The 56,289-nt window shown below is 65.3% G+C and carries 56 protein-coding genes, 1 tRNA gene, 1 other RNA gene and 1 riboswitch (2 of these 59 only partly in view); of the genes, 30 read left to right on the forward strand and 28 right to left on the reverse strand.

The window, feature by feature from the left end; translation table 11 throughout:
• The 8 genes from IEX43_RS13605 to prfB form a co-directional block, all read left to right on the forward strand.
• On the forward strand, positions 1-22 hold the 3' portion of the coding sequence (locus IEX43_RS13605) for a CpaF family protein (protein ID WP_188811792.1). It extends 1,202 nt beyond the left edge of the window; the window shows 22 of its 1,224 coding nt (coding positions 1,203-1,224); the start codon falls outside the window, past its left edge; it ends in the stop codon at positions 20-22.
• Positions 19-876: a type II secretion system F family protein gene (locus IEX43_RS13610; RefSeq protein ID WP_188811793.1), complete on the forward strand. Its 858-nt coding sequence runs from the start codon at positions 19-21 to the stop codon at positions 874-876. Before IEX43_RS13605 ends, IEX43_RS13610 begins: the two co-directional genes overlap by 4 nt.
• Positions 873-1,814, forward strand: a complete 942-nt coding sequence (locus IEX43_RS13615) for a type II secretion system F family protein (protein ID WP_188811794.1) — start codon at positions 873-875, stop codon at positions 1,812-1,814. The genes IEX43_RS13610 and IEX43_RS13615 overlap by 4 nt, the downstream gene beginning before the upstream one ends.
• Before the next feature lie 70 nt (positions 1,815-1,884).
• Positions 1,885-2,133, forward strand: coding sequence for a hypothetical protein (locus tag IEX43_RS13620; RefSeq protein ID WP_188811796.1), 249 nt, complete (start codon positions 1,885-1,887; stop codon positions 2,131-2,133).
• Between the two features lie 51 nt (positions 2,134-2,184).
• Positions 2,185-2,562, forward strand: a complete 378-nt coding sequence (locus IEX43_RS13625) for a TadE/TadG family type IV pilus assembly protein (protein ID WP_188811933.1) — start codon at positions 2,185-2,187, stop codon at positions 2,560-2,562.
• Between the two features lie 142 nt (positions 2,563-2,704).
• Complete coding sequence (locus IEX43_RS13630; protein ID WP_308422239.1) at positions 2,705-3,064, forward strand: hypothetical protein; 360 nt, start codon at positions 2,705-2,707, stop codon at positions 3,062-3,064.
• Complete coding sequence (locus IEX43_RS13635; RefSeq protein ID WP_229666461.1) at positions 3,061-3,507, forward strand: pilus assembly protein TadG-related protein; 447 nt, start codon at positions 3,061-3,063, stop codon at positions 3,505-3,507. The genes IEX43_RS13630 and IEX43_RS13635 overlap by 4 nt, the downstream gene beginning before the upstream one ends.
• A 107-nt stretch (positions 3,508-3,614) precedes the next feature.
• Positions 3,615-4,733: a peptide chain release factor 2 gene (gene prfB / locus IEX43_RS13640; protein ID WP_188811800.1), complete on the forward strand. Its 1,119-nt coding sequence runs from the start codon at positions 3,615-3,617 to the stop codon at positions 4,731-4,733.
• A 5-nt stretch (positions 4,734-4,738) separates the two neighbouring features.
• Here prfB and IEX43_RS13645 read toward each other — a convergent pair whose 3' ends face one another.
• Entirely contained in the window at positions 4,739-6,547 is a 1,809-nt protein-coding gene (locus IEX43_RS13645; protein WP_188811802.1) for a S8 family serine peptidase, read from the reverse strand.
• 397 nt (positions 6,548-6,944) lie between these two features.
• Between IEX43_RS13645 and ftsE the strand changes: the two genes are divergently transcribed.
• The 6 genes from ftsE to IEX43_RS13675 all read left to right on the forward strand — a co-directional run bounded on the left by ftsE (position 6,945) and on the right by IEX43_RS13675 (position 12,286).
• The gene (gene ftsE, locus IEX43_RS13650) at positions 6,945-7,724 is read left to right on the forward strand and encodes a cell division ATP-binding protein FtsE (protein ID WP_188811804.1); all 780 of its coding nucleotides are present in this window, start codon (positions 6,945-6,947) and stop codon (positions 7,722-7,724) included.
• Positions 7,721-8,635 (forward strand): permease-like cell division protein FtsX, encoded by a 915-nt coding sequence (gene ftsX / locus IEX43_RS13655; protein WP_104184959.1) that lies wholly within the window; start codon positions 7,721-7,723, stop codon positions 8,633-8,635. The genes ftsE and ftsX overlap by 4 nt, the downstream gene beginning before the upstream one ends.
• Positions 8,636-8,661: 26 nt before the next feature.
• Positions 8,662-10,110, forward strand: a complete 1,449-nt coding sequence (locus tag IEX43_RS13660) for a peptidoglycan DD-metalloendopeptidase family protein (protein ID WP_188811806.1) — start codon at positions 8,662-8,664, stop codon at positions 10,108-10,110.
• An 84-nt stretch (positions 10,111-10,194) separates the two neighbouring features.
• Complete coding sequence (smpB, locus tag IEX43_RS13665; protein WP_050054575.1) at positions 10,195-10,668, forward strand: SsrA-binding protein SmpB; 474 nt, start codon at positions 10,195-10,197, stop codon at positions 10,666-10,668.
• A gap of 73 nt (positions 10,669-10,741) precedes the next feature.
• Positions 10,742-11,110, forward strand: a transfer-messenger RNA (tmRNA) gene (gene ssrA, locus IEX43_RS13670).
• A 192-nt stretch (positions 11,111-11,302) separates the two neighbouring features.
• Positions 11,303-12,286, forward strand: a complete 984-nt coding sequence (locus IEX43_RS13675; RefSeq protein ID WP_188811809.1) for a S1C family serine protease — start codon at positions 11,303-11,305, stop codon at positions 12,284-12,286.
• A 2-nt stretch (positions 12,287-12,288) separates the two neighbouring features.
• Here IEX43_RS13675 and IEX43_RS20460 read toward each other — a convergent pair whose 3' ends face one another.
• The 11 genes from IEX43_RS20460 to IEX43_RS13725 form a co-directional block, all read right to left on the reverse strand.
• Positions 12,289-12,423 carry a hypothetical protein gene (locus IEX43_RS20460; protein ID WP_268238372.1) on the reverse strand — a complete coding sequence of 45 codons (135 nt, stop codon included), beginning with the start codon at positions 12,421-12,423 and terminating at the stop codon, positions 12,289-12,291.
• Between the two features lie 94 nt (positions 12,424-12,517).
• The gene (locus tag IEX43_RS13680; RefSeq protein ID WP_104184956.1) at positions 12,518-12,886 is read right to left on the reverse strand and encodes a hypothetical protein; all 369 of its coding nucleotides are present in this window, start codon (positions 12,884-12,886) and stop codon (positions 12,518-12,520) included.
• Positions 12,887-12,939: 53 nt separating this feature from the next.
• On the reverse strand, positions 12,940-13,359 hold the full coding sequence (locus IEX43_RS13685) for a fluoride efflux transporter FluC (RefSeq protein ID WP_188811811.1): 420 nt from the start codon (positions 13,357-13,359) through the stop codon (positions 12,940-12,942).
• Positions 13,356-13,784, reverse strand: a complete 429-nt coding sequence (locus IEX43_RS13690) for a fluoride efflux transporter FluC (RefSeq protein WP_188811813.1) — start codon at positions 13,782-13,784, stop codon at positions 13,356-13,358. Before IEX43_RS13690 ends, IEX43_RS13685 begins: the two co-directional genes overlap by 4 nt.
• Positions 13,781-14,521 (reverse strand): metal-dependent transcriptional regulator, encoded by a 741-nt coding sequence (locus IEX43_RS13695; protein WP_188811815.1) that lies wholly within the window; start codon positions 14,519-14,521, stop codon positions 13,781-13,783. Before IEX43_RS13695 ends, IEX43_RS13690 begins: the two co-directional genes overlap by 4 nt.
• A gap of 49 nt (positions 14,522-14,570) precedes the next feature.
• Entirely contained in the window at positions 14,571-15,329 is a 759-nt protein-coding gene (locus IEX43_RS13700; protein ID WP_188811817.1) for a class I SAM-dependent methyltransferase, read from the reverse strand.
• A gap of 92 nt (positions 15,330-15,421) precedes the next feature.
• Entirely contained in the window at positions 15,422-16,879 is a 1,458-nt protein-coding gene (locus IEX43_RS13705) for an aminotransferase class V-fold PLP-dependent enzyme (protein WP_188811818.1), read from the reverse strand.
• 34 nt (positions 16,880-16,913) lie between these two features.
• Positions 16,914-17,027: riboswitch (SAM riboswitch) on the reverse strand.
• A 159-nt stretch (positions 17,028-17,186) separates the two neighbouring features.
• Positions 17,187-17,999: a histidinol-phosphatase gene (hisN, locus tag IEX43_RS13710; RefSeq protein WP_066277197.1), complete on the reverse strand. Its 813-nt coding sequence runs from the start codon at positions 17,997-17,999 to the stop codon at positions 17,187-17,189.
• Positions 18,000-18,046: 47 nt separating this feature from the next.
• A complete protein-coding gene (gene rsgA / locus IEX43_RS13715; RefSeq protein WP_188811819.1) occupies positions 18,047-19,162 on the reverse strand; it encodes a ribosome small subunit-dependent GTPase A in 1,116 nt (371 codons plus the stop codon).
• Positions 19,152-20,534, reverse strand: coding sequence for a 3-phosphoshikimate 1-carboxyvinyltransferase (aroA, locus tag IEX43_RS13720; RefSeq protein WP_188811820.1), 1,383 nt, complete (start codon positions 20,532-20,534; stop codon positions 19,152-19,154). Before aroA ends, rsgA begins: the two co-directional genes overlap by 11 nt.
• A gap of 6 nt (positions 20,535-20,540) precedes the next feature.
• Positions 20,541-21,089 (reverse strand): DoxX family protein, encoded by a 549-nt coding sequence (locus IEX43_RS13725; RefSeq protein WP_104184949.1) that lies wholly within the window; start codon positions 21,087-21,089, stop codon positions 20,541-20,543.
• Between the two features lie 350 nt (positions 21,090-21,439).
• Between IEX43_RS13725 and IEX43_RS13730 the strand changes: the two genes are divergently transcribed.
• Both IEX43_RS13730 and rsrA read left to right on the forward strand, forming a co-directional pair.
• Positions 21,440-22,204, forward strand: a complete 765-nt coding sequence (locus tag IEX43_RS13730; RefSeq protein ID WP_188811821.1) for a sigma-70 family RNA polymerase sigma factor — start codon at positions 21,440-21,442, stop codon at positions 22,202-22,204.
• The gene (gene rsrA, locus IEX43_RS13735; protein WP_104184948.1) at positions 22,201-22,461 is read left to right on the forward strand and encodes a mycothiol system anti-sigma-R factor; all 261 of its coding nucleotides are present in this window, start codon (positions 22,201-22,203) and stop codon (positions 22,459-22,461) included. The genes IEX43_RS13730 and rsrA overlap by 4 nt, the downstream gene beginning before the upstream one ends.
• 89 nt (positions 22,462-22,550) lie before the next feature.
• Here the strand turns inward: rsrA and IEX43_RS20565 are convergent, their stop codons facing one another.
• From IEX43_RS20565 to IEX43_RS13755, 5 genes are all read right to left on the reverse strand, one after another.
• Positions 22,551-22,625: a 50S ribosomal protein bL37 gene (locus IEX43_RS20565; protein ID WP_369299106.1), complete on the reverse strand. Its 75-nt coding sequence runs from the start codon at positions 22,623-22,625 to the stop codon at positions 22,551-22,553.
• A gap of 123 nt (positions 22,626-22,748) precedes the next feature.
• Complete coding sequence (locus IEX43_RS13740; RefSeq protein WP_104184947.1) at positions 22,749-23,360, reverse strand: PadR family transcriptional regulator; 612 nt, start codon at positions 23,358-23,360, stop codon at positions 22,749-22,751.
• Positions 23,360-24,187, reverse strand: coding sequence for a DUF4097 family beta strand repeat-containing protein (locus tag IEX43_RS13745; protein WP_188811822.1), 828 nt, complete (start codon positions 24,185-24,187; stop codon positions 23,360-23,362). The genes IEX43_RS13740 and IEX43_RS13745 overlap by 1 nt, the downstream gene beginning before the upstream one ends.
• 85 nt (positions 24,188-24,272) lie before the next feature.
• On the reverse strand, positions 24,273-24,872 hold the full coding sequence (locus tag IEX43_RS13750) for a GDSL-type esterase/lipase family protein (RefSeq protein WP_104184945.1): 600 nt from the start codon (positions 24,870-24,872) through the stop codon (positions 24,273-24,275).
• Positions 24,873-25,062: 190 nt separating this feature from the next.
• Positions 25,063-28,845: a multifunctional oxoglutarate decarboxylase/oxoglutarate dehydrogenase thiamine pyrophosphate-binding subunit/dihydrolipoyllysine-residue succinyltransferase subunit gene (locus tag IEX43_RS13755; RefSeq protein ID WP_188811824.1), complete on the reverse strand. Its 3,783-nt coding sequence runs from the start codon at positions 28,843-28,845 to the stop codon at positions 25,063-25,065.
• 552 nt (positions 28,846-29,397) lie between these two features.
• On the opposite strand from IEX43_RS13755, the gene IEX43_RS13760 reads away from it, so the two are divergent.
• The 5 genes from IEX43_RS13760 to IEX43_RS13780 all read left to right on the forward strand — a co-directional run bounded on the left by IEX43_RS13760 (position 29,398) and on the right by IEX43_RS13780 (position 34,684).
• A complete protein-coding gene (locus tag IEX43_RS13760; protein WP_229666462.1) occupies positions 29,398-30,804 on the forward strand; it encodes a hemolysin family protein in 1,407 nt (468 codons plus the stop codon).
• Positions 30,801-31,871 carry a hemolysin family protein gene (locus tag IEX43_RS13765; protein ID WP_104184943.1) on the forward strand — a complete coding sequence of 357 codons (1,071 nt, stop codon included), beginning with the start codon at positions 30,801-30,803 and terminating at the stop codon, positions 31,869-31,871. Before IEX43_RS13760 ends, IEX43_RS13765 begins: the two co-directional genes overlap by 4 nt.
• Before the next feature lie 133 nt (positions 31,872-32,004).
• Positions 32,005-32,994 (forward strand): metal ABC transporter solute-binding protein, Zn/Mn family, encoded by a 990-nt coding sequence (locus IEX43_RS13770; protein ID WP_188811826.1) that lies wholly within the window; start codon positions 32,005-32,007, stop codon positions 32,992-32,994.
• Positions 32,991-33,806: a metal ABC transporter ATP-binding protein gene (locus IEX43_RS13775; protein WP_188727836.1), complete on the forward strand. Its 816-nt coding sequence runs from the start codon at positions 32,991-32,993 to the stop codon at positions 33,804-33,806. Before IEX43_RS13770 ends, IEX43_RS13775 begins: the two co-directional genes overlap by 4 nt.
• Positions 33,806-34,684 carry a metal ABC transporter permease gene (locus IEX43_RS13780; protein WP_104184940.1) on the forward strand — a complete coding sequence of 293 codons (879 nt, stop codon included), beginning with the start codon at positions 33,806-33,808 and terminating at the stop codon, positions 34,682-34,684. Before IEX43_RS13775 ends, IEX43_RS13780 begins: the two co-directional genes overlap by 1 nt.
• Here the strand turns inward: IEX43_RS13780 and IEX43_RS13785 are convergent.
• Positions 34,681-35,145 (reverse strand): Fur family transcriptional regulator, encoded by a 465-nt coding sequence (locus IEX43_RS13785; protein ID WP_188811828.1) that lies wholly within the window; start codon positions 35,143-35,145, stop codon positions 34,681-34,683. The two genes, IEX43_RS13780 and IEX43_RS13785, sit on opposite strands and share 4 nt — an antisense overlap.
• A 94-nt stretch (positions 35,146-35,239) precedes the next feature.
• On the opposite strand from IEX43_RS13785, the gene IEX43_RS13790 reads away from it, so the two are divergent.
• The gene (locus IEX43_RS13790) at positions 35,240-35,896 is read left to right on the forward strand and encodes an MBL fold metallo-hydrolase (RefSeq protein WP_188811830.1); all 657 of its coding nucleotides are present in this window, start codon (positions 35,240-35,242) and stop codon (positions 35,894-35,896) included.
• Here the strand turns inward: IEX43_RS13790 and IEX43_RS13795 are convergent.
• Positions 35,893-36,996 (reverse strand): PLP-dependent cysteine synthase family protein, encoded by a 1,104-nt coding sequence (locus IEX43_RS13795; RefSeq protein WP_188811832.1) that lies wholly within the window; start codon positions 36,994-36,996, stop codon positions 35,893-35,895. The genes IEX43_RS13790 and IEX43_RS13795 overlap by 4 nt on opposite strands.
• A gap of 76 nt (positions 36,997-37,072) precedes the next feature.
• Here IEX43_RS13795 and IEX43_RS13800 point away from each other — a divergent pair, with 76 nt between their 5' ends.
• The 3 genes from IEX43_RS13800 to IEX43_RS13810 are packed head-to-tail and all read left to right on the forward strand — an operon-like array spanning position 37,073 to position 39,536.
• Positions 37,073-37,969, forward strand: a complete 897-nt coding sequence (locus IEX43_RS13800; protein WP_188811834.1) for a sulfurtransferase — start codon at positions 37,073-37,075, stop codon at positions 37,967-37,969.
• Positions 37,966-39,114, forward strand: coding sequence for an NAD(P)-dependent alcohol dehydrogenase (locus IEX43_RS13805; protein WP_188811836.1), 1,149 nt, complete (start codon positions 37,966-37,968; stop codon positions 39,112-39,114). The genes IEX43_RS13800 and IEX43_RS13805 overlap by 4 nt, the downstream gene beginning before the upstream one ends.
• Positions 39,111-39,536, forward strand: coding sequence for an HIT family protein (locus IEX43_RS13810; RefSeq protein ID WP_188811838.1), 426 nt, complete (start codon positions 39,111-39,113; stop codon positions 39,534-39,536). The genes IEX43_RS13805 and IEX43_RS13810 overlap by 4 nt, the downstream gene beginning before the upstream one ends.
• A gap of 57 nt (positions 39,537-39,593) precedes the next feature.
• On the opposite strand, the gene hrpA is transcribed toward IEX43_RS13810, so the two are convergent.
• Both hrpA and IEX43_RS13820 read right to left on the reverse strand, forming a co-directional pair.
• Entirely contained in the window at positions 39,594-43,589 is a 3,996-nt protein-coding gene (gene hrpA, locus IEX43_RS13815) for an ATP-dependent RNA helicase HrpA (protein WP_188811840.1), read from the reverse strand.
• Between the two features lie 90 nt (positions 43,590-43,679).
• Complete coding sequence (locus tag IEX43_RS13820) at positions 43,680-43,847, reverse strand: hypothetical protein (RefSeq protein ID WP_188811843.1); 168 nt, start codon at positions 43,845-43,847, stop codon at positions 43,680-43,682.
• 81 nt (positions 43,848-43,928) lie between these two features.
• On the opposite strand from IEX43_RS13820, the gene IEX43_RS13825 reads away from it, so the two are divergent.
• Positions 43,929-44,897, forward strand: coding sequence for a GlxA family transcriptional regulator (locus tag IEX43_RS13825; RefSeq protein WP_188811845.1), 969 nt, complete (start codon positions 43,929-43,931; stop codon positions 44,895-44,897).
• Positions 44,898-44,953: 56 nt separating this feature from the next.
• Here IEX43_RS13825 and IEX43_RS13830 read toward each other — a convergent pair whose 3' ends face one another.
• The 7 genes from IEX43_RS13830 to IEX43_RS13860 all read right to left on the reverse strand — a co-directional run bounded on the left by IEX43_RS13830 (position 44,954) and on the right by IEX43_RS13860 (position 50,687).
• Complete coding sequence (locus tag IEX43_RS13830) at positions 44,954-45,286, reverse strand: protealysin inhibitor emfourin (protein WP_188811847.1); 333 nt, start codon at positions 45,284-45,286, stop codon at positions 44,954-44,956.
• Positions 45,287-45,347: 61 nt separating this feature from the next.
• Positions 45,348-46,400 (reverse strand): M4 family metallopeptidase, encoded by a 1,053-nt coding sequence (locus IEX43_RS13835; protein ID WP_188811849.1) that lies wholly within the window; start codon positions 46,398-46,400, stop codon positions 45,348-45,350.
• Positions 46,401-46,524: 124 nt separating this feature from the next.
• Positions 46,525-47,220, reverse strand: a complete 696-nt coding sequence (locus IEX43_RS13840) for a hypothetical protein (protein ID WP_229666463.1) — start codon at positions 47,218-47,220, stop codon at positions 46,525-46,527.
• A 386-nt stretch (positions 47,221-47,606) separates the two neighbouring features.
• Positions 47,607-47,682: transfer RNA gene (locus tag IEX43_RS13845), tRNA-Arg, on the reverse strand.
• 114 nt (positions 47,683-47,796) lie between these two features.
• Positions 47,797-49,341: a ferredoxin--NADP reductase gene (locus tag IEX43_RS13850; protein WP_188811851.1), complete on the reverse strand. Its 1,545-nt coding sequence runs from the start codon at positions 49,339-49,341 to the stop codon at positions 47,797-47,799.
• Positions 49,338-50,210 (reverse strand): FAD:protein FMN transferase, encoded by an 873-nt coding sequence (locus IEX43_RS13855; protein ID WP_188811853.1) that lies wholly within the window; start codon positions 50,208-50,210, stop codon positions 49,338-49,340. Before IEX43_RS13855 ends, IEX43_RS13850 begins: the two co-directional genes overlap by 4 nt.
• Positions 50,211-50,213: 3 nt before the next feature.
• Positions 50,214-50,687: an FMN-binding protein gene (locus IEX43_RS13860; protein ID WP_188811855.1), complete on the reverse strand. Its 474-nt coding sequence runs from the start codon at positions 50,685-50,687 to the stop codon at positions 50,214-50,216.
• A 178-nt stretch (positions 50,688-50,865) separates the two neighbouring features.
• On the opposite strand from IEX43_RS13860, the gene argS reads away from it, so the two are divergent.
• The 4 genes in view from argS to thrC are tightly spaced (at most 5 nt apart) and all read left to right on the forward strand, a layout consistent with a single transcriptional unit that may run on beyond the window.
• Positions 50,866-52,530, forward strand: coding sequence for an arginine--tRNA ligase (argS, locus tag IEX43_RS13865; protein WP_188811857.1), 1,665 nt, complete (start codon positions 50,866-50,868; stop codon positions 52,528-52,530).
• Between the two features lie 5 nt (positions 52,531-52,535).
• Positions 52,536-54,005 carry a diaminopimelate decarboxylase gene (lysA, locus tag IEX43_RS13870; protein WP_188811858.1) on the forward strand — a complete coding sequence of 490 codons (1,470 nt, stop codon included), beginning with the start codon at positions 52,536-52,538 and terminating at the stop codon, positions 54,003-54,005.
• Complete coding sequence (locus tag IEX43_RS13875) at positions 54,006-55,334, forward strand: homoserine dehydrogenase (protein WP_188727864.1); 1,329 nt, start codon at positions 54,006-54,008, stop codon at positions 55,332-55,334. It begins immediately after the preceding gene.
• On the forward strand, positions 55,335-56,289 hold the 5' portion of the coding sequence (thrC, locus tag IEX43_RS13880) for a threonine synthase (RefSeq protein ID WP_188811860.1). Its footprint extends 152 nt past the window's final position; the window shows 955 of its 1,107 coding nt (coding positions 1-955); it begins with the start codon at positions 55,335-55,337; its stop codon lies off the right edge, out of view.

Consider the following 56,289-nt stretch of genomic DNA (forward strand, 5'->3'; position numbering starts at 1 on the left):
GGCGCTGCTGGATCAGCGATGACGGCGGCTTTGCTGGGAATTACCACGGGGACGGGCCTCTTCCTCATCTGGTGGTCCTTTTGGGAGACACCTGTACAAGGGCCCAAGGAACGGAAGGTCAGCCGCCTGGGTGACCTTCTCGCCTCCGCCGGCGTCGACAAGGTATCCCCAGGCAGCCTCATCGGCACGTGCGCGGGGCTCGGTCTTTTCGTGGCATTGGTGTTTTACGCCGTCAGCCGATCCTGGCCTATCGCCTGCTGTTTCGCGCTGTTCGCAGCGTGGCTTCCCATCAGCATCCTGCGCTGGAGGGCAAGAAAGAGAAGCGCATTGTTGCGCCAACTGTGGCCCGACGTCGTTGACCACCTCCGCTCTGCGATCCGGGCCGGCCTGCCGCTACCGGAAGCCCTCATCCAGCTCGGGGAAAAGGGTCCTGAAGAGCTCCGGCACGTATTCCGGGAGTTCGGTGCCGACTACCGCGCCGGGGGCCAGTTCGATGCGTCCCTCAACAAGCTCAAACACCGGCTCGCGGACCCGGTTGCCGACCGCATCGTCGAAGCCCTCCGCCTGACCCGCGAAGTTGGCGGTTCAGACCTCGGAAAGTTGCTCGGAACGTTGGCTGAGTTCCTCCGCGAGAGCGCCCGCACCCGGAGCGAGCTCGAGGCGAGGCAGTCCTGGACCGTCAACGCGGCACGCCTTGCGGTTGCTGCCCCATGGATCGTCATGATCCTGCTGGCGACAAGGCCGGAGGCGGTGCAGGCATATAACACCGCCGTGGGTGCAGCAGTCCTGCTCGGTGGCCTGGTAGTTTCGCTGCTCTGCTACTCCATCATGCTGAGGATTGGGGCCCTGCCCCAGGATGAGCGGGTGCTCAGGTGATCGACGTAGCTCCTGCCGCCGTCGTCTGCGGATTCCTCCTGGGAATCGGTCTGTGGCTCGTCATCTTCAGGTCACCGCTGATGCGCGCGACCACCCTGACAGAACGTATTGAGCCGCAGTTGAAGTCCCAGAACCTGGAATCACGGCTCCTGCACCCGGGGGAAGCGAACCCCACGCCTTTCGGCCCGCTCGGAAGGATTCTGCGCCCGGTGTTCCGTGACGGCATGGCGGCTTTGGGGAGGCTGAACCCGTCGCCGGGGGCTACTGCGCGACGACTGGCGCAGGCGGGAATCAACAAGACTTCCATTGACTTCCGGGCGGAGCAGCTTTTGTGGGCGGCTGCCGGCTTTGTGGCCGCCCTTGGCATTACCGCGATGGGAGCCGCCGCTGACAGGTTCAACCCACTGCTCGCCGCTGTCGCCATCCTGGGCAGCGCCGTGGGCGGCTTCATGCTGCGGGACTACTGGCTCGGTGTGCAGGTGAAGCGGCGTGAATCGAGGATGATGGCGGAATTCCCGAGCCTCGCTGAACTGATGGCACTCGCGGTCAGCGCAGGGGAAAGTGCCACCGGTGCCCTGGACAGGGTTTGCCGCAGTGCCAAGGGTGAGCTCACCAAGGAGTTCGCAGACATTCTTGCCGAGACCCGGGCGGGAAAGCCTCTGGTGCAGGCACTGCAGGAATTCTCTGCACGTACGGACCTGGCACCGCTGGTGAGGTTCGTGGACGGCATCATCGTTGCCGTCCAAAGAGGCACCCCGTTGGCAGATGTTCTGCGTGCCCAGGCCCAAGACGTGCGGGATACAGCGAAACGCGACCTGATGGAAGCTGCCGGCAAGAAAGAAATCGCCATGATGGTGCCGCTTGTTTTTGGCGTGCTCCCGCTGACCGTGGTGTTCGCCGTCTTCCCGGGCCTCGCGGCCATCAATCTGGGCTTGTGAAGTGAAGACACCACTGGGGGCCGCAAGAATGCAGAACCACCGAAGAACCGAATCAGGAATAGGACGGGAAATGAAAATGATGGGAAATCGCTGGGCATCCCTGCTCTTTGTCGTGAACGCCGCCCTGGGCACGGCCCTTTGCGCGGCAGCCCGTCGCGGCGACCATAGTGAAGGCTGCGACCACAAGGAAAGGGGCGACGTGCCTGGCTGGGTCATGATCACCCTGATGTCGGCCGTGCTGGTGGCGGCGCTGCTGGCCCTTGCCGGACCTGCGCTGGAGGCAATGTTCAACCAGGCGATGGATACGGTGGGAAGCTAAGCGGTGCCGACGTCCTCCCACCCGTCATGTCCGGCCCGCGGAGTCCGCGGCCTGGCCGCGACGCGGGAGCAGGGCTCGGCAGTGGTGGATTTTGTCCTGGTGGGTGGACTCCTCACGATGTTCTTCCTGGCCATCATCCAGCTGACCTTGATCCTGCACGTTCGCAACACGTTGATCGATGCCGCGGCCTCAGGCGCCAGGTACGGCACCCTCGCGGACCGGGAAGCAGCCGACGCCGAGGAACGGACCCGCAGCCTGATCGGCTCGGCTTTGAGTGCCGGATTTGCCGAACAGGTGAGCACCAGCGAAGTAACTGTTCAAGGCCTCCGCACCCTGGAAGTGACAGTGCGGGCGCCGCTGCCCGTCATCGGGCTCATCGGCCCCCGTGGCATGCTGGAGGTGAAGGGGCATGCCGCAGTGCAGCCATAGGCTGGGGGCACGACTCCTGAAACGCAGGATGGTCCACGTTCTCTGCCTGCGACCGCTCTCAGCAGCTCTAGGACGGGAAGGCAGGGAAGAGCACGAGCGGGGGAGCGCCGTTGTCGAGTTCACCTTCCTTGGACTCCTTCTTATGGTGCCGCTGGTGTACTTCGTCATTACCGTGGGGCAAATACAGGGCGGCTCTTTTGCCGTGGTGGGAGCAGCGGACCAGGCAGCCAAGGTATACGTCGCCCAGCCTGACGAACCGACGGCGCAGGCTGCCGCCGAACAGGCGGTGTCCATCGCCCTTGCCGACTTCGGGCACCAGCCTGATAAGGCAAGCATCTCAACGACATGCGACCCCGCCGACTGCCAAGCTCCGGGCACCGCGGTGACCATCACGGTGAGCCTGTCGGTGCCCCTGCCTTTTGTGCCCTTCAACAATGACTTCCGGTTGGCCGCAAGCGAGGTTGAGGCCTCCGCAACGCAACTGGTGGGCAGATTCAGATGACCGCCAGGACAAACAACGAAGACGGCCAGATGATGGTGATGATCCTCGGGTACGTGACCTTGGCCCTGCTTGTCACCACTGTTGTTATTGGCATTTCCTCTGTGTACTTGGAACACAAACGGCTGCTTTCCCTCGCTGACGGTGCCTCCCTGGCGGCAGCAGACAGCTACACCCTCGGGGACGTGGACACACAGGGCGGAAGTCCTTCAGCAACACTGAACCCGGCGCGGGTCAGGAACGTCGCGGCGGACTTCGTCTCAAGGAGCCCGGCTGCCCAACGCTTCAGCGGACTCGCCGTCGCTGGGTCAACTGGCAGCCCCGACGGCTCCACCGCCGTCGTCGTGCTGACAGCTGCTGTCCACCCTCCGGTTGTCAACTTCCTGGTGCCGGACGGCATAAGGATCGAAGCGACGTCGACGGCGCGCTCGCGCCTGACGCGCTGACCGGACAGGGTGAGGGCTACCTGCGGCCTACACCGGCCGGGCTGGCGCACGGCAGGGAAACCCGTGCATGCCGAAGCTTGTGCCGGATAGCGTAGGCTTAAACAACCATGGCCAATATTGATTTTTCCGCTGAAATCCGCGCCCTTCGCGCTACCTACGACTCCATTGAGCGGGTCTCTGATGTAGACGCGCTCAAGGAAGACATCGCCGAACTGAGCGAGCGGGCAGGCGAGCCGGACCTGTGGGACGACCCCTCAGCGGCGCAGAAAATCACGTCAAAGCTTTCGCACAAGCAGTCCGAACTCGAGCGCCTCAATAAGCTCGCCTCACGGATCGATGACCTCGAAGTCCTGGTGGAGCTGGGACAGGATGAGGACGACGCCGACTCGATGGGGGAGGCGGCCGCAGAACTAGAGTCCATCAAAAAGGCCCTGAAGGAACTCGAAGTGGTCACCCTCCTCTCCGGAGAATATGACGAGCGGGAAGCCGTCGTCTCCATTCGAGCAGGGGCAGGTGGCGTGGACGCTGCCGACTTCGCCGAGATGCTGATGCGCATGTACCTCCGCTGGGCGGAGCGCCACGGCTACCCCACCACGGTCATGGACACGTCCTACGCCGAAGAAGCCGGCCTGAAGTCCGCAACTTTCGAGGTAAAGGCGCCCTACGCCTTCGGCACCCTCAGCGTCGAGGCGGGCACCCACCGGCTCGTCAGGATCAGCCCCTTCGACAACCAGGGAAGGCGCCAGACGTCCTTTGCCGCGGTGGAGGTCATCCCGCTGATCGAGCAGACCGACTCCATCGAAATCCCGGACAACGAGATCCGCGTCGATGTCTTCCGCTCCTCGGGACCCGGCGGCCAGTCAGTCAACACCACCGACTCTGCCGTCCGCCTCACCCACATCCCCACCGGCACTGTGGTCTCCATGCAGAACGAGAAATCGCAGCTGCAGAACCGCGCCGCTGCCATGCGGGTGCTGCAGTCCAGGCTCCTGCTCCTTAAGAAGGAGCAGGAGGACGCCGAAAAGAAGGCGCTGGCCGGCGACGTCAAGGCGTCCTGGGGTGACCAGATGCGGTCCTACGTCCTCAACCCCTACCAGATGGTGAAGGACCTTCGGACGGAGCACGAGGTAGGTAACACCTCCGCCGTGTTCGACGGCGAAATTGACGACTTCATCGACGCCGGCATCCGGTGGCGTACGGATAACCGCAACGCCGACAAGTCCTAGATTGCTCAGGCCCGTGGCTGGTCGCCGATCAGGCTAGCGGCTGAAAGCCGGTACATGAAGGCAGCCATGGCCTCGCGGGACACTGCGAGGGTTGGACGGTAGGTCTTAGTGCCGTCGGGTTCGGTCCAGCCGTTGCTGATCCCGTTGCCAGCGAGCCACGTTATCTCCTTGTAGAACACGTGATCGGGGGCCACGTCTGTGAAGGGCGACGCTGCTGATGGAACGTAGGCGGGACTTCCTGCAAGCCGGTACATGAAGGCGGCCATGGCCTCGCGGGACACGGCGAGGGTTGGACGGTAGGTCTTGGTGCCGTTGGGTTCGGTCCAGCCGTTGCTGATCCCGTTGCCAGCGAGCCACGTTATCTCCTTGTAGAACGCGTGATCGGGGGCCACGTCTGTGAAGGGCGACGCTGCTGATGGAACGTAGGCGGGACTTCCTGCAAGCCGGTACATGAAGGCGGCCATGGCCTCGCGGGACACGGCGAGGGTTGGACGGTAGGTCTTAGTGCCGTTGGGTTCCGTCCAGCCGTTGCTGATCCCGTTGCCATCGAGCCACGTTATCTCCTTGTAGAACGCGTGATCGGGGGCCACGTCTGTGAAGGGGGACGCTGTAACCGGCGCCGAGGCCTTTGCCGGCCGCAGATGCAGCAGTCGGTTTGGCGTGTTAGCCCCTGACCTTGCAATGACCCCTGTCACAGCTGCGGAGACTATAGTCTCCGATACCTGGGCAGGCGTCAGGAGGGGGTCCTGGGCCAGCAGGAGCACCGCGGCCCCAGCTACGTGGGGTGCCGCCATTGAAGTCCCGCTCGCCGACGCGGTCGCGGTTGTCGACGTGTGCCAAGCGGAACTGATTCCGACGCCCGGGGCGTACAAATCCACACAAACTCCGTAGTTTGAGAAGGAAGCCTGCCGGTCTGAAGAATCGCTGGCTGCGACACTGAGGGCAGCGGGAAGCCGCGCAGGAGAGCTGTTGCAGGCATCTATGGCAGAGTTTCCGGCAGCCACCACTGCGGCGACGCCGTCGTTGATGACGTTCTGGACAGCGACGTCGAGCATTTTGCTGGTCGGGCCGCCCAGGCTGAGGTTGACTACGGCAGGGCTCCAGTCACGGTGGTCGGTGGCAACCCAGTCGAGCCCGGCTATGACATCTGAGTAGTAGCCCGAACCGTTACAGTCCAATACCCGGACTGGAACGAGCACCGCAGACTTGGCCACCCCGTGGATTTGCCCGCCGACGGTTGCAGCGACATGCGTGCCATGACCGTTGCAGTCGGTGGTTCCACGTCCGTCATTCAGTGCTGTCCAACCGGAAGTCACACGCCCGCCGAAATCTGAGTGGGATGCAAGGATCCCCGTGTCCACAACGTAGGCTCTGACACCTGACTGGCTGGAGGAGAAAGTAGTATAGGAGCCGGACAGGGGAAGGTTTTGCTGGTCCAACCTGTCCAATCCCCATGGAGCTGGTTGCTGGGTTTCGGAAATATTCACCCGTGCATCGATCTCCACGGCAGCGACCCTTTCTGAGCGGGCCAACGCCTCCGCTTGCCGCTCCGTTGCCTTGATTGCTGCACCGCGAAGTACTTTCCCAAACTTGTGGCTGACACCGATTCCCTTGGACTCCAGTGCGAGCACTTCCCGCGGGACGTCCACACCCGGTGCGAACTCAACCAGGTACCGTCCGGGCTCTTTCGCCGCCACAGGGCGTGCTGCTGCCGCCGTTATTTCCCCAGCTGCCGTCACCGGAGCTGAGATCAGCATGACGACTGAGACCAGGAGGACGACAAGGGCGCCGCGCCCCGGAAAAGCGAAATACATCTTTATTCCTCACAAAACTTGGGCGGGTGCTGAAAATGCACCGCTCGCCTTCGAATCTGAGCTTAGGGGCGTCCCGTGCCCTCCAGACGAACCTCAGGTTATTCTGTGGGGAATTTGTGGAACCTCGGCAAAAGCAAGCAAAGCAATCGGTTTTTGGGCCGCATTCCCGCTCACGTAGCCACAGGACGGCCATTTGCCGGCACGGCGAAAAATAGGCCCCACAGCGGGGCCAGGCACACGGATCCGGCGACACGCCCCCTGAAACCGGTGTGATACGCGGGAACTCCTGCGTATAGTCGAGGGGCCGGGGCCCTACTTCCCCCACACGAAACCCGCGCACCGGCTGCAGAACTGGGCTGCATCAGAATCAGCCATGCCCTGCAGGGTACTTAGGGCCATGATCCGATTCGAAAATGTCACCAAGGTCTACGACCAGAAAGCGCGGCCCGCGCTGGACGCTGTCAACCTTGAGATTGACCGCGGCGAATTCGCCTTCCTGGTCGGTGCATCCGGCTCCGGCAAATCCACCTTCCTCCGGCTCGTCCTCAAGGAGGACCGGGCAACATCCGGTGCCGTCTACGTCGCCGGGCAGAATGTCGCCAAGATCTCCAGCTGGCGCGTGCCGAGGCTCCGCCGGGGAATCGGAGTCGTCTTCCAGGATTTCCGGCTCCTGCCCCAGAAGAACGTCTTCGCAAACGTCGCCTTCGCCATGCAGGTCATCGGCAAAAGCCGCAGCGTCATCCGCGATACCGTCCCCGAGGTCCTCAAGACGGTGGGCCTCGAAGGCAAGGAACACCGCATGCCGCACGAGCTCTCCGGTGGTGAGCAGCAGCGCGTGGCCATCGCCCGCGCCGTCGTCAACCGTCCAGGGATCCTGCTCGCCGACGAGCCCACCGGAAACCTCGACCCCACCACCTCAATGGGCATCATGGGCATCCTGGACAAGATCAACCAAAACGGGACCACCGTGGTCATGGCAACACACGACGACGACATCGTCAATGAAATGCGTAAACGCGTGGTGGAACTCAAGAACGGCGTCGTCATCCGTGACGAGGCAAGGGCGCTTTACACCTCGATGATTCCGGTTGTAGGCCAGTCCCGCAGGCTCAAGGACGCCAGCGGGCGGGACGCCCCCGAAGCTGGAGTTCCCGGCGAAGGCGAGGGGCAGCGATGAGGCTCGCGTTTATCCTCGGTGAGATTGGAAGCGGACTCCGCCGCAACCTCTCCATGGTGGTCTCGGTCATCCTGGTCACCTTCGTCTCGCTCACCTTCGTGGGTGCAGCAGGCATGCTGCAGATGCAGATCAACCAGATGAAGGGCTATTGGTACGACAAAGTCCAGGTGGCCATCTTCCTTTGCAGTGAAGGCTCGACGGCGGCAGGTTGCGCCAGCGGACCGGTCACCGCCGAACAGCAGGCCAGCCTCAATACACTGCTGGAGTCTCCCGCCGTGGCGCAATACGTTAACGACTTCCAGTTCGAGTCCAAGGAGGAGGCCTACAACCACTTCAAGGACCAGTTCTCCAATTCACCCATCGTGGACTCGGTGACCCCCGACCAGCTGCCGGCGTCCTTCCGGATCAACATGAAGGATCCGGAAAAGTACCAGATCATCAGCGAGACCTTTTCCTCCCAGCCCGGCGTTGAGACGGTCATTGACCAGCGCCAGCTGCTCGAACGCCTGTTCTCGGTGATGAACGGCGCCTCCCTGGTGGCAGTCAGCATCGCCGGCGTCATGATTGTCTGCGCAATCCTGCTGATCGCCACCACCATCAGGCTCTCGGCGTTCAGCCGCCGCCGCGAAACGGGGATCATGAGGCTGGTGGGCGCGTCCAAGACAGTGATCCAGCTGCCGTTCATCCTCGAGGGCGTCATCGCCGCGGTGATCGGCGCCGCCCTGGCCTCGGCAACGCTCTGGGCCGTGGCACACTTCTTCCTCGGAGAATTCATGTCCCAGCAGTATCCCGACACTGCCTTCATATCCTCCGGCCAGACGCTGATCCTGATTCCCGCACTGCTAATCCTTGGTGCATCCTTGGCTGGAATTTCGTCTCTCTTGACCTTACGCAGATACCTTCGCGTCTAGGTATGCAAATAAATCGAGGAATGCCCATGAATGCACCGGACAAAAACGCTTCCCGCTCCCGGCGAAACGGCGCGCGCAGTGCGGCGCCCCGCACCAGCCTGCTCAGTGGTGTGCTGGCTGTTGTCCTCGCCGCAGGGCTGGCATCGTCAACGCCGGCGGCCTTCGCTGACGAGCTTGAGGACCGGCAGGAAGCCCTTGAGGCCGAGGCCTCACGCGTCCAGCAGTCCTTGGAATTCGTCGATTCGCGCATCGCCAAGGCAGCCGGCGACCTGGTGATCTACCAGGGCCAACTTCCCGGGGCACAGCAGGCGCTCCTTGAAGCGCAGGGCCGTGTGGCCGGTGCCGTCAAGGAAGTTGAGGCGCTCTCCGCCCGCGTGGACATGGCACAGCAGAACAAGGCCAAAATCACGCAGCAACTCGAGTCTGACAAGCAGAAGATCGCCGACACCAAGAAGCTGATCGGCCAGATTGCAACACAGGCCTACAAATCCGGCGGCGTACCCTCCAACCTTTCCCTTTTCTTTGGATCCAACAACGGCGGCAGCCTGACCGAAACCATGGACCTGGCGGACCAGGCCATGCGGAGCCAAAACGCTGCCATGGACAAACTGTCGCAGCAGAGCGCCACCAACGTGAACTCTGAAGCGCGCCTCCAGGCGGTCGAGGCCGAGATTAAGGACCTGAAAGCCAAAGCGGATGCAGCCCTTGAGCGGGAAAAAGCCGCCCGCGATGAAGCGGCAGCGAAGAAGGAACAGGTCGATAAACTGATCGCCGACACCACCCGCCTGGACGCGGAGCTGCAGGCTGCCAAGCCCGGCATCCAGTCTCAGCTGGCAGGCGTCCAGGCGAGCCAGAATGCGGTGGCAGCCGAGATCCAGGAACGCGACCGCAGACTGCGGGAAGCCTGGGAAGCAGAGCAGCGCAGGAAGGCAGAAGCAGCTGCGGCAGCAGCGGCTGCAGCCGCCGCAGCCGAAGCCGCAGCCAGGAACCAGCCGCCCCCGCCAGCGCCCCCGGCACAGTCGTTCATGCCGCCAGTCGGGTCGCCGTCGGCATTTGGCCTCCGGCATCCCTTTGACGGCAGCGTTCCCATCACGTCCGGATTCGGATGGCGGGCCACCCCGCCGGGCACCATCGACTTCTATGGCCAAGGTGGGTACATGCACACCGGGCTGGACTTCGGCGCGGCCTGTGGCACACCCGTCTATGCGGCGGCAGCCGGGGAAGTATTCAGCTCCGGCTGGAACTCTGGTGACGGAGGCGGCTGGCGGGTGAAGATCTCCCACGGCCTCATCGAAGGCAATACCCTGAACACCATCTACTACCACAACGCCAGCATCGTGGTCTCCAACGGCCAGCGGGTTTCGCAGGGACAGCTGATCGCCTACTCCGGCAACACGGGCAACTCCACAGGCTGCCACGCCCACTTCGAAACCTGGCTGAACGGCAGCCCGGTGGACCCAATGAGGCTGCTGTAGCACCGTCTTCACCCTGCCGTACACTGGTATGACTCCGCGCCGGTTGGCCCGGAGGACAACCGAACTGACCTGAGGAGCTTTCCCTTGCCTAAAGAAAGTGGCCGTAAAGTGGTGGCCACCAACCGCAAGGCCCGGCACGACTACCACGTGCTGGATACCTACGAGGCTGGAATCGCGCTCATGGGCACCGAAGTTAAATCCCTGCGCGAGGGCCACGCCTCCATGGTGGACGGCTTCTGCACCTTCTATAACGACGAGCTGTGGATGGAAGCCATCCACATCCCTGAGTACAACCAGGGAAGCTGGACCAACCATGCAGCCCGCCGGCGCCGCAAGCTCCTGCTGCACCGTGAGGAACTCATCAAGATCTCCCACAAGGTGCGCGAATCGGGCTATACCATCGTCCCGCTGCAGCTCTACTTTGTGGACGGCCGCGCCAAGGTGGAAATCGGTGTGGCCCGCGGCAAGCGCGAGTACGACAAGCGGCAGACCCTGCGCGAGCAGCAGGACAACCGCGAGGCGCAGCGTGAGATGCGGGAGCGCAACCGGCGCCGCTAGGAATGTTTTGACGCGGACGTGCGTTATGATGAATAGTCCGGTGGGCCAGCCTGCCGGTTTGATAAAAGAATATGGGGATGATCGGTTTCGACGATGTTAGTCGCGACAGGTGAAGCGGGCCGAGGATGCAGAATTATCTCGTAAACGCTGTCTGCAAACCAATAAGTGCCGAATCTAAGCGCACTGACTTCGCTCTTGCTGCCTAAGCAGTAAGACAGTCCGTCAGCCCGAGGTTGCTATCGCCCCGGATCCTGGCGTCATTTAGATAGCCACTGCTGTCCACCTCCGTCATCGGGGTGAACGGGACTCTTAGATGACTGGGCCCGGATCAGCCAGCTGTTTGCAGCATGGCTGGGGCCGAGAAAATCCGACGCAAACTGCGCCCGGAGAAGCCCTGACAACACGACATCGGACGGGGGTTCAATTCCCCCCATCTCCACATTTTGACAATGCCGCAAGGTACAACGAAAGGCCCGGACACCCCGTCCGGGTCTTTCGTTGCTTAAAAGCTGTTCACCGATGGCGTAGCGGTTCCGGGACTAGCGGCGGCCGTCCTTGGGTTGTCCCCTATAGGATCCGGCGTTGCAGTCCCCGGTCGAGCGCCGGAGGCGGTCGGAGCCGCCAGGAGGTACCCATGGACCGGATGCCCGGCGCCACTCCGGGGGAGTACGACGACGATGCCTTGGACTCGTACTCCCGAACGGTCATGCGCGTGGCTGAGATGGTGACGCCGTACGTTGCAGCCATCGAAATGACCAGCGCCCACCGGAACGGACGGTTCCGGGTGGGGGCAGGCTCGGCCGTCCTCTTTACCGAGGACGGTTATCTCCTCACGAATTCCCACGTCGTGGCCGGCACGCACAAAGGCCATGCTGCGTTCGCGGACGGCAGCCGGACTGATCTCGAACTCGTGGGGGCTGATCCGTTGTCGGATCTTGCCGTGGTCCGCGGGAAAGCGCCGAAAGCCACTCCTGCCCGGTTCGGCGACGCCGAGACCTTGCGTGTGGGACAGCTGGTGATCGCAGTCGGGAATCCGCTCGGGCTGGCGGGGTCGGTCACGGCCGGAGTGGTCAGCGGCCTGGGCCGTTCCATCCCGGTCTGGGCAGGCGGCAACCGGAGGGTGATCGAGGATGTCATCCAGACCGATGCGGCACTCAACCCAGGCAGTTCCGGCGGCGCGCTGGCGGACGCGCATGGCCGGATCGTCGGCATCAACACGGCAGTGGCAGGCGCCGGTCTGGGACTCGCCGTTCCCATCAACACAACAACACGGCGCATCATCTCAGCCTTGTTGGGAGACGGGCGGGTCAGGAGGGCATACCTGGGCGTGGTCAGCACGCCGATCCGGCTGAACGCCAGCGCAATGATCAGGACGGGCCAGCGGGACGGGCTCAGGGTGGTGGAGGTTCTGGCCGGGTCACCCGCAGACGTCGCAGGCCTGGAGGCCGGCGACGTCATCCTGACCGCCGGAAGCCGCGCCGTCAGCAACGCCGAGAGCCTGCAGAAGCTGCTGTTCGCCGATGCGATCGGACAGCCACTGCAGATCAGGGTGCTGAGGCGCGGCAGGGAAGAGGACCTCGTTGCCGTCCCCGAAGAAATGCAGGCAAACGGGCAGTAGGACTACCGGCGCTTCTTCAAATGCGCGACCGCGTCCTGGTCAGCCTCAGGGTGCTTGGACTTCTTCTCGGCGCGTTTTTCCTTGATGGTCTTGACCGGCTTCTTTGCCAGGTTCTGGTGGGGTGTTTTGTCCGGCATGGTGCGTGCTCCTTATAGCAGGGGACGGGCTGCGTCCCTCCTCGTAAGCTACGCCCTTTCGGCCCCGAATGTAATGGCCTGGAAGTGCGGGAAATCAGTCCGGGACAGGCACGTCTGCGATGCCCACAAAACGTGTCCCCACGCCGTCGAACTCGCTGCGGACGAACCCCGGGCGGACCGCAGGCACCTCGTCCGGGCGGTGGTGGCCGCAGATCACGTAGGTAAAGTCCGGCCACCACTTCTTGGGGCGGGCCGCCTCCTCGTAGCCGCAGACCGCGCATTCGAGGTGGACCCAGACCGGGCGCTTGCCCGTGCGGTTGGCACGGGACTGGACCAGCCAGGGCGGAGGGTTGTCCAGGATCTCGCCCAGCTGGGCCTCGGTCAGCCATTTTGGAAGGCCGTGGCGCTGTGCCATCTCCATGGGTACATCAAGGGCAATGGCCGCGTCGCGTCTGCTAATCATCACCATCCACGATACGGGAGCCCACCAAATCAGGGCCCCCGGGGCCGCGCTTCCTAAACCGTAGATACCAGGGCGATCCCCGCCGCCGCCGCAGCCAGGCCCAGGACCAGGTTGGCGGCAACGTTCACCGCAGCCGACCCGAGGCGTTCCTCGCTCAGCAGCCGCACCGTGGCCGTGGTCCAGGAGCTGAAGGTGGTGAGCCCGCCGGCTAAGCCTGTCGCCAGCCCCGCCTGCCACTCCGCGCCCAGCCCCAGTCCCGCACTTAGACCGTGCGCAGCGCCGATTATGAAGCACCCCGCCACGTTCACCAGCAGTGTGGCCCAGGGCCAGTGCAGCCTCACGGAGGTCCCGGCCCCATGGCCGCCGGCACGCACAGTCTGCCGGGAGCTGTGATGGGCGAACCAGCTGTCAATGCCGAAGCGGAGGAGGGCGCCTGCCACCCCGAAAAATCCCACCAGGACCGCGGCTATCATTGGCCGCTCCCGGACGGTCGGCCAACAAGTTTTCCGGTCCGCCACCCAAGGCCTGCCGCAGCCAGCCCCAGGCCCACGGACAGCCCGAGGTACGCAGTCCACACTCCGTGCTGCCCCTCCCGCACCAGCTGGTCCAGGGAGAAGACCACAGCGGAGAACGTGGTGAAGGAACCCAAGAGACCTGGCCCCAGCCCTGCCCGCAACCAGAAGGGCGTGCGCGGGCGGGCCATCCAGACGGTGGTCAGGGCGGCCAGGACAAAGCTGCCCGCCACGTTGATGCTAAGGGTGGTCCAGGGAAAGGATCCGGAGACCTCCGGAAAGGCCAGCCCCAGGACGTACCGGAGTTCTGTCCCCGCCAGGCCCCCTGCGGCAACGGCCAGCCAGGCGCCTGCCCTGGGTGCCCACGATGTCTTCGGCCCGCTCATGCCCCGGGCGAGCTGGGGGGAAATCCGGCGTCCGCGAGAAGGCAGCCTGGGTGGGGGCGGTCGCTGTGGACCCACAGCGCCGACGTGATCTCATCGGCCAGGTCGTAGTCGCGGGTACGGCCTGAGTCCCGGACACGGACCACCAGGGCGCCTCCGAACGGCCTGCGGCCCACCACCTCCACTTCGGCGTCGAGGTCTATCTCTTCGGCCGCAAGGTAGCGGAGCAGGTCCGGGTTGTCATCGCTGATCCGGGTGATGCGGCCCGTGTGGCCCTGGTCCAGCTCTCCCATGAGGTGAGCTCGGGGCATAAAGACCTGGCCGTCCGCCGTGGGGATCGGATCGCCGTGCGGATCCCGCTGCGGGTTGCCCAGTTTCGCCGCAACGCGTTCTATGAACGTGTCCGAGACGGCATGCTCCAGAAGCTCGGCTTCGTCGTGGACCTCGTCCCAGCTGTACCCAAGCTGCTGAACGAGGTAGGTCTCTATGAGGCGGTGGCGCCGCACCATGGCAAGGGCAAGCTGCAGGCCGGACGCCGTGAGCCTGATGGCACTGTACGGCTTGTGGTCCACCAGGCCCTGGTCCTTCAGCTTCCGGACCATCTCCGAAACGGAGGAATTGGCCACCCCCAGGCGCTGTGCCAGCTGGGAGGAGGTGATGGGTTTGTCCTGCCACTCAGTGAAGGAATAGATGACCTTGACGTAGTCCTCTATGGAGGAGGAGGGAGCACTGGTCTTCACAGGATCCAGCCTACCGGCTGCCCTTGGCCGCACGTGGACTGGAGGGCGCTCATGCCCGGACCGCCCGCCATGCGAGCGTCAGGTACGGCAGTTTCAATTCCTCGTCCGGCCCGTGGCCCAAGTGGTCGTGCAGGTACCAGTCCAGGTTGGCCAGCACTTTCGCCCGGGTGGCCTCGCCGGCGCGCAGGTAGTAGCTCCGGGATTTTGTCAGCTCCATCAGGTCTGCGGTTGTCACGGAGTCCTGCCAGCGCGTGAGGTGGTCCTCCAACGCCTCGAACTCGGGTCCTATGAGCGGGCGGTGGCCGGGTTTGTAGACATCCCCGGCATGCATGATCCTGGAGAGCCGGTGAACCCAGGGGACGGACGTGTCCAGCTGGTTCCAGACCAGTCCCAGCGTTCCGTGGGGGCGGAGGACGCGGGCCAGTTCCGTGCTGGCCCTCAGGGCATCGCACCAGTGCCACGCCTGCGCTACGGTGACGACGTCGAAAGCCGCGTCAGGCAGGCCGGTCGCCTCTGCGGTGCCAAGGACAGCCGTGGCGGCGGGGCAGTGCTCAGCCAACTGCCCGAGCATGTCCGCTGACGGGTCCACGGCCGTGACGGACAAACCGAGGTCCAGCAGCAGTTCGGTGAATTTCCCGGTACCGGCGCCTACGTCGAGCGCATTGCGTGCCCCTTGAGGCACCAGCCAGCGCGCTGATTCGGCAGGGTAGCCGGGCCGCACCTGCTGGTAGTGCCTGCCGCCATCCTGGAAGCTCTGGCCGAGCTCCCGGCGCCGGCCGTGATCCAGCCGTGGGCCACCCCGTGCCACGCGCGGCCTCCTTCATCCGGTTCCTTTGGTGTCCTCCGAATTTACCGCATCAGCCGCAACGGCAGGGCACCAGCCGGCAGGCCAGCCCCGGGTCAGTCGTCGATGCAGGGCGCGGCTCCGGCCGTTCCCGGTGTGTTGGGCGCCCAGTGGGGGTACGTGCGGTTGTCATGGGCCGGAACCCAGCGGCCCGCGTCCACCACATAGTCCCAGCCAAGGCCCTTGGTCCGCAGGTCCCGGATGCCGGCCAGCAGACGCTCGGCATCCTCCAGCCTTGAACCGACGCCGAAGCTGGCCCGAAGGGAACCGGAAGGAAGGCCCAGCCGCTTCAGCAGCGGGTGCGCGCAGAAGCGGCCGTCGCGCAGGCCCACTCCATGTTCTGCCGACAGGTAGGCGGCCACCAGGCCGGCGTCGTAGCCTTCCACGGAGAAGTTGACGACGCCGATGGTGTCGGTGTCCGGGTTCGTGTCCTTGAAGATCTGGTGGACGGTGACGCCGTCGATCTCCTGCAGGCCTTCCACCAGGAAGGAGCGGATGGCTGATTCGTGGGCATGCCAGCGGTCCTGGTCCAGTTCCGCGATGACCTGCGTGGCGCGGGCCAGGGTCGCCGCACCCAGCACGTTCGGTGATCCGCCCTCGTGGCGGGCCGGGCCGGTTGCCCAGCTGACGCCGTCGAGCCTGGCTTCCTTGACGGCGCCGCCGCCGGCAAGGTGCGGTGTTCCGGCGTCGAGCCAGTCCGGCCGGCCCACCAGCACGCCGGCACCAAAAGGTGCGTAGAGCTTGTGGCCCGAGAAGGCTACGTAGTCGACGTCGTCCGCGGTGATGTCGATCCGCCGGTGTGGGGCCAGTTGGGCCGCGTCCACCGCGATCCTTGCCCCGTGCTCGTGCGCCAGCGCGGCAAGGGCACGGATGGGAAGGATTTCGCCCGTGACGTTGGAAGCTCCGGTCACGGCGAGCAGGCTGACGCCGCCCTGCTGCAGTTCCGCACGGACGGTGTCAATCGTTTCCGCAATGGTGTCCGCTGCCACGATGCTGCGGTGGGGGACACCCTGCCACGGCAGGAGGTTGGCGTGGTGCTCAATGTCCAGGTAAAGGACGTCGCCGTCGGGCCGTCCGTCGGTGACAGGCAGGCACCCCGCCAGCAGGTTGAGGGAGTCAGTGGTGTTCCGGGTGAAGATCACCGAATCGTCCGGGCGGCCGCCCACGAAGTCGCGGACGATGGCGCGGGCGTTCTCATAGACCGAGGTGCTGATCTGGGACGCGTAGCCGGCACCGCGGTGGACGCTGGCGTAGAAGGGCAGGATCTCGTTGAGGTAGGCCGACACCACCGAGAGGGCGGGGGCCGATGCGCCATAGTCCAGGTTGGCGTACCGGACGTGGCCGCCGTGGATCAGCGGGGCCTGGATTTCGGCGCCGCTGACCGCGGCGAGCGGACGGCCGGCGGCGGTGCGGCGCTGGTTAAAGAGCTCCGGTGAACCCGGCAGGGCGGCTGCCTGATGCTGGACAGCGGCTTGGGGGGAGGCGGCTTCGGGGGAGACGGTGGCAGTTGTCACAGAGACCTCACTTCACAACAGGACTCCATGCAGGAATCCGCGCTTGCCGCATCCGTTCCGGACCGGCCTGGTCGTCACCCGGGGCACCCCACCGCGAATGGAGGGTTGCCGGCCAGCAAACCGGGGTTTTGCGCTGGCACTCGTGACCTGGTTAAGAGCGTAGGACATGGGCAGCGAAGGTTAAAAGCCCGCGGAAATGTTAAGGGCTTTGTTACGTACGGTTGAAAAGGCGCGCCTGAACCGAAGAACACGACGGCGGACGCCTCCTTTCGGGGGCACCCGCCGTCGATTATTCGTGCTGCCGGGACTAGAGGAGGTCGTCCAGGTTCGGGTTAAGCCGGCGCAGCACCTCGGAGTGCAGGATGGAATTGGTGGCCAGGGCGTTCCCGCCGAACGGACCGTCCTCGCCCTCCAGCGAGGTGAAGCGGCCACCCGCCTCCACCACGATGGGCACCAGTGCGGCCATGTCGTAGAGGTTCAGTTCGGGCTCGCAGGCGATGTCCACCGAGCCTTCGGCCACCATGCAGTAGGACCAGAAGTCACCAAACGCCCGGGTCCGCCACACGTCCTCGGTAAGGCCCAGGAATTCATTAAGGTTTCCGCGTTCCTTCCAGCCGCCCAGGCTCGAATAGGAAAGGGAAGCATCGGACAGGCTGGACACATTGGACACCCGGAGGCGGGTGGCCGCGGCAAGGGAACGCCCCATGTAGGCTCCCATGCCCTTGGCGGCCCACCAGCGCTTGCCCAGGGCGGGAGCGCTGACCACGCCCACCACCGGCTCGCCCTCATCCACCAGCGCGATCAGGGTGGCCCAGACAGGAACGCCCCGGACGAAGTTCTTGGTGCCGTCAATGGGGTCGATAATCCACCGCCGCGACCCGTGGCCTGTGCTGCCGAACTCCTCGCCGAGTACGGCATCGCGTGGACGGGACCGGGAGAGCTGGCCGCGGATGGCCTCCTCGGCTGCCTTGTCCGCATCGGTGACGGGCGTCAGGTCCGGCTTGGTCTCAATGTGGAGGTCCTGGGCCTTGAAGCGGCTCATGGTCTGGTCATCCACGGAATCGGCCAGGACGTGGGCCAGGCGCAGGTCATCGTTGTAGCTCGAAGCGGGTTGGATCATGGTTCCAAACTACCGTCTGCGCGCCGTTCTGCCGGGAAGCGGGCCCGTCAGGTGACGCTTCCCAGTTCCTTTGCCTCCTGGGCTTCCAGCCGCGGGTCCGTGCCGAGGAGGCGCCGAAGGGAGCCAAGCCTTGCTGCTCCGGTGGGGCCGGCGTGCCCCGCGCCCACCCATGCGTCCAGTCCGCAGTTCACCGCAGTGGCGGTGTGCTTGCACCCTCGCTCGCAGTCGTCGATGCCGGGGGAGAGGTCCGGGAACGAGCGGAGGATGCGGTCCGGGTCCACGTGCGCCAGGCCGAACGAGCGGATGCCGGGGGTGTCGATGATCCAGCTTCCGGATGGCGCATCCGCCAGCTTCAGCGCAAGGGCCGACGACGACGTGTGCCGGCCGCGGCCCGTCACGGCGTTCACTCCGCCGGTGGCCCGTTCCGCCCCGGTCAGCGCATTGACCATCGTTGACTTTCCAACGCCTGAGTGTCCCAGCATCACGGTGACCTTGCCGTCCAGATAGCCCCGCATCTCGGCGACGGCCGAGCTGTCCAGCCGGGCGGACAGGCCGTCGTCGGAACGGGCGTCAATGCCCGAGGCCGCGGAATCGGCCGTCCGGCTGATGATCACGGGAAAGTCCAGGTGGGTGTAGGTGGACAGCAGTTCCGCCGGATCTTTGACGTCCGCCTTGGTGACCAGCAGGATCGGTTCGATGCCGGCGTCGTAGGCGGCCACCAGGGCTCGGTCGATGAAGCCGGTCCGCGGCTCGGGGTTCGCTGCCGCCACCACGATCACCAGCTGGTCGGCATTGGCCACCACTGCCCGTTCCACAGGGTCCGTGTCGTCCGCGCTGCGCCGCAGCAGGGTCTTGCGGTCCTGGATCTTCACCAGCCGTGCCAGGGTGTCCGGCTCCCCGGAGACGTCGCCGACCAGAGAGACAAAATCTCCTGCGACCACCGGGTTCCGGCGGAGTTCCCTGGCCCGGGCGGCAATGACTACCCGCTCCTTGCCGGAGTCTTCTCCCACCACTGCGGTGTACCGGCCCCGGTCAACGGTGATGATGCGTCCCGTGACGGCGTCATCATGGCTTGGCCTGTCCTTGGTGCGGGGCCGGGAGCCCTTCTTGCTGGGCCGGATCCGGACGTCCGATTCATCCCAGGAATCAGTGCTACGCGCCACCGCTGGAACCTTCCGACGCCGCTGCGGCGGGGCCATTTTGCGCCAGCATGTCTGCCCACAGCCGGGGGAAATCCGGCATGGTCTTGGCGGTGGTGCCGATGTCCTCCACCTGGACGCCCTCCACGGCGAGGCCGAGGATGGCTCCCGCGGTGGCCATGCGGTGGTCGGCATAGCTGTGGACGACGCCGGCATGCAGCTGTGCGGGACGGATCACCAGGCCGTCGCTGGTTTCCTCAGCGTCGCCGCCAAGGCGGTTGATCTCGGTGACCAGGGCGGCGAGGCGGTCCGTCTCGTGGCCCCGCAGGTGCGCGATGCCGGTGAGTCTCGAGGGGCCGGTGGCCAACGCACACAGGGCGGCCACGGTGGGCGCGAGTTCGCTGGTGTCGGCGAAGTCTCCGCCCTTGATGCGGGGGCCCCCGGTGACCGTGAGGACGCCGTCGTCCAGTGTTACCTCGGCGCCCATCGTGGCGAGGATGCTGCGCCAGAGGTCACCGACCTGCTGCGTTTCGTCCGGCCAGCCGGGGATCCGCACCGTTCCGCGGGAGGCCAGCGCGGCGGCGAGGAAGGGACCGGCGTTGGACAGGTCCTGCTCGATCCGCTGGTCGAAGGCGCGGATGGGGCCGGGGCTGACCACCCAGTGGTTGGGCACCGAGTCATCAACGGCAACCCCGGCGCCGCGAAGGACTGCCACGGTCATGTTGATGTGGTCGAGGCTCGGCACCGGCTTGCCCACGTGTTCAAGGTGCAGGCCCTCGGTGAACCTTGCGCCCACCAGGAGCAGCGCCGAAACGAACTGGGACGACGCGCTGGCATCGATGACCAGGTGGCCGCCGCGGACCTCACCTGTGCCCTCCACAACGAACGGCAGTGACGACGGCGTCCCGCCCCCCTCTGCGGAAACGGCCACTCCCAGCGCAGTGAGCGCCTCGATGATGGTTCCCATCGGCCGTTTGCGGGCATGGGGGTCGCCGTCGAACACGCTTTCGCCGTTCCGCAGCGCGGCCAGCGGCGGAACGAACCGCATGACCGTACCCGCGAGCCCGCAGTCGATCCTTGTGAGGGGAGACACAGCATCCGGGTCCAGCGGAACCACTTCCAGGTCGGGCCCGAAGGCACCGTCCCCGGGAACCTCCGTGATGGTGGCGCCCAACTGCCGGAGCGCCTCGATCATGAGCGCTGAGTCCCTCGAATGCAGGGGTGCCCGCAGGCGGGACGGCCCCTCGGCCAAGGCGGCAAGAACCAGGTACCTGTTGGTCAGGGACTTCGAACCGGGCACGGTGACGGTGGCATCGACGGGCCGGGAGGCGAAGGGCGCGGGCCAATGGGGAAGGGGCGTTCCGGAGTCATCCCGGACGGCGGCTGCTGCGGTCATGCGTTGTTAAGCCCCCGTGGCCTGTTCCACAGCGCGCCGCACAACCTTGTCCGCCTTGTGGAGCTTCTTGTTGGTGGTCTTCCGGGCGTCGGCCGCGAGGTGCGAGGCGTTCTTGCGTGCATCCGCGGCCAGGTGTTCCGCCCGCCAGGCCAGGCCCGGCTTGCCGGCTGTGTCAACGGATGCCAGCAGGGCGCCGCCGCTCAGGGACAGGTTCTTGAGAAGCTGGTTACGGCGGTTTTCCCGCCCTTCCTTGGTGCTGATGTCCGCACTGCGCCACTCAACAAAGGTGTTCAGCAGGGAGATCACCGTGAGCAGCGTGGCCGAGAGCCTGGAGAATTTGCCCAGTCCGAAAAGCACGCCGGCTCCCACCTGCGTTCCGCCGATAACGCGGGCCAGGGTTTTCTCGTCCGACTTGAAGGGCAGGGACGCGGCAGCCTTGCGAAGCAGCGGCGAAAGCTGCTGCGCGGTGTCATCGGCATTCTTGAGCTTATCCACTCCGGCAATGACGAAACTGGAGGCCAGCATGGGGCGGGCGAGCGTGCGGAAAAAGGACATGGATTTCCTCCTGGATGGACGAACCGCATCGAAAGCGGCGGAGTCCGTCCTAGTCTTGCACTTTTGGGGAATATTTGCCGAAGGCATGAGGTTATTCATGACGCATCCGGGAATGCTCTGCCGCAGGGAAACCATGGGCTACAGCATGGACCTGCCGGCAGGCACAGATCGACGGATGCAGATTTCCAGATGCAGATACAGGGATGGACAAGCAGAGCGGAGTTGTGCCCTTGGCGCGGGTGTTGGACGGAATTGAAACAGCAGGCCCGGTGGCAATGGACTCATTCGAGGCTGAACCGCTGAGCTATGGCTCGCCGCGGGCGCGCAGCCTCCCAGTAGACTTGAAGGCAATGAGCACCCTGGATCCGGCCGTCGCGGCCATGTATGAGGCTTCCGACAGTGAAGCGAAGAGCAGCGCAGCAGCAGGGCATGAGGCTGCGGACTCGGCTGTGGTCCCGGCGCCTGCCGAAACCGGCGGGGACCTGGTGGATGTTTCCACTGAGTCGGTGGAACAGCGCCGCCTGAGGTTCGAACGCGATGCGATGCAGTACGTCGATCAGCTGTACTCGGCTGCCATGCGCATGGCGAGGAATCCGTCTGACGCCGAGGACCTTGTCCAGGAGGCCTATACCAAGGCCTTCTCTGCTTTCCACCAGTACCGGCCCGGGACCAACCTCAAGGCCTGGCTGTACCGCATCCTGACGAATACCTACATCAATCTGTACCGAAAGCGGCAGCGTGAGCCGCTCCAGTCCAACTCGGACACCATCGAGGACTGGCAGTTGGCGCGGGCCGAGTCACACACCTCCAGCGGACTCCGTTCCGCCGAGGCAGAGGCGTTGGACCACCTTCCGGATTCCGACGTCAAAAGGGCGCTCCAGGACATCCCCGAGGAATTCCGCCTTGCGGTCTACTTCGCGGATGTGGAGGGGTTCGCCTACAAGGAAATTTCAGAAATCATGAACACGCCCATCGGCACGGTGATGTCCCGGCTCCACCGTGGCCGGAGGATGCTGCGGGACATGCTGGGGGAGTACGCCGCGGAGCGCGGGTTCAAGACGGCCGCTACTTCACAGGACGCGGCAGAAAGCACACAACAGGAGAGCAGGAAATGAGCGACTGCCAGGGATTGGGCGACTGCGACGACAGCCGGATGCAACGCATCTACGAGTACCTCGACGGTGCCCTGACCCGCGAGGACATCACGGAGATCAAAAACCACCTTGATGACTGCCCGGAATGCACGGAGCAGTACGACCTTGAGTGCGTGATCCGCAACATGGTTAAACGCTCCTGCACCGAAGCTGCTCCGGAGAACCTGAAGAACGCCATTCTTGACCGGATCCACACCATCCGGCCAGTGGACGCCTAGGACCGCCCCGCCCCAGCTGATAACAAAGGACCCCGGAAGCCATGTGGCTTCCGGGGTCCTTCGTTTGAACCGTAGTTCCTGGCATGTGCCTAGGTGTTGGGGCGCTTCCCGTGGTTCGCGCCGCCACGCTTACGGTCACGACGCTTGCGTGCACGCTTGCTCATAGCTGGCCTCCTTAATGTTGGTACTCAAAAGAGCTGCCCTCAAGTCTCCCACATCACGGGGCGGCCCGCGAACCAGGAACAGCCGGATGACCTGCGCATTGACGGCGGTGCGGCGCCTGGGGGTTAGGAGTTCAGCGAGTTGCGGATGGAGATGCCGGCCTGCTCCAGCACGGTCCTCAGCGTTTCCAGTGCCAGGGGACTTAGCGGTTGCCTGCCGGCCTGCAGCCGCAGCTCCGCCCTAAGGTCGTCCCGGAACTGCTGGAGCATCATTTCGGCTTCCTTGAGGGACCGCTGGCTTTCGGCCGGAAGCCGTCCGGGGACCCTGAAGTCCGTGGACAGTGCGCTGGCACGGGCTGCCTCGGCGGTGGCGGCAAGATCCGCACGCAGGCCCCTCATGTTGCTGCGGATGTCCTCGCGCAGGTTGTCAGCCAGCCGCCGGACAGAGGCTGAAATGTCGCTCTCCACCCCTGCCAGCTCGTCGCGGCGGCGGTTTAGCTCGGCCAGCCCGGCGGCGGTGATGTGGTAATTCGTGCGGCGGCCGGCTGATTCGGTGGCCACCAGGCCTTCCTCCTCGAGTTTGCCCAGCCGCGGGTAGATGGTGCCGGCGCTGGGGGAGTATGTTCCGCCGAACCGCTCCTTGAGCGCCTTGATGAGCTCATAGCCGTGTTTTGGCCCGGACTCAAGAAGCGCCAGAAGATACAGCCGGAGCGCGCCGTGGGCAAAGACCGGAGCCATCAGGTCCCTGCTTCTGCGTTTCCTGCCACGGTCCTGTGGAAGATGGAGGTCTTTCCGGACACTGAGTTGGTCCGCACCAGCATCAGCTGGCCGTCAGGGCCCGCAATGGTCTCCACCTTGCCCCCCACCACCGTGTACCGCTGGTCCCCGATCACCACCGCGCCGCTGGCGGACTTGGCGATGATGTCCACGCCTACGTCGTGGGGCAGCCGGATGGTGAGGTCTCCCGAGACCGAATTCGCTCCGAAATCGTGGGTGAAGCCCAGGAGGTCGAAACTCATGTCCCCGCTGACCGTGTTCGCCCGGATGTTGGTGAGGCGGCCGGATGCCGTCACTTCACCGGAGACGCTCTTGGCTGTCAGGACCCCGGTGTGGTTGCGGATGGAGACTTCTCCGCTGACAGTCTGGACGTGCAGTTCCCCGCTTGTGCCGTCCGCCATGACCGAACCGGAGACCGTGCTGAGGCGGGTGTTCGCGGCTATGCCGGACACCAGCCCATCGCCGCTGACGGTGCCGGCCTCAACGCTGACGTGGGCGGGGACGGCAATGCTGATGACGGCCGAGTTTTCGCTGTTGTGGTTGACCGTTCCCATGAGGTTCTTGAACCAGCCCTGGGGGCCGTGCAGTTGGTGGCGGACCTCCAGCCTTCCGCCGCTCAGGGAGACAGCCACCGGGTCGCCGTGCACATCCGAGATCTCTACCCGGGTGACGGGTTCCTGGTGCGTGACGACGTCGAAGCGTCCCTGCACCATGCCAAGTTTCAGTGACGTCACGCCGTCGACGTCGATGGTCTCCGGACTGGTGACAGTCCATTCTTGATCGGTCACGGGCCCTCCAGGCGATATATCGTGTTGACCTTCCCCAACGTACCAACGCCGTGGGGGCAGGTCAAGATATATCGCGAACCTGGCGTTACTCTGGAGCGTCGAGGCCGAGCCACTGGAACCAGCCACGGTGCAGCACCAGCCACGCCATCAGCCCGTAGCCGGCCTGGCCGGGAGTGCCGCCCTGGGCCGCCAGATCCTGGCGCCACTGTTCGTGGTTCAGGAGCGGGGAGAAGGTGTCCACGTACAGGTGCTTGCGCCGGGTAGTGACATCGGCGAAGGCGGTGTTGAGTTCGTCAAGGCGCCTGTTCTGCGCGGGGTCCAGGGTGGGCGGCGGGCCCACGACGAAGACCTCGATGCGGTTCTGGGACGCCGAATCCAGGATGTTGGCCAGGTTGAGCCGGCTGCGGGCAGTGGAGAGCCCGAACTGTATGTCGCGTCCGGAGAGCCCGATCACCAGACGGTTCTCTGCTTTGTCGCTGAAGCGCCGGCCGGCCTCGTCCAACCAGCGCGCGGCGAGGCCTTCCGTTCCTTCCTCCGGGCAGGGGAGGGCGTAGCTTTCGAGGAGCATGCTGTCCCGGGGAGTGCGGGCCAATACGCGGCCCAGCCAGCCGAGGGCCCGGGGGTCACCCAGTCCGGCCAGCAGTTCATCTCCTACAGCTGCAATCCGCAGCTTCCTGTCTTCCACGCGTTCCTCTTTACGTTGGTGCCTTGCCGCCGCCACCGTGGACCTGGTTCCGGCCACGGGGTTGGGCTGTGCATGCGATTGGGGCTTTTGATCCGGCGCTGTGTATTTCCATCAGCGCTGTGGACTCCATTAAACAGAACCGCCCGGCCGGAGTCTGGGATTTCGACGTCCGGCCGGGCAGCCTTAGTGCTTACTTCCGTGCAAATGCCTGCTTCAGGAGGACATCCTGTTCCGCGGCGTGCCGTTTCATGGACCCGGCGGCAGTGGATGCCGACGCCGGTCGCGAAACCAGCCGGACGGAGCGCTCCAGGGCACCCGGCAGGTTCAGGCCAATAAACGGCCACGGCCCCTGGTTGGCGGGCTCATCCTGCGCCCACACAACTTCCGCGTTCGGGTACTTGGCGAGTTCCTGTGCGATTTCCTCGTGCGGCAGCGGGTAGAGCTGCTCCACGCGGATGATCGCGGTGGTCTTGTCGTCCGTCTTCTGCCGGGTGGACAGGAGATCGTAGTACAGGCGGCCGGAGACCAGGAGGACGCGTTCGACGGCGTCTCCCGCCAGCTGCTCGTGTTCGCCGATGACGGGGCGGAACGTACCGGTGGTGAAATCCGCCACCGATGATGCGGCAGCCTTGAGGCGCAGCAGCTGCTTGGGCGTGAAGATGATCAGCGGCTTGCGTGGCCGGTTGTAGGCCTGGCGGCGCAGCAGGTGGAAATGCGAGGCCGCGGTGGTGGGGTTGGCCACGATCATGTTCTCTTCGGCGCACAGCTGCAGGAACCGCTCGATCCTTGCGGAGGAGTGGTCCGGACCCTGGCCCTCGTAGCCGTGGGGCAGCATCAGGACCAGCGAGGAGCGCTGTCCCCACTTCTGCTCCGCGGAGGAGATGAACTCATCAATGATGGTCTGTGCACCGTTGACGAAGTCGCCGAACTGCGCCTCCCACAGGACCAGCGCATCCGGCCGCTCAACAGAGTAGCCGTACTCGAAGCCCATGGCCGCGTATTCCGAAAGCAGGGAGTCATAGATCCACAGCTTCGCCTGGTCGTCGGAAAGGTTGCCGAGGGGCAGCCATTCCTTGCCGTTGGCGCGGTCGTGGAACACAGCGTGCCGCTGCACGAAGGTGCCGCGGCGGGAGTCCTGTCCGGCCAGGCGTACGGGGACCCCTTCCATGATCAGTGAACCGAAGGCTGCGATTTCCCCGAATCCCCAGTCGATGCCGCCCTCGCGGGACATCTGCTCGCGCTTCTCGAGCAGCTGCTTGAGCTTCGCGTGGACCGTGAAGCCCTCCGGGATTTCCACGTGGGCCTTGCCGATCCGCGCCAGGGTGTCTGCGGAAATGGCCGTCGAAACCGGCGCGGTGGTACCGGAGTCGGACTGCTGGGAGATGGGACGCTCGATGTCCGAGACGGCGGCAGTGTCTGCCGTGACGATCGGGATCGGGGACGTCTGGGCCGCGTGGGTTTCGGCGAAGACGCGTTCCAGACGCTCCTGGTAGTCGCGGAGCAGCTGCTCGGCTTCTTCCTCGGTGATGTCGCCACGGCCGATCAGGGACTCGGTGTAGAGCTTGCGGACGGAGCGCTTGGCCTCAATGAGGTTGTACATCAGCGGCTGGGTCATCGAGGGGTCGTCGCCCTCGTTGTGCCCGCGGCGGCGGTAGCAGACCATGTCGATGACGACGTCCTTGTGGAACCGCTGGCGGAACTCGTAGGCGAGCTGCCCGATGCGGACCACTGCCTCGGGATCGTCGCCGTTCACGTGGAACACAGGGGCCTGGATCATCTTGGCGACGTCCGTGGAGTATGTGGACGAGCGGGATGATGACGGGGCCGTGGTGAAACCCACCTGGTTGTTGACAACCACGTGGATGGTTCCGCCTGTGCGGTAGCCGCGGAGCTGGGACAGGTTGAGCGTTTCGGCAACCACGCCCTGGCCTGCAAAGGCGGCATCGCCATGGACCATGATGGGCAGGACGGGGAAGGATTCGCCCTGGTCCAGCCGGTCCTGCTTGGCGCGGACAATGCCCTCAAGGACGGGATCCACTGCTTCGAGGTGGGAGGGGTTGGCGGCGAGGTAGACCTTGGTTTCCTTGCCGTTGTCCGAGGTGAAGGTCCCCTCGGTGCCCAGGTGGTACTTGACGTCACCGGAGCCCTGCACGGAGCGCGGGTCCTGGGTGCCTTCGAATTCGCGGAAGACCTGGGCGTAGGTCTTGCCGGCGATGTTGGTGAGCACGTTCAGGCGGCCGCGGTGGGCCATGCCGATGGCTACTTCGTCCAGGCCGTCGTCGGCGGCGTCGGACATGATGGCGTCAAGCAGCGGAATCAGGGATTCTCCGCCCTCCAGGGAGAACCGCTTCTGGCCGACGAACTTGGTCTGCAGGAAGGTCTCGAAGGCCTCGGCGGCGTTCAGCTTGGAGACGATGCGGAGCTGCTCTTCACGGCTGGGCTTGGAGTAGGGGTGTTCCAGCTGGTCCTGGAACCACTTGCGCTCTTCCGGTTCCTGGATGTGCATGTATTCGATGCCGGTGGTGCGGCAGTAGGCATCGCGCAGGACGCCCAGGATGTCGCGGAACTTGAGCATGGGCTTGCCGCCGAAGCCGCCGGTGGGCCATTCGCGGTCCAGGTCCCACAGCGTCAGGCCGTAGGTCAGGATGTCTAGGTCCGGGTGCTTGCGCTGGACGTATTCAAGGGGATCGGTGTCGGCCATCAGGTGGCCACGGACCCGGTACGAGTGGATCAGCTGCTGGATCCGCGCCACCTTGTTGATCTGGTCAGCCGGATCAACCTGCTTGTCGGCGCTCCAGCGCACGGGCTCGTACGGGATGCGGAGGGACTCGAAGATCTCGTCGTAGAAGTTCTGTGCACCCAGCAGCAGCTGGTGGACAAGCTTGAGGAACTCGCCGCTGCCGGCACCCTGGATAACGCGGTGATCGTAGGTGGAGGTCAGGGTGAGGACCTTGCTGATCGCGTTCTGGGCGATGATCTTCTCGCTGGCGCCCTGGAATTCCGCGGGGTAGTCGAGGGCGCCGACGCCGATGATGGCAGCCTGGCCCTTGGACAGGCGGGGTACCGAGTGGACGGTGCCGATGCCGCCGGGGTTGGTCAGCGACACGGTGGTGCCCTGGTGGTCCTCAGCCGTCAGCTTGCCGTTGCGGGCGCGCTTGATGAGGTCCTCGTAGGTGTGCCAGAACTCGGAGAAGTTGAGGGTTTCGGCCTTCTTGATGTTCGGCACCATGAGCAGGCGGGTGCCGTCCGGCTTCGGCATGTCGATGGCAATGCCGAAGTTGACGTGGGCCGGCTGGACGGCAACGGGCTTGCCGTCCACTTCGTCGTAGTACACGTTCATGGAAGGGAACTGGGAGAGCGCGCGGATCACGGCGTAGCCGATGAGGTGCGTGAAGGAAACCTTGCCGCCGCGGGCGCGGGCCAGGTTCGAGTTGATGACCACGCGGTTGTCGATCAGCAGCTTGGCCGGGATGGCGCGGACGCTGGTGGCCGTGGGCACCTGGAGGCTGGTGACCATGTTGGTGGCGATTGCCTTTGCCGGTCCGCGGAGGACGGAGACGACGTCTTCCTCAGGAGCGGTGGGTGCCTTGACGTTCTTGGGCAGCTGCGCCGGGATGGGCTGGGAGCCGGTTCCGGCCTCGGTCTTCTTGCCGCCGTCGCGGGCAACCGTGGCGGGGGCCTTCTTTGCCGGTGCGGGCGCGGACGCCGGAGGGGCGGACGGCACCGGCGGGACGGCTGGTGCTGCTGCCGGCGACGGTGCCTGGGCTGCATTTACTGACGGCATTTCCCGGGTAGCGGGGTGGGCCGAATTTCCATTGGAAGAAGAACTGCCCGACCCGAACGATTCAAACAGCGGCCACCACTTGGCATCCACGGCGTTCTTGTCCTGCTGGTACTGCTCGTACAGTTCGTCAACGAGCCACTCGTTTCCGCCAAATTCCTCTGGTAGACGGTGGCTAGGCTGCTCTGGCACTTGAAATACGCCTCTTCCATGAGTTTGATTTCTCCCCGGCCCCACGGTGCTTCAGCAACACGTTCGAACCGATTTCTGCGTCCTCTGAACCCAGACCTTTGCAAGTCTAGTGAGCATCGTGTGTTAACTGCCAATAAGGGTGACCCAAATCATGAAGTGACGCGGGGATCGCGGAATATGGCGGGAAACTGCGTCATCAACGGTGCGTTGCGCGGCGCCGGAAAGTCCGCCCGCGAAGCGCCCGGCGGGCGGCAGTGCGGGTGAAGCGGGCGCAGGTGCCTCCTGTAGACTGAAGCTCTTATGGACAGTAAATCTAGGTGCCGGCCTGGGGGCTGTCAGCGGAGCATGAAGAGCAGCGCCGCGCAGTCCACCCGCAGAGCCGGCAAACCCCGAACACGAGCCCATCACCCGCCGGCAGCGCAGCCGGCCAGAGCCCCCGGGGAACTGGCGCCGGTTACCGCCGACCATCCTCCGCCGGGAAGACCTCCCAGACTCCGCATTTCCCCTTCTTTTGCCATGCCGTTCAGCACCGCCTTCCAGGCGGGATGCTGAATGGAATGGCTTCTCCTTGCAGCAGGCCTGCTGCTGATCGCCGGCACGGGATTCTTCGTGGCGGTCGAATTCTCCCTTATTGCCCTGGACCAGCCCACGGTCCAACGTGCCATTGACGACGGCGACGCCGGCGCTGTCCCTTTGCTCACCTGCCTGAAATCTCTGTCCACGCAGCTGTCCAGCTGCCAGCTGGGCATCACTCTGACAACGCTCCTGACCGGCTATGTGATGGAACCCTCGGTGGGACGCCTCCTGGAAGCCCCCCTGGCCGCCGTCGGACTTCCCGACGTCGCCGTCGCTTCGGTCTCCCTGGTCCTGGCCATGGTGCTCGCCACCCTGCTCTCGATGCTCCTGGGCGAACTGGTGCCCAAGAACATGGCCATCGCGCTGTCCTTCCCGGTTGGCCGGGCGCTCGCCCGGCCCCAGCTGATGTTCACTGCCGTCTTCAAACCGGCCATCGTGCTGCTCAACGGGTTCTCCAACAAGGTGCTGAACGTCTTCGGACTGGAGGCGAAGGAAGAAATTTCCGGGGCCCGGACACCGGCGGAACTAGCTTCGCTGGTGCGCCGGTCGGCGGCCATGGGAACGCTCGACGCCGGCACTGCCAACTTCGTGGCGCGTACCCTGAACTTCTCCGCCAGGACAGCGGCTGACGTCATGACGCCCCGCATCCGGGTGGAAACGATCGATGCCGACCAGCCCGTGTCGGATGTCCTCAGTGCTGCACGCCGGACCGGATACTCGCGGTTCCCGGTGATTGGCGATTCCGCCGATGACATCCGGGGTCTGGTCCACGTTAAGAAGGCTGTGGCTGTGCCGTGGGACCGCCGCCAGAACCTGGAGTCCGGTGCCATCATGACGGAGGTGCTGAGGGTCCCCGAGACCATCCACCTCGACGCCCTGCTTGCGGAACTCCGCGAGGGCAACCTCCAGCTCGCCGTCGTCCTGGACGAGTACGGCGGAACCGCCGGCATCGCCACGCTCGAGGACCTGGTGGAGGAAATCGTGGGAGAGGTGGCCGACGAGCATGACAAGGTCCGCCCTGGACTCCTGCAGAGTGCCTCCGGGGACTGGTACTTCCCTGGCCTGCTCCGTCCGGACGAGCTGTCCGAGCAGATTCCCCGGCTGAGCGTCCCGGACGAAGCCGCCTACGAAACGGTGGGCGGATACGTCATGAGCAAGCTGGGCCGGATCGCCGTCGTTGGGGATACTGTCCCCGTTGGCGGCGGCACGCTGAGCGTCACCAGGATGGACGGGCGCCGCATTGACCGGATCTGCTTCCGGCCGGCTGCCGACTCCGACGACAACGACCGGGCGGACAGCTCCCAGCGGGACGACCATTCCAGGCAAGACGACAAGTCCACACGTAACGGCAGGAACCAACGCGACGACAGGGCTGAACGATGAGCGACTGGGCCGGAATCTTCTGGCTGGCTGTGCTGCTGCTCGGCAACGCCTTTTTTGTGGCCGCTGAATTCGCAGTCATGTCCGCGCGGCGCAGCCAGATCGAACCGCTGGCCGAGGCCGGGTCCAAGCGGGCGCAGACCACCCTCCGCGCCATGGAAAACGTGTCGCTGATGCTGGCGTGCGCCCAGCTTGGCATCACCGTCTGCTCCCTCCTGATCCTGCTGGTGGCCGAACCGGCCATCCACCATCTCCTCGCCGTACCGCTCGAGACGCTCGGCCTGCCCAAGGAAGTTGCCGATGTGGCTGCGTTCGCGGTGGCGCTGATGCTGGTGACGTTCCTGCATGTGACCTTCGGGGAAATGGTGCCAAAAAACATCTCGGTCAGCGTGGCTGACAAGGCGGCGCTCCTGCTTGCCCCGCCGCTGATGTTCGTTGCGCGGCTGGTCCACCCCGTTATTTCGGTCCTCAACTGGTCGGCCAACCACATCCTCAAGCTCCTTCGGATCGAGCCCAAGGATGAGGTGAACTCCTCCTTCACACTGGAGGAAGTGCAGTCCATTGTTCAGGAGTCCACCCGACACGGGCTGGTGGATGACGACGCCGGGCTCATCACCGGCGCGCTGGAGTTCTCCGAATACACAGCCGCGGACATCATGGTTCCCCTGGAGAAGCTGGTCATGCTCCGGGCCGCCACCACTCCCGTGGAGTTCGAGAAGGCCGTGAGCCGCACCGGATTTTCCCGGTTCCCCATGCTTGACGAGGACGACATGCTGTACGGCTACCTCCACGTTAAGGATGTACTGTCCATCCCCGAGCAGGCCTATGAGCGGCCCATCGCCGAGAGCCGCATCCGCTCCCTGGCCAACCTGGCGCTGGACGATGAGATCGAGAAGGCAATGTCCGTTATGCAGCGCACCGGATCCCACCTTGCACGGGTGATCGGACCCGATGGCAACACCAAGGGCGTCCTGTTCCTGGAAGACGTGATCGAGCAGCTCGTCGGCGAGATCCGGGATGCAACCCAGGCCACGGGCATCCGGCGGCTGGGGCAGCCCAACGGGGGATAGCGGAACGGTGCCCTTCTCCGGCGTGCGGAGGGCACCGTCGCCATGGCACCCTTCTTTTCTAAATAGGAATCATTCCCATTTAGGTATAAGCTGGGATGGTTGTTTTCGCCCCTCCCCACTGAATGAGGTTTCCGTGCGCCGTCCCGCCGCTGCCCGATCGTCCCTCGCTGCCCTTGCCGGGCTCGGCCTGCTCCTTACCGCGTGCAGCCCGCAGGCGGAACCCGCTCCGGAAGCCGCCGACGGGATCAACATCGTGGCCTCAACGGACGTCTATGGTGATATCGCCAAAACGATTGGCGGCGACCAGGTCAACGTGACCGCCATCATCACCAAGACCAGCCAGGACCCGCATTCCTACGAAGCCACCGCCCAGGACCGGCTTGTGGTCTCGAAAGCCGACCTCGTCCTGGAAAACGGCGGCGGCTACGACGACTTCATCCACACCCTGGCGGAGGACAGCGGCCTTGACGACGCGAAGGTGCTCAACGCCGTCGAACTTTCCGGCCTGGCGCACCCTGAGGAAGAGGAAGCCACCGCGGACGCCCCGGCGACGGAACCCGCGGAAGAAGACGAATCTGGCCACGACCACGGCGAGTTGAACGAGCACGTCTGGTACAGCCTCCCGGCGGTGGAACAGCTGGCCGATGAGATCGCCGCCAAGCTGGCCGAACTCGAGCCCGCCTCTGCCCCGACATTCCAGTCCAACGCCGCGGCTTTCAAAGCCGGCATAGAAGAACTGCACGGAAAGCTGGACGCACTGAAGGCTGCTTCGGCGGGTGCCCAGGTGGCCGTAACTGAGCCGGTGCCGGTATACCTCCTGGCGGATGCCGGGCTGGTGAACACCACGCCCGAGGACTACACTGCTGCGATTGAAGAGGGCTCGGACGTCCCGCCGGCAGTGCTCAAGGCCGCCACTGACCTTGTGGCCTCGAAGTCGGTGCGCCTGCTCGCCTACAACAGCCAGACCGAAGGCCCGCAGACGGAGTCGCTGAAGAAGGCGGCAGAAACTGCCGGGGTTCCGGTGGTTGACTTCAGTGAAACACTGCCGGAGGGCAAGACGTACCTCCAGTGGATGACGGACAATGTGGACAACATCACCAACGTTCTGGAGACAAATAGTTGAAACCCGTGGTCAGCCTCACCGGAGCGTCCCTGAAGTTCGGCAAGCGGGCGCTCTGGGAGGATCTGGACCTGGACATCATGCCTGGCGAGTTCTTCGCCGTACTGGGTCCCAACGGAAGCGGCAAGACCAGTTTCCTGAAGGTCCTGCTGGGGCTCCAGGACCTTCACCGGGGGCAGGCCATGCTTGGCAGCCGCCCGGTGGAACGCGGCAGCAGCCTCATCGGCTATATACCCCAGCAGAAATCGTTCGCCCCGGACACCCCCATGCGGGCCCGGGACCTCGTTGGCCTGGGCGTTGACGGCCACCGGTGGGGCCTGCGTCTGTCCCCGGGCAAGGCCAACCGAAAAATCGACCAGCTCCTTGAACTGGTTGGGGCCACGGAATACGCGAAAGTTCCGGTGGGTCAGCTGTCCGGCGGCGAACAGCAGCGGCTGCGGGTTGCGCAGGCCCTAGCCACGGATCCCCAGATCCTTCTGTGCGATGAACCCCTGCTCTCCCTGGACCTACACCACCAGCAGGCGGTCAGCGCCCTGATCAACAAACAGTGCCGTGAGCAGAACAGTGCCGTGGTTTTCGTGACGCACGAAATCAACCCCATCATCGATTACGTGGACCGGGTGCTGTACCTGGCCGGCGGCCGCTTCAAGGTGGGTACGCCCGAAGAGGTCATGACCACCGAGGTCCTTTCCGACCTTTACGGAAGCCATGTTGAGGTGATCCACGCCAACGGGCGCATCGTGGTGGTGGGCCTGCCGGATGCCACCACCCACCACCATGCACCAACGCATGTGCTGGCCGGAGAGGCAGCCTGATGGACGCGGACAGCATTCTCGGCGCGATCTTCAGCTTCGAAAACTACGGCGAACTCCTGGTGCTGGTGCAGAACTCCATCTGGGCCGGTGCCGTCCTGGGCCTCCTGGGCGGCCTGGTGGGGACCTTCGTGATGAAGCGCGACCTGGCGTTTGCGGTGCACGGCATCTCCGAGCTCTCCTTCGCCGGGGCTGCCTTTGCGCTGCTCATCGGCGCCGACATCGTGTTTGGATCGCTGATCGGGTCCGTCACCGCGGCGCTGCTACTGGGCCTGATGGGTGTCCGGGCCAGGGACAAAAACTCGATCATCGGCGTCATCATGCCATTCGGATTGGGGCTGGGCATCCTGTTCCTGTCCCTGTACGAAGGCCGGGCCGCCAATAAGTTCGGCCTGCTCACAGGACAGATCGTCTCCGTGGACACGGTCCAGCTGCAGGCGCTTGCCGGAACGGCCGTGGTGGTGATGGTGGCCCTGGTGGCCATCTGGCGGCCCCTGAATTTCGCCAGCGTGGATCCTGAACTTGCCGAGGCCCGCGGGGTTCCCGTGCGGACGCTTGCCATCGTCTTTATGGTCCTGCTGGGCGTCAGCGTGGCCCTGTCCATCCAGGTGGTGGGAGCCCTCCTGGTCCTGGCCCTGCTGATCACGCCTGCCGCGGCCGCGCTCCGGGTGACGTCCTCGCCGGTTGCCGTGGTGCTGCTCAGCGTGGCCTTTGCGATGACCGCCACCGTAGGCGGGATCCTGCTGGCGCTGGGAGGACGCATTCCCATCAGCCCCTATGTCACCACGCTGTCCTTCCTGATCTACGTGGTGTGCCGGGTGGTTGGGTCGGTGCGGGCCCGGAAGGGAATCAACGGGCGGGTCCTGGCGGGAACGGCTTAGAGGCTGCCGGCGGCCTTGCGCGCCGTGCAGTCCGGACACAGGCCGAAGATCTCCACGGTGTGCGCCACCTCTGTGAACCCGTGCTCTGCGGCTGTGCGCGCCGCCCAGGTCTCCACCGCCGGAGCCTCCACTTCCACTGCCTTGCCGCAGTTCCGGCACAGCAGGTGATGGTGGTGTCCGGTAACGGCACAGCGGCGGTACACGGCTTCGCCGTCGCCGTTGCGCAGTACATCCACCAGGCCCTCGTCCGCGAGCGACTGGAGAATCCGGTAGGCGGTTGCCAGTGAGACCGAAACGCCCTGGTTCTGGAGGATCCGGTAGAGCTCCTGGGTGCTGACGAAATCGTCCAGCTCATCCAGGGCCGCGCTGACGGCCCTGCGCTGCTTCGTGACGCGCTGCTCCTTGCCGCTCCCCGTCCCCGGGGACGACGTGGTGGAATCAGCCTTGGCGCCGACGGGCATGGGTGGACTCGCTTCCTCAGGATGGTGGCAAAGATCCAGATTACCAGCCGGAGCTTCGTGGACATGGTCCCGGGGCGGACCCTAGGCTGGCGCTATGAAGCTGACGAAGTACACCCATTCCTGTGTCCGGCTGGAAAAAGACGGCAGGGTCCTGGTCCTGGATCCGGGCAACTTCTCGGAATCGGCTGAGGCCCTGCAGTCCGCTGAAGCGGTCCTGGTAACGCACGAGCATGCCGACCACATTGACGTTCCGGCCGTGGTGGACGCTTTGCGCGCAAACGCGGGACTGGCGGTCTTCGCCCCGGCGCGTGTTACCGGCCAGCTGCAGGACAAGGCCACCGGCGAAGCCGCGCGCATTCACGCCGTGAACCCGGGCTCCACCTTCCAGGCGGCCGGTTTCACCATCCGCAGCTTCGGCGGCCAGCATGCCCTGATCCACCCGCAGATCCCCATTGTGGCCAACATCGGCTACCTGATTGACGACAATGTCTACCATCCGGGGGACTCCTTTGTGGTCCCGGACGGCATCAGCGTCAAGACGCTGCTGGTTCCCCTCCACGCGCCGTGGAGCAAGGCAGCCGAGGTGCTGGACTTCGTGATCGGCGTCAGGGCGCCGCGCGCATTCCAGATCCACGACGGGCTGCTCAACGAGAACGGCCTGAAGGTTGTGGAAGGCCATGTCCAGCGGATCGGTGCCAAATACGGCACCGAATACACGCACCTGGCAGCCCGGGAGTCTGTGGAGGTCTAGGCCGGGTCTCCGGTCCAGGTGCCCGTGTCCATGAATTGCCGGAGGACCGCTTCGTACGGCGCAGGGTCCAGCCCCTGGGCGGCCAGCCAGTCCTGGTTGTAGTAGTTGCCTGCGTAGCGCTCACCGCCGTCGCACATCAGCGAAACGATGCTGCCTGAGCGGCCCGTGGCCACCATCTCTGCCACCAGCTGCCACACACCCCAGAGGTTGGTCCCGGTGGAGGGGCCGGCGTGGAGTCCCGCAAGGCCGTGGAGGTGGCGCATCGCGGCCACTGACGCGGCGTCCGGCACCTGCACCATGCGGTCGATCACGGACGGCACGAAGCTGGGTTCCATCCGCGGCCGCCCGATTCCCTCGATCCGGGACGGCAGGCCTGCCGGCGCGCCGGAGGTGCCCCGCCAGCCCGGGTAGAACGCCGAATTTTCCGGATCCACCACCAGCAGTTGTGTTGGGTAGCTGTGGTAGCGGAGGTACCTGCCGATGGTGGCACTGGTTCCGCCGGTGCCGGCTCCCACCACGATCCACTGGGGTACAGGGTGTTCCTCCAGCGCGAGCTGGCCAAAGATCGATTCTGCAATGTTGTTGTTTCCCCGCCAGTCAGTTGCCCGCTCGGCGTAGGTGAACTGGTCCATGTAGTGGCCGTTGCAGGTCTCCGCGACCTCCTGGGCGGCCGCGTACACCTCGGACGCGTGCTCCACCAGCAGGCAGGACCCGCCGAACTGCTCGATCAGGGCGATTTTCTCGGGACTGGTGGTGCGTGCCATCACGGCAACAAAGGGCAGGCCCAGGAGCTGCGCGAAATATGCCTCGGACACAGCCGTGCTGCCGCTGGAAGCCTCCACGATGGTGGTGTCCTCCCGGATCCAGCCGTTCACCAGCCCGAAGAGAAACAGGGAGCGGGCCAGCCGGTGCTTGAGGCTGCCGGAGCGGTGCGTGGACTCGTCCTTGAGGTAGAGGTGGACGCCCCAGTGCTCCGGAAGGGGGACAGCGTAGAGATGGGTGTCGGCGGAGCGGTTGTTTTCTGCCCTGATCTTGCGGATTGCCTGGTCCGCCCAGTCCCGGTCCGAGGTGTACCGGCTGGCGCTGTGCTCGATCTTCACCGCACCAGCCTACCCGGGGCTGTAAGGGCTGCCGTTAGAGTGGAGCCGTTGGACCTACCACCGCTGGAGGAGTGCAGTGAACCCCCTGATGGATGTTGCCGGGCTGCAGGCCCGCCTTGCGGATCACCGGCGCACGGTACTGCTGGATGTGCGTTGGGCGCTGGGCGATCCCCACGGCTACCGCCACTACCTGCAGGAGCACCTGCCGGGTGCCGTGTTTGTGGACCTGCAGACAGAACTTGCTGCCCCTGCAGTTCCCGAACGGGGCCGCCACCCGCTGCCGGCGGCCGAGGATTTCGAAGCGGGCGCCCGGCGCTGGGGCATCAACGACGGTGACGTCGTGGTGGCCTACGATGACAGCGGCAACATGGCGGCGGCGCGGGTGTGGTGGATGCTCCGTAACGCCGGGCTGGCGGAGGTATACCTGCTCGACGGCGGCCTGGCCGCCTGGCGTGCCGCGGGGCTTCCGCTCGAAGCGGGGCCCGTTGTTCCGGAGCCCGGCCGTGTGCATCTGACGAACGGGAAGATGCCGGCCATCGACGCCGCCGCAGCCGCCGCCTGGCCGGACGCGGGCCTCCTGCTGGACGCACGGGCGGGGGAGAGGTACCGCGGCGAGTTTGAGCCCATCGATCCGCGGGCCGGGCATATTCCCGGGGCTATCAGTGCGCCGACATCGGAAAACGTGGACGGCAACGGGCGGTTCCTGGCCGCTGGCGCGTTGCGCCGCCGGTTTGAGTCGCTGGGTGTCCGCGACGGAGTGCAGGTCGCGGTGTACTGCGGATCCGGGGTTACTGCCGCCCATGAAGTCGCAGCCCTGGAAATCGCCGGATTCCCCGCTGCACTCTATCCGGGCTCCTTCTCGGAGTGGTCCAACAACCCGGCCCTGCCCGTGGCCACCGGGGCTGAACCGGGCCGCGGCAGCGGATGGCCGGGTGGCACCACGCCTCCGGGCAAGGGTAGCGTCGCACTATGACTCCAGGACGCCCCGTACCTCCGCCCCTTGCACACCCTGCCACCCCTTTGACGGCGGCGTCCGGAGGAGGCGTTCCAGCGGCCGCTTACGGCGCAACGTCCCCGGACAGCGGGTTGGTGCCGCTGACCCTTGCCCGGCGCACCCCCCAAGCCGACGACGTCGAAATAGCCATCGAATTCTGCGGCCTGTGCCACTCGGATGTGCACGCCACCCGCGGCGAGTGGGGCGGCAGTACCTGGCCGCTGGTGCCCGGACACGAGATCGTGGGCACCGTCAGCCGGGTGGGTTCCGCTGTTGTGGACTTCGCCGTGGGTGACCGGGTGGGCGTGGGGTGCATCGTCGATTCGTGCCGTCACTGCGAAAGCTGCCTGGACGGCCTTGAGCAGTACTGCGAAAACGGCATGACCGGCACCTACGGTGCCGTGGACCGCCGTAACGGTGACGCCGTTACCCAGGGCGGCTACTCCTCGTCCATCGTGGTGGACCGGCGCTACGTCCTGCGGGTGCCGGAATCGCTTGACCCTGCCTCCGCTGCGCCACTGCTCTGCGCGGGAGTGACGACCTTCTCCCCGCTGCGGCACTTCGAGGTCGAAGACGGCGATGTTGTGGGCGTGGTGGGGCTGGGCGGCCTGGGCCACATGGCCGTCAAGCTTGCCAAGGCCATGGGCGCAACGGTGGTGGTGTTCACGACGTCGGAGGCCAAGGTTGCGGCCGCCCTTGAGCTCGGCGCGGACGAGGTTGTCCTGTCCCGGGACGAGGACGCGATGGCCGCAGCCAACCGCACCATCGATCTCATCATCGACACCGTGGCAGCTCCGCACGACCTCAACCCCTACTTCCGGACACTCCGCGTTGACGGTGCGCTCTTCCAGCTGGGGCTCCCCTCGGAGCCGATGCCGCCCGTCAACCCCGGCGCACTGATCCGGCGCCGGATTGCCTACGCCGGCTCCCTCATCGGCGGCATTGCAGAAACCCAGGAGATGCTGGACTTCTGCGCGGAGCACGGAGTGGCCGCGGAGATCGAGATGGTCCGCGCCGACCAGCTCAACGAAGCCTACGACCGGATGGTGGCAGGCGATGTGAAATACCGGTTTGTGCTGGACACCAGCACCCTGCACGCACCCGCCAAGGAGGCACACGCATGAGCACACTGTTTACCAGGATCCTGAACGGCGAAATCCCCGGCCGCTTTGTCTGGCGGGAACCGGAGGTAGCTGCCTTCCTCACCACCGGGCCGCTCGCGGATGGCCACACGCTGGTGGTCCCCACCGAGGAAGTGGACCGCTGGACCGACGCATCCCCGGAGACATTGGCCAAGGTCATGGAAGTGGCCCGCCGGATCGGCGCGGTCCAGGTGGAGGTCTTCGACGCGGCGCGGGCAGGCCTGATTGTGGCCGGCTATGAGATCAACCATCTCCACGTGCACGTCTGGCCTTCCCGGAGCATGGCCGAGTTCAACTTCGCCACCGCGGACCAGAACCCGGCCCCGGACGTCCTGGACGCCAATGCGGAGAAACTCCGCCAGGGCCTCCGGGCTGCGGGATACGGCGAGTTCGTTCCGGCCTGACCTCCAGTCCGGCGTGGACCCGGCTGCGGGTCCGCGCCGCGACAGGGGGAGGGACTCCTAGGCCGGGGCCAGCGCCTTGTTGAGCACGGCACGGATGCGCTTCTCGGACACCGAGTACGCTGTTCCGAGCTCGACGGCGAACAGGCTCACCCGGAGTTCTTCGAGCATCCAGCGCACCTGGGTTAATTCAGGTCCGGCCTTGCGTCCCGGAAGCAGTGCAGACACGGCGTCGTCGTAGTCGTCCTCGAGCCGCTGCACCACGGCCATGTTGAGGGCATCCCGCTGGACGTTGCCCGGCAGGCGTTCCAGCCGCTTTTCGATGGCGGAAAGGTACCTGGGGAGCTGGCTGAGCTGTGCATAGCCCGTCCGTGCTACAAAGCCCGGATACACCAGCTGCTCCAGTTGGCTCTTGACGTCATTGAGGGCAGAAATCAGCGCCAGGCTGGTGGTCCCCTTCAGCTGCTTTTCGATCCGCCGGGTGCTGGCAAGGATGCGCTCCACTACGGCCGTCACACTGAACACCGTATCGATCAGTTCTGCCCGGACCACCTCATACAGGCGGTCAAAGGACGCCCGGTCCCACGGCAGTTCCTGGGGCGTGAGCTTGTCGATGGCAGCCAGCGCACAGTCGGCAATCAAGGCCGAGACGGAGCCGTGCGGGTTCTGGCTGAACGTCAGTTTCTCGGTGTTGCTCAAGTGCTCCAGCACGTAGCGGTCCGGTGCAGGGACGCGCAGGGCCAGCAGGCGGATGACGCCCCCGCGCATCGCTTCCGCCTGTTCTGCCGCCGTCTGGAACACCCGGAGCGCCACCGACGTTCCCTGGTCCACAGGCGCCGGGTATCCCGTGACGGTGTGGCCCTTGACTGAGTTGCTCACCTGCCGCTGAAGGGTCCCGAAATTCCATTCCGCCAGGCCGTCCTGCTCCCTGAAACCGGCTGCAACTGCGGTTCCCGGCACCGTGGCCGGCTGCTGTGCCCCGGGGGAACCGCCGCCGAACGCTGTCCCGGACGCCTGCGCCGCTTTCCTGCCGTTGCCGGAGGACTTGCCGCTGCCGGGTGCCGTGGAGGCGGGCGTGGCGCCGAGGGATTCGGCAATGGCCCGCCGGGTGGCCGGAGCCAGCTTCTCCTGCAAGGCTGCGAGGTCCTTGCCCTCATCCAGGACCTTGCCCCTGCTGTCCACCACCTTGAAGGACACGCGCAGGTGGGCCGGGACGGCATCCCAGTTCCACGATCCAGGCGGGACGATATGCCCGCGGATGCGGCGCAGGGCAAGCTCAAGGGACGGCTCCAGGTCATCGGCCGCCGGATCAAAGTCGGCTTCCAGCACTGCCACTGCCTGGCGCGCCACGTCCGGGGCAGGAACGAAGTTCTTCCGGATCTGCTTGGGCAGCGACTTGATCAGGGCTGTCACCAGCTCCACGCGCTGCCCGGGGATCAGCCAGCGGAAGGCTTTGTCGTCCAGCTGGTTGAGGAACAGGACCGGCACTTCGGCGGTAACGCCGTCGGAGGGGTTGGGCGGTGACCCCGGAGCCACGGGGTGGAACTCGTAGCTCAGCGGAAGCTCGAAGCCCTTGTGTACCCAGGTTTTGGGGTAGGCGGAATCATCGAGGCCGTCCGCGTCGTCGCTGAGGAGGAGCGACTTGTCGTAATCCAGGAGGTCGGGGTTCTTCTGCCGTGCCTCCTTCCACCACTTGTCGAAGTGCCGCTCGGACACCACGTCAGGTCCGATCCGCGCATCGTAGAACTCGAACAGCGTCTCGTCATCCACCAGGAGGTCCCGGCGGCGCATCCTGGCCTCCAGCTCCTCAACCTCATGCAGGAGGGCCCGGTTGCGGTGGAAGAACTTGTGGTGGGTTTTCCAGTCGCCTTCCACCAGGGCATGCCGGATGAAGAGTTCCCGGGCGACGACGGGGTCAACCCTGCCGTAGTTGATCCTGCGCTGGGCGATGATGGGCACGCCGTAGAGGGTGACCTTTTCGTAGGCCATCACTGCACCCTGCCGGGTGGACCAGTGGGGTTCGCTGTAGCTGCGCTTCACCAGGTCCGGTGCCACCTGTTCGGCCCACACAGGATCGAACTTCGCAGCCACCCTCGCCCAGAGGCGGCTGGTCTCGACGAGCTCCGCCGCCATCACGAACGTGGGCGACTTCTTGAAGAGGGCCGAGCCGGGGAAGATGGCGAACCGGCTGCCCCGGGCACCTGCATATTCGCGCTTGCGTTCGTCAAGGATGCCGATGTGGCTCAGGAGCCCGGAAAGAAGGCTGATGTGGATGCCCTCGTGGTTGCCTACGGGATCGGCAAGGCGCTTGTTGTCGAGGCTGATGCCCAGGGGCCGGGCGAGTTGCCGCAACTGGGCAAACAGGTCCTGCCACTCCCGGACCCGGAGGTAATTGATGAACTCGGCCCGGCACATCCGGCGGAAGGCCGACGAGGACAGCTCCTGCTGCTTCTCCTGGATGTAGTTCCAGAGGTTAAGGAAGCCTGTGAAGTCCGAGTTCTCGTCCTTGAACCGGTTGTGCTTTTCCGCCGCGAGTTGCTGCTTGTCGGTTGGACGCTCGCGCGGGTCCTGGATGGTGAGGGCAGCTGCCAGGATCATCACTTCGCGGACGCAGCCGCGTTTTCCCGCCTCCGCGATCATCCGGCCCAGCCTGGGGTCTACCGGCAGCTGGGCGAGCTGCTGCCCGATGGCGGTGAGTCCGCCCCCGCTTTTCGCCCCGTCCGTGCCGTTCTGCGGCCGGGCGGCAGCGAGGGCGCCGAGTTCGCGGAGCAGCGTGACGCCGTCGTTGATTGCCCGCGTTTCAGGTGGTTCCACGAACGGGAAGTTTTCGACGTCCTTGGGGCCGCGGGCCACTCCCATGGCGGTCATCTGGAGGATGACGGCAGCGAGGTTGGTCCGCAGGATCTCCGGGTCCGTGTAGAGGGGCCGGGACTCGAAGTCTTCCTCCGAGTAGAGGCGGATGGCGATGCCGTCCGAGACGCGGCCGCACCGCCCCGAACGCTGGTTGGCGGACGCCTGCGAGACCCGCTCGATGGGCAGGCGCTGGACCTTGGTGCGGTGCGAGTACCTGGAGATGCGGGCGGTTCCGGTGTCGATCACGTATTTGATGCCCGGCACGGTCAGCGAGGTTTCGGCCACGTTGGTGGCCAGTACGATCCGCCGCTTGTTGCCCGGGTGGAACACCTTGTGTTGTTCCTGCAGGCTCAGGCGGGCGAAGAGCGGAAGGACTTCCGTTCCGGCTAGCCGGCGGTTGGACTGAATGCGGGCCTGCAGCGCGTCGGCCGCATCCCGGATCTCGCGCTCGCCGGAAAAGAAGACCAGGATGTCGCCGGGTGCTTCGGCGGCAAGTTCGTCGACGGCGTCGCAGACGGCGTCGAGCGGGTCGCGGTCTTCCTCGAGTTCGTCGTCGGAACCATTTTCATCATCGGGGCCAGCACCACCGGGCGGCTGCGACAGCGGGCGGTAGCGGATCTCCACGGGGTAGGTCCGCCCGGAGACCTCGACGATGGGGGCGGGTTGGTCGGGGGTGCCGAAATGGTTGGCAAACCGTTGGGGGTCGATGGTGGCGGAGGTGATGATCACCTTGAGGTCCGGCCGCTGCGGCAGGATCCGCTTTAAGTAGCCCAGGATGAAGTCGATGTTCAGGCTGCGCTCGTGGGCCTCATCGATGATGATGGCGTTGTACTTACGGAGCAGCTTGTCCCGCTGGATTTCCGCCAGCAGGATGCCGTCCGTCATCAGCTTGACCTTTGTGGCGCGGCTGACTTCCCCGGTGAAGCGGACCTGGAAGCCCACTTCCTGCCCGATGTCCACGCCCAGTTCCTCGGCGATGCGCTCAGCCACGGTGCGCGCGGCCAGCCGGCGGGGCTGAGTATGGCCTATCAGGCCATTCTCGCCCAGCCCAAGCTCAAGGCACATCTTGGGAATCTGGGTGGTCTTACCGGAGCCGGTCTCGCCGGCAATGATGGTGACCTGGTGAGCTGCGATGGCTGCCATCAGGTCTTCGCGCCGTTCGGAGACCGGCAGCTCAGCGGGATAGGCGATGTGAAGTGTCATGTCTGCTGACAGTCTACTGCGGGAGCCCGGGCATCCCGCTTCGACTGCCTGCAGTTGCGGCCCTTGCTGGCTGGAGGAGGTGCTGCCGGCTTAGAAGACGCGGAGCGTGTAGTTGATGCTGGGAAGGTCCAGGGCGGACCACGCTTCGTGGGATTCCACTGGAGGCGTATGTCCCCTTCCGTCACGCAGAAGCGCTGAAACGGTGGCGGCGAGAACGAGGAGGATCACGATGAGGAGGGCGGTTACGAGGAGTTCCATGCCTCCATGCTTCTCCTGTCAACAGCTGGACAGAAGTGGCAGAAATGCCTAAAAAGCTTAAATTCCTGCCACAATGGAAGCATGCTCAAATCAGTGGCAGTCATCGTGGTTCCCAATTTTTCGATGTTCGAATTCGGTACTGCGTGCGAGGTCTTCGGCATCGACAGATCGGCCCGGGGCAGCGGGGTTCCGGCTTTCGATTTCCGGGTGTGCACCCCCTACCCGGGAAACGTGCCGATGAAGTCGGGGCTGTCCATGACCGTGGGCCTCGGACTCGAGGCCACAAAGGATGCGGACCTGGTCATCATGGCCCCCTACGGCCGGGACGACGAACTGCCCGAACCGGTTCTGGAGGCGCTCCGCGCTGCGGATGCCAGGGGCGCCTGGGTGATGTCCATCTGCTCCGGAGCGTTTGCCCTGGCCCGGGCCGGCTTGCTCGACGGGCGCCGCTGCACTACCCACTGGCACTATTCGGGCCAGTTGGCCGCCGAACATCCGCTCGTGCAGGTTGACGAAAACGTGCTGTATGTCCAGGACGGCAACATCATCTCCTCCGCCGGTACCGCCGCGGGGATCGATGCCTGCCTCCACCTGGTGCGTGTGGAACTGGGGGCGCACGTGGCTGCCGCGATCGCCAGGGACATGGTGGTTCCTCCGCACCGCGATGGCGGCCAGGCGCAGTTTATCGACCGGCCCATGCCTACCTGCGGTTCAGCCCCCATGGAAAAACTGCTGCGCTGGATGGTGGAAAACCTGGAGCACGAGCACACCGTGAATGAACTGGCGGCACGGGTCCACATGTCGCCGAGGACCTTTGCACGGCGGTTCAGGTCGGAGACTGGAGCCACCCCCGCCGCCTGGCTTAACTCGCAGCGTGTTCTCCGCGCCCAGGAGCTCCTTGAATCCACTGACCTCACCATCGACGAGATCGCCAGGGAGTCAGGCTTCGGGCATCCTGTCCTGTTGCGCCACCACTTCGCCAGGGTCCTGGACACCAGTCCGCAGTCATACCGCCGGGCCTTCCGCGGCCAGCTGGCCCGGGTGGGGTAGCTCCTGCCTGGCACAAGCGGTCCGGACTCCGGCCGCAGCCCGGCTTTCCGGACCACTCAGCCGGGGGATGCCCCGTCCTGCCGCCGCTGGGCGCGCGATGCCTCAGCCGCTTCCCGGGTGCTGTCCACCAGGACCCGCCATGGCCCGGTGACTGCCTGCTCCGGAAGTGCAGCCCGGTGCTGCCCCGCCCGAATGGCATAAATAAACCTGTCCGGCTGCTGCCCGGCGAACTTCTCCGCAGCGGCCCGTGGTGTCCTGGGCACCGAATCCCACGGGCACGCCTCAACAATGGGCTGCCACTGGTTGAGAGCGGTCTCGGAACGGGCTTCCACCGTCCACACCCTTGGTATGGCGGCGATTCCTCCGGTGCGCTCAACGCTGATCTTCATGGCCTGGTCCTTGGGCTTCCCCTACAGCCCGGACGGCCGAAAAGCGCCGGCCGGGCGTCCGTTAAAGCTTGACCTTCACAGTTTCCCACGCCAGCTGTACGGCGTCATGCTCGGGGGACCCGGAACCGAAGAGTTCCAGGGCAGACGCAGCCGTGGCGCGGGCAAAGACCCTGAAGGTGGCGGCAGGCGGAAGCGATCCGCCGGTGAGCGTCTCGTACCAGATGCGCCCGGGGGAGTCCCAGGCGTTGCCGCCAAGAGACTCCGCTACCAGGTAGAAGGCACGGTTGGGGATGCCGGAATTGATGTGGACGCCGCCGTTGTCCGCGCTGGTCCTCACGTAGGTGTCCATTGAGTCCGGCTGGGGGTCCTTGCCCAGCACGTCGTCGTCGTACGCCGTTCCGGGGGCCTTCAGGGAGCGCAGGGCGCGGCCCTCCACATCAGGTGTGAAGATGCCCTCGCCAATAAGCCAGCTGGCCTCAGCAGCGGACTGGTTGTTGACGTACTGTTCCACCAGCGCGCCGAAGACATCGGACATGGATTCGTTGAGGGCACCGGCCTGGTTCCGGTACACGAGCGCAGCTGAAAACTGGGTAACGCCGTGGGCGAGCTCGTGCCCGATGACGCTCAGGGATTTTGTGAACCGTTCAAAGACTTCACCGTCCCCGTCGCCGAAAACCATCTGCTTCCCGTCCCAAAAGGCGTTGTCGTAAAGCTGGCCAAAGTGGACCGTGGCGTTCAGGGGCAGCCCCCGTCCGTCGATGGAGTTCCGTCCGAACACGTCGGCGTAGAGCCGGTGCGTGTGGCCAAGCCCGTCATAAGCTTCGTCGGCCGCAGGGTCGCCGACAGGTGCCTCGCCTTCCTTGCGCACCAGCGTGCCAGGGAGAATTTCCGCGCTGTTTGCGTCAAAGACGGTCCGGTGCGGTGGTCCGGGCTTGGCCTGGCGGACGCCTGCCGGAACGTCCGGTACGGGCTGGGCCCGCGCTGAACGAAACGATTCGACATGGCCTAGAGCTTCCCTGGCTGCCCTGGCCGCCGACGAAAACTCCGGCGCACCCTGTTTGGCCAGCCTTCTCAGCATGTATGGCGGGACGATGGAACAGAACGGACCGTGCATGGCGTACCCCCTCAACTTGGTGAATTCAGACTACGAGGAGCCACCGACAATCCTTGGCAGGCTCACGCCGCACCTGGTCTGCGGTACGAATCCAGACAGAATCCGTCCCGTTCCCGGACCGGGGTCAGGACCCTCCGGCCAGCACATCCACGTGGACGTGGTCGAGGTGGCGCAGGATCTCGTTGCGGGGCTCGGGTGCGCGGTACTCCTGCCATAGCCCCCGGGAGCTGTGCACGCTCCAGAAGCGGTCGTCGAAAATGACGTACTGGATGTCCAGCTCGTCGGCATGGGCGACCAGCCAGTGGGCCAGCATCCACCCCGCACGCCGGTTCTCCCCGGTCACCGGGCGGAAGAACACATCGACAGCCCGGCCGTCGTAGTGCGTGGACTCAGCTCCATGTCCCTGGCCGACGCCGCCTGGCGCGAACCCTCCAAGGCTTTGGGTGCCGAACACCTCGGTCATGGCTCCGCGCAGCCGCTCGGCACGGGGTGTCAGGCCGTTGTCACCCAGCTGTTGTTCCACCAGGCCCGAGGCGGCCGAGCCCCGGCAGCTGAGGGAAGGACCGGCGTCCCCGGGTGGGCCGGCGGCCAGCTGCTGCAACACCGCCGCGTCGATGCCGGAGGTGTCCGGTGACTCCACACCGCGGGCCAGGAGTGCGACGGCTGTTGTGGCCCGTTGCGCCTCCTCACGGTTGAGCCCTACCTTTCCGTCAGGGGTCTCCACAATGCACTCCGGGTTCCACACCAGCGAACCGCCGGCGCCCCGCAAACCGCTGAGCAGGCCCGGCCCAAGGAGTATCAGCGCTGATGAGAACAGCACAAAAACAAGAAATCCCGGGAGCAGTCGAAGCGGCCCGCGCCGGCTTCCTTGAGTTCTGTCGCGGCTCAGCATGGGACCACACAGGTATTCCGCAACGGGACATCGGGGGTGGGACTGGCCAGCTCCCGGGGCAGGGCCGGCCCGGGAACTTTCGTGCTGGTCACGGCGTTTCGGCCTACGATGACGCGCCTCTCGTTGGGTGGCAGTGCTCCGGTGATGGGAAAGGGGGGGGCATGGGAAAGGGGGTGCACTGCTGAAAGGTTTAATTCACAGCCCTGGCCAAAAGTTCCCGCGGGAGGAGTCCCGGGCCCGGGGTGCGAGTTGAATGCAGCACCCGCCGAAATGCAGAAAACCACCAGAAATCCGTGATTTCTGGTGGTTTTCGTTGGTGCCCTCGATAGGATTCGAACCTACGACCTTCTGCTCCGGAGGCAGACGCTCTATCCCCTGAGCTACGAGGGCATTCCGGGGTTCCTGCCGTTGCCGGCGGGACGTCCTAGAGCTTAGCAGTAAGGTGGCCCGCAAGTGAAAATCGGCGCGGCCGCACTGCCCCAGGCGCCTCCCAGCGGTGAAAAGTCAGTAGCCGGAGAACGAGTCAACGTGCACTTTTGCCGCCCCGGCCTGTTTGGCGGCCCGCCGCAGTGACGCAACGCTCGCAGGGGATCCCGAGACGTACACCTCCCGGCCGGCGACGTCGGGGACCAGGGCACGGATGGCCTCGCCGTCCACCCGCGTGCCATCCCAGGACGCGCCGGCCAATCCCGACGGCGGCACGGAACCATCCGCCACGCGGACCAGGACGCGGATGCCGGCCGCCCGCAACTCATCCGCATAGGCAACCTCGTCCGCGCTCCTGGCCAGCAGGAGCAGCACTGCATCCCGCTCCCGCAACCCTCCGGAGGACACATGCGAAAGGTAGGGCGTGACGCCTATCCCGGCGGCAATCAGCAGGACAGGCTTGCGCGGATCGCGGGGGAGGACAAAATCCCCTCCAACCGACGTGGCCGTCACCTCGTCTCCCGGGTTCAGCGACAGGAGGACCTTCTTGGCTGCGGACAGGGGCTCCGCGGTCCGCACCCCAAACTTGACCAGGCGTTCACTGGGCGAACCCGTCAGGCTGAACACCCGGCGTCGTCCCTTTCCGTCCGATTTTGCGTGCGGAAGGTCCAGCTCCATGTATTGCCCAGGCACAAAGCGGACAGGCCGGGACGGCTCGAAACTGAACTCGGTGGTGCTGGGCGTCAAAGGCCTGGTTCCACTAAAACGGAGGAGCACCCTGCCCCGCTGCCCCATCAGGAACGCGATCACATTGCCCAGCAGCAGCGCTGCCTCCGGAGAATTGGCCAGGAAACCGAAGTTGTAGGGGACGGCGAACACCACGCCAACAACAGCAGCCAGTGCCAGCTGCTGCCACCTCCGAGGCGGCAGCGTGAGTGGTTCGGTGAGCATGAAGCCAACAAAAAACAGCAGCGGCCGCTGTGCCAGGGATTGCCACAGCGCCATGCCAACGGACATGCCGGCCTGCAGTAGTTCCGCAGTGATGATGGCGGTGGCCACCGCAAGGAACACGGAGGCCATCAGGAACTTCCGGGTCCTGTGCAGGACCAGGAGGACGCCGGGCACCAGCACCCACAGCATGGCAGGGGTGGCTGCCCACCAGGTTGCGATATTGAGCCCGGTGAGCCCGGCCATGAAGGCTCCCGCCGCGGCGGCGTTGAAGATGTGGCGGCCGCGCCAGGCGAGCGCGTACTTTGATGCCGACGCGAGCACGCAGGCCAACGCCACGCCTGCCACGTCCAGCGGGGCGAACGAGGGCCAGAACAGGAAGTACAGCAGCAGGCCGGTGATGAGCGAGGACTCGGAGTGCGGCCGGACCCGGAACAGTGGCGCCAGCGCCCTGTTCGACGCGTACGTCAGGCCAAGGCACAGCACCAGGTGCGCCAGCATTTCGGGAATACCGAACGTCAGCCACCCAAGGGCATCAAGCACAAGGCTGTACACAGCCAGGACTGCAAGGACAAGGAGGACCAGCCGGTACATGGTGAACCGGCCCAGCGCGGTGTCCAGCCGCGCGCCCAGGGAGGCGCCCGGCGGCGCCTTCGGGGTTTCAACAGGGCTCATGTGAACAGTGTCCCTTCAAACTCTGCGGAGTGGGCTGCACTTCCGTCCGAGAAAACGGTCAGCCAGGAGAAATCGAAGGCCTGCTGGAGTCCGGCGCCGGGGACAAAGAAGAGGGCCGTTGCCAGGGCGTCGGCCAGCATCGTGGTGTCTGCCAGCGCCCACGTTGCCACGGCGGTCCTGACAGGCCGGCCGGTCTTTCCGTCCAGGATGTGGTGCAGGCCGTCCCCCCAGGCGCGCCGGTTGGCCGCGGAGGCGCACAGCGCCCGGCCCGCCAGCTGCACCACCCCTATGGCCTGTGTTGGGTTGTACGGATGTTCGAGTGCCACCGGAACAGGATCCGGCCCCTTCACCAGCAGGTCTCCGCTGGCATCAACGATGAACGCGTCCACGCCTCCCGCCTCCAGTTCGGCAGCCACCAGGTCCACCAGCAGCCCTTTGCCGGCAGCTCCGATGTCCAGCACAACGGGAACCCCAATGGTGAGGGTGCTGCCGTCCCACTCCAGCACATCGTCCCAGGCCGGTGCCGGCAGTGCGGAGCCGGAGGGGCGAAGGGAGTAGCCGGCGTCGTACCCCAAACGCTCCAGGCTTGGGCCAATGAGCGGCGTCATGCCCCCGCCGGTGGCCTCATAAAGAGTCCGGTACAGCTGCCCCAACGCACCAGCCTCCGCGGGAAAGTCATACCTTCCGGCGTCCCTGGCCATGGCACTGACGCGGGAATCCGCCCGGAACCGGGACCAGTCGGCGTCGAACCGCTCCACCAGGCCGAGCAGGCGCGCCCGCAGGAGGGGATCGAGGGGCCGGGGCGAGGATATCTCCCAGTGCGTGCCGATCCCCTTAAAGGCAAACTCCTCCCAGCCGCCGCCCGGCACGTCCTACCTGGCCTCCGACTTGATCTGCTCCACTGCCTGGTTGAAGCCGCCGCTGGTGAGGGAGGAACCGGCAACCTTGGAAACATTGAGCTCATCAATGTTCCTGCCCACCACCTGCCCGGCGATCCCGCCGGCAAACTCGCCCTGGAACTTGCGGGTGTTCGGGTTGGACGGGTGCTGGGTGATCTGCACGTCCGTGACGGCCCCGGACGCCAGGGTCAGCTCCACACCCACAGTTTCGGTACCGTTCGGCGAGACGTACGTTCCATCAGCGCTGTAGGTGCCGTCCTTGTAGCCGGATCCGCTGCCGGCCGGCGTTGATGCGCCGGACGAGGGACTGCCTCCGGAGGTGCTGCTGCCGGAGGCTTCGGGCGCGGGGGAGGAGTCTCCGGCAGACGGGGCGCAGGCGGCCACCGTTCCGGCCAGGGACAGGCCTGCGATTCCGGCATAAACACTTTTACGGACTGAGGGTCTCATCAGGGCTCTCGTTTCATCGGTGGGCGGGGCAGGAACTGCTGGGTGGTTACGGTGTTGTCAACGCCAAACCCAGCGTATTGGTTCAACCTGTGACCGCCTTCACCGTTTCCTGTGGACCACCAGGCATCGGAAACGCCCCGAATTACTTGCTGTTACTGGGCCCCGGTAGGCTAGAGGGGTGACTCCCGAAGAACTCTCCCTCGCCATATCCGCCTGCCTGAAGGAAGCCGTCGCCGCCGGCGACATCGCCCTTCCTGCATCAGCTGTGCCTGACGAGGTGCGCGTGGAGCGTCCAAAGAACAGGGACCACGGAGACTGGGCCACCAATATCGCCCTTCAGCTGGCGAAGCAGGCGGGCACAAACCCACGGGAATTCGCCACGATCCTCAGCGCACGGCTGAAGTCCATCGACGGCGTGTCCGCCGTGGACATCGCCGGGCCGGGGTTCCTGAACATCACTGTGGACGCCGCTGCTGCCGGTGCGCTCGCCAAGGCGATTGTCGAAGCCGGAAAGCAGTACGGCACCAACTCGGCGCTCGCCGGCCACACCGTGAACATGGAGTTCGTTTCCGCCAACCCCACCGGGCCCCTGCATATCGGGCACACCCGCTGGGCAGCCTTGGGGGATGCGATCGCCCGCGTACTGCGCGCCTCCGGTGCCGAGGTCACCGCCGAGTACTACATCAACGACGCCGGCACGCAGATGAACGTCTTCGCCCACTCCGTCTACAACCGGCTCCACGGGCTTCCCGTGCCTGACGGCGGCTACCCCGGACAGTACATCGCCGACCTTGGCCACGAGGTGCTTACCGAGCACCCGGACATCCGCGAACTGACGGAAGTAGCGGCCCTCCCGGTCATCCGCGCCGCTGCCTACCAGGCACAGATGAAGGACATCAAGGCCACCCTTGCGGACTTCGGCGTGGAGTTCGACGTCTTCTTCTCCGAGCAGGAACTGCACGACGCCGGCGCCATCGAAAGTGCCGTGGCGCGGCTGCGCGAGCAGGGCCACGTGTTCGACGACGGCGGTGCGGTGTGGCTGCGGACCACGGACTTTGGCGACGACAAGGACCGGGTGATGATCCGCGCCAACGGCGAACCCACCTACTTCGCCGCGGACGCAGCCTACTACCTGTCCAAGAAGGACAGGGGCTTCACCGAGAAGATCTACCTGCTGGGCGCGGACCACCACGGGTACATCAACCGGCTCAAGGCCATTGCGGCCTGCGCCGGCGACGATCCCGAGCTCCACATCGAGGTGCTGATCGGACAGCTCGTGTCCGTCAACGGAGCCAAGTTGTCCAAGCGGGCCGGAAACATCATCGAGCTCAAGGACCTGATCGACTGGCTCGGGAAGGACGCTGTCCGCTACTCCCTGGCCCGGTTCCCTGCGGATTCGCCGTTGACCCTCGATCCGGAGCTGCTGAAGAAGCACAGCAACGAAAACCCAGTGTTCTATGTGCAGTACGCGCACGCCCGCTCCCGCGGCGCCGCCCGGAACGCCGTGGCCGCCGGTGTGGAACGCCAGGTGGACGGCACGGACTCCTTTGACGCTTCCCTGCTGGACCACGCCACGGAGAACGAGCTGCTCTCCTACCTGGGCAGCTACCCCTCGATCGTGGCCAAAGCCGCCGAACTGCGCGAGCCGCACCGGGTGGCCCGGCACCTTGAAGTGATTGCCGGTGCCTACCACCGCTGGTATGACGCCTGCCGTATTGCGCCGATGGGCGACGAAGCGGTGACTGACGTCAACCGCACCCGGCTGTGGCTCAACGACGCCACCAGCCAGGTGCTGGCCAACGGTCTCGATCTGCTGGGTGTCTCCGCCCCGGAACGGATGTGACCCCCATGTCACCGCAGAGCAAAGACTCCCCGCTGGCACCCGAATGGCTTTCGGTTCCTGCCGACCTGAACACCCTGGAGCCCAAGATGTGGGCACAGGACGCAGCCCGGAACGATTCCGGCGAACTCACCGTCGGCGGCATTCCGGTCAGCGAGCTTCAGCAGCAGTACGGGACACCACTGTTCGTCATGAGCGAGGACGATTTCCGCGCCAGGGCACGCGCCTTCAGCGATGCATTCAACAATGCGTTTGCCGATATCTGCGGGGGAGTGGACGTCTACTATGCCGGCAAGTCGTTCCTGTGCACCGCCGTGGTGCGCTGGGTCGAAGAGGAGGGCCTCCGGCTGGATACTGCTTCCGGCGGTGAGCTTGCTGTCGCGGCAAAGGCCGGCATACCCGGCGCAGACGTTGCCTTGCACGGCAACAACAAGTCCGACCTCGAGATCCACCGTGCACTGGACATGAAGCTCGGCAGGATTGTGGTGGACAGCCTCGGCGAGCTGGTCCGGGTGGGCGACATCGCCGAACGCCGGGGGGAACAGGCCAAAGTGATGCTGCGGCTGACGCCCGGCGTACACGCCCACACCCACGAGTTCATCGCCACTGCCCACGAGGACCAGAAGTTCGGCCTTTCCATGGCAGCGGACACCACTGAACAGGCCGGCCTGTCAGCTGCCGAGGAAGCCGTCGCGGCTGCGTCGGCGCATCCGGGCATCGAACTGCTGGGGCTGCACTGCCACATCGGCTCCCAGATCTTCGAACCGGACGGTTTTGCCCTGGCCGCCCAGAAGCTCCTCCGCTTCCTCGCCGCCATGCAGGAAAAGTACTCCATCGTCCTGCCCGAACTGGATCTTGGCGGCGGCTACGGCATTGCCTACACGTCTGTGGACACCCCACGCCCCGCAGCGGAAATTGCGGAGGCGATGGCCGCCGTCGTGCGTTCCACCTGCGCTGAACTGGGCATTGACTCTCCCCGCATCTCCATCGAACCCGGCCGCGCCATCGTGGGCAGCACCACGTTCACCCTCTATGAAGTGGGAACGCTGAAGACCGTACGCGTTGACGCCCCCGCCGAGGCAGGGGCAAGTGACGGCGGCAACAACGTTACGTATCCGCGCCGCTATGTTTCGGTGGACGGCGGCATGAGCGACAACGCCCGCCCGGTGCTGTACGACGCGGATTACTCGGCAATCCTGGCGTCCCGCACTTCCACAGCCGGCCCGCAGCTGTCCCGCGTGGTGGGCAAACATTGCGAGAGCGGCGACATAGTTGTTAGAGATGTATATCTGCCCGAGGACGTGGCAGCCGGTGATCTGCTTGCTGTACCGGGTACCGGCGCCTACTGCTGGGCCCTGTCAAGCAACTACAACTATCTGGCCCGGCCGGGCGTTGTCGCGGTGCGCGACGGATCTGCCCGGCTGATTGTCCGCGGGGAAACCGAAGAAGATCTGCTCAACCGCGACATGGGAGTCTGAATGACCGAATTGCGAACCCTGAAAGTGGCCCTGCTGGGCTGTGGCAACGTTGGGGCCCAGGTTGCGCGGATTCTCATTGAGGACGCCGACACCCTTGCCGCCCGCGCGGGCGCGAAGCTGCAGCTGAGCGGCATCGCCGTGCGCAACGTCCACGCCCAGCGCGACGTGGACCTTCCCCAGGAGCTCTTCACCACCGACGCCGACACCCTGGTGAAGGACGCGGACCTGGTGATCGAGCTGATGGGCGGCATCGAGCCTGCCCGCACGCTGATCCTCTCTGCACTCCGCAACGGTGCCTGCGTTGTCACGGGCAACAAGGCGCTCGTGGCGCAGGACGGCCCCACCCTGCACGAGGAGGCTGACAAGGCGGGCGTCCAGCTTTCCTATGAGGCCGCCGTTGCCGGCGCCATTCCTATCCTGCGGCCCATCCGCGACAGCCTTGCCGGCGACCGCATCACGCGCGTCCTGGGCATCGTCAACGGCACCACCAACTTCATCCTTGACCAGATGGACACCACCGGAGCGCAGTTCGCCGATGCCCTCGCCGAAGCGCAGCGACTTGGCTACGCAGAGGCGGACCCCACTGCCGACGTCGAAGGCCACGATGCCGCCGCAAAGGCCGCCATCCTTGCCTCGCTGTCCTTCCACACCCGGTTTGCCCTGGAAAACGTCCACTGCGAAGGAATCACCTCGGTGACCGCGGCGGACATCGCCGCGGCCAAGGACGCCGGCTTTGTCATCAAGCTACTGGCGATTGCGGAAAAGCTTAATGTTGCAGACACAGAAACAGGCGGCGGCGAGGGCGTCTCCGTGCGCGTGCACCCCACGCTGCTTCCGCGCGAGCACCCGCTGGCCGCCGTCCACGGCGCCTTCAACGCGGTGTTCATCGAAGCCGAGAACGCCGGCGAACTGATGTTCTACGGACAGGGAGCCGGTGGTACCCCCACGGCGTCCGCTGTCCTGGGCGACCTTGTCTCGGCCGCGCGCAGCCTGGTCCTCGGCGGCCCGGGCCGGACGGAAACCACCACCGGCCAGGTTTCGGCGCTGCCGATCGACGCGGCCGTCACCAGCTACTACATCGGGCTCGACGTCGCCGACCAGCCCGGCGTCCTGGCCAGGATTGCCCAGCTCTTCGCCGAGCATGGCGTGTCCATCGAGATCATGCGGCAGACCATCCACCGCGACGCGGAGTCCAACGTGGAATCCGCCGAGCTGCGGATCGTCACCCACCGTGCGTCAGAGGCTGCCCTTGCGGCCACCGTCGAGGCCGTGAAGGGCCTGGACGTCATCAATTCAGTTACATCCGTTCTGCGGGTAGAAGGAGTCTAAGTGGCTCACCAATGGCGCGGCGTCATCCGCGAATACGCTGACCGTCTGCCCGTGACGGAATCCACCAGGGTAATCACCCTGGGCGAGGGCGGGACCCCGCTGGTGCATGCCCAGAAGCTCTCCGAGCTCACCGGCTCCAAGGTGTACCTCAAGGTGGAGGGCATGAACCCCACCGGTTCCTTCAAGGACCGCGGCATGACGATGGCCATGACGGCGGCCGTTGCCTCCGGCGCGCAGGCGGTAGTCTGCGCTTCCACGGGAAACACCTCCGCCTCCGCTGCTGCGTACGCCACTGCGGCCGGCCTGAAGTGCGCCGTCCTGGTGCCTGAAGGCAAGATTTCCATGGGCAAGCTCAGCCAGGCGATCGCCCACGGCGCCACGCTGCTCCAGGTGGATGGCAACTTTGACAACTGCCTGGACATCGCCCGGAAGCTGGGGGAGTCCTACCCGGTGTTCCTGGTGAACTCGGTCAACCCTGCGCGCATCCAGGGACAGAAGACCGGTGCCTTCGAAATCGTCGACGCGCTGGGCGACGCTCCGGACATCCACGTCCTGCCGGTGGGCAACGCCGGAAACATCACCGCGTACTGGAAGGGCTACAAGGAGTACTCCGCTCCGTTCGAGTCCGAAACCGCGGGTACCCTTCCCGCCGTCTCCACCAGGACGCCCGCGATGTGGGGCTTCCAGGCGGCAGGTGCGGCGCCCTTCGTCGCCGGCCACCCCATCACCGAACCCGACACCATCGCCACGGCCATCCGGATTGGCAACCCCGCCTCCTGGGACGGTGCCATCGGCGCCCGCGACGAATCCGGCGGACTGATCGACTCCGTCACCGATGAGGAAATCCTCAGCGCGCACCGCTGGCTGTCCGCCCGCGAAGGCGTCTTCGTCGAGCCGGGATCGGCCGCCGGCGTGGCAGGGCTCCTGAAGAAGCATGCCGCCGGGGAAGTCCCCT

Source organism: Pseudarthrobacter polychromogenes, from assembly GCF_014644495.1.
Taxonomy (GTDB): Bacteria; Actinomycetota; Actinomycetes; order Actinomycetales; family Micrococcaceae; genus Arthrobacter; species Arthrobacter polychromogenes.

Coding starts and splice junctions, on each gene's coding strand:
- IEX43_RS13860 (WP_188811855.1), bottom strand. CDS start 50,687: ATGAGACCCTCAGTCCGTAAAAGTGTTTATGCCGGAATCGCAGGCCTG.
- IEX43_RS13835 (WP_188811849.1), bottom strand. CDS start 46,400: ATGCACGGTCCGTTCTGTTCCATCGTCCCGCCATACATGCTGAGAAGG.
- hrpA (WP_188811840.1), bottom strand. CDS start 43,589: ATGACACTTCACATCGCCTATCCCGCTGAGCTGCCGGTCTCCGAACGG.
- aroA (WP_188811820.1), bottom strand. CDS start 20,534: ATGACCGCAGCAGCCGCCGTCCGGGATGACTCCGGAACGCCCCTTCCC.
- IEX43_RS13810 (WP_188811838.1), top strand. CDS start 39,111: ATGAGCACACTGTTTACCAGGATCCTGAACGGCGAAATCCCCGGCCGC.
- prfB (WP_188811800.1), top strand. CDS start 3,615: ATGGCCAATATTGATTTTTCCGCTGAAATCCGCGCCCTTCGCGCTACC.
- IEX43_RS20460 (WP_268238372.1), bottom strand. CDS start 12,423: ATGCCGGACAAAACACCCCACCAGAACCTGGCAAAGAAGCCGGTCAAG.
- IEX43_RS13785 (WP_188811828.1), bottom strand. CDS start 35,145: ATGCCCGTCGGCGCCAAGGCTGATTCCACCACGTCGTCCCCGGGGACG.
- IEX43_RS13725 (WP_104184949.1), bottom strand. CDS start 21,089: ATGTCCTTTTTCCGCACGCTCGCCCGCCCCATGCTGGCCTCCAGTTTC.
- IEX43_RS13645 (WP_188811802.1), bottom strand. CDS start 6,547: ATGTATTTCGCTTTTCCGGGGCGCGGCGCCCTTGTCGTCCTCCTGGTC.
- IEX43_RS13635 (WP_229666461.1), top strand. CDS start 3,061: ATGACCGCCAGGACAAACAACGAAGACGGCCAGATGATGGTGATGATC.
- IEX43_RS13675 (WP_188811809.1), top strand. CDS start 11,303: ATGGACCGGATGCCCGGCGCCACTCCGGGGGAGTACGACGACGATGCC.
- IEX43_RS13730 (WP_188811821.1), top strand. CDS start 21,440: ATGAGCACCCTGGATCCGGCCGTCGCGGCCATGTATGAGGCTTCCGAC.
- IEX43_RS13680 (WP_104184956.1), bottom strand. CDS start 12,886: ATGATTAGCAGACGCGACGCGGCCATTGCCCTTGATGTACCCATGGAG.
- IEX43_RS13850 (WP_188811851.1), bottom strand. CDS start 49,341: ATGAGCCCTGTTGAAACCCCGAAGGCGCCGCCGGGCGCCTCCCTGGGC.
- IEX43_RS13760 (WP_229666462.1), top strand. CDS start 29,398: ATGGAATGGCTTCTCCTTGCAGCAGGCCTGCTGCTGATCGCCGGCACG.
- IEX43_RS13875 (WP_188727864.1), top strand. CDS start 54,006: ATGACCGAATTGCGAACCCTGAAAGTGGCCCTGCTGGGCTGTGGCAAC.
- IEX43_RS13610 (WP_188811793.1), top strand. CDS start 19: ATGACGGCGGCTTTGCTGGGAATTACCACGGGGACGGGCCTCTTCCTC.
- IEX43_RS13790 (WP_188811830.1), top strand. CDS start 35,240: ATGAAGCTGACGAAGTACACCCATTCCTGTGTCCGGCTGGAAAAAGAC.
- IEX43_RS13830 (WP_188811847.1), bottom strand. CDS start 45,286: ATGAAGATCAGCGTTGAGCGCACCGGAGGAATCGCCGCCATACCAAGG.
- IEX43_RS13780 (WP_104184940.1), top strand. CDS start 33,806: ATGGACGCGGACAGCATTCTCGGCGCGATCTTCAGCTTCGAAAACTAC.
- hisN (WP_066277197.1), bottom strand. CDS start 17,999: ATGATCCAACCCGCTTCGAGCTACAACGATGACCTGCGCCTGGCCCAC.
- IEX43_RS13805 (WP_188811836.1), top strand. CDS start 37,966: ATGACTCCAGGACGCCCCGTACCTCCGCCCCTTGCACACCCTGCCACC.
- IEX43_RS13825 (WP_188811845.1), top strand. CDS start 43,929: ATGCTCAAATCAGTGGCAGTCATCGTGGTTCCCAATTTTTCGATGTTC.
- IEX43_RS13685 (WP_188811811.1), bottom strand. CDS start 13,359: ATGATAGCCGCGGTCCTGGTGGGATTTTTCGGGGTGGCAGGCGCCCTC.
- IEX43_RS13765 (WP_104184943.1), top strand. CDS start 30,801: ATGAGCGACTGGGCCGGAATCTTCTGGCTGGCTGTGCTGCTGCTCGGC.
- IEX43_RS13740 (WP_104184947.1), bottom strand. CDS start 23,360: ATGGCTCCGGTCTTTGCCCACGGCGCGCTCCGGCTGTATCTTCTGGCG.
- IEX43_RS13690 (WP_188811813.1), bottom strand. CDS start 13,784: ATGAGCGGGCCGAAGACATCGTGGGCACCCAGGGCAGGCGCCTGGCTG.
- IEX43_RS13630 (WP_308422239.1), top strand. CDS start 2,705: ATGGTGCCGCTGGTGTACTTCGTCATTACCGTGGGGCAAATACAGGGC.
- rsrA (WP_104184948.1), top strand. CDS start 22,201: ATGAGCGACTGCCAGGGATTGGGCGACTGCGACGACAGCCGGATGCAA.
- IEX43_RS13620 (WP_188811796.1), top strand. CDS start 1,885: ATGAAAATGATGGGAAATCGCTGGGCATCCCTGCTCTTTGTCGTGAAC.
- IEX43_RS13660 (WP_188811806.1), top strand. CDS start 8,662: ATGAATGCACCGGACAAAAACGCTTCCCGCTCCCGGCGAAACGGCGCG.
- ftsX (WP_104184959.1), top strand. CDS start 7,721: ATGAGGCTCGCGTTTATCCTCGGTGAGATTGGAAGCGGACTCCGCCGC.
- ftsE (WP_188811804.1), top strand. CDS start 6,945: ATGATCCGATTCGAAAATGTCACCAAGGTCTACGACCAGAAAGCGCGG.
- IEX43_RS13820 (WP_188811843.1), bottom strand. CDS start 43,847: ATGGAACTCCTCGTAACCGCCCTCCTCATCGTGATCCTCCTCGTTCTC.
- lysA (WP_188811858.1), top strand. CDS start 52,536: ATGTCACCGCAGAGCAAAGACTCCCCGCTGGCACCCGAATGGCTTTCG.